This is a genomic window from Cryobacterium tepidiphilum (genome assembly GCF_003716325.1).
GTDB lineage: Bacteria > Actinomycetota > Actinomycetes > Actinomycetales > Microbacteriaceae > Cryobacterium > Cryobacterium tepidiphilum.
Window position 1 is genome coordinate 1 of the sequence record NZ_RDSR01000020.1, and the last position, 57246, is coordinate 57246.

At 67.7% G+C, this 57246-nt stretch carries 47 protein-coding genes (1 of these 47 only partly in view); 22 read left to right on the top strand and 25 right to left on the bottom strand.

All coding sequences use genetic code 11. The features are described from left to right. Nucleotides 1-586: 586 nt before the first annotated feature. Together ahcY and EEJ31_RS14320 are read right to left on the bottom strand one after the other, a co-directional pair. Entirely contained in the window at nucleotides 587-2071 is a 1485-nt protein-coding gene (gene ahcY / locus EEJ31_RS11145; protein WP_123046368.1) for an adenosylhomocysteinase, read from the bottom strand. A gap of 116 nt (nucleotides 2072-2187) precedes the next feature. Further along, complete coding sequence (locus EEJ31_RS14320) at nucleotides 2188-2484, bottom strand: DUF3499 family protein (RefSeq protein ID WP_456064312.1); 297 nt, start codon at nucleotides 2482-2484, stop codon at nucleotides 2188-2190. On the opposite strand from EEJ31_RS14320, the gene EEJ31_RS11155 reads away from it, so the two are divergent. Next, nucleotides 2483-2923 carry a metallopeptidase family protein gene (locus tag EEJ31_RS11155; RefSeq protein ID WP_123046370.1) on the top strand — a complete coding sequence of 147 codons (441 nt, stop codon included), beginning with the start codon at nucleotides 2483-2485 and terminating at the stop codon, nucleotides 2921-2923. The genes EEJ31_RS14320 and EEJ31_RS11155 overlap by 2 nt on opposite strands. A gap of 31 nt (nucleotides 2924-2954) precedes the next feature. Here EEJ31_RS11155 and EEJ31_RS11160 read toward each other — a convergent pair whose 3' ends face one another. From EEJ31_RS11160 to manA, 5 genes are all read right to left on the bottom strand, one after another. Next, a complete protein-coding gene (locus tag EEJ31_RS11160) occupies nucleotides 2955-4391 on the bottom strand; it encodes a DUF5719 family protein (RefSeq protein WP_148040176.1) in 1437 nt (478 codons plus the stop codon). Further along, on the bottom strand, nucleotides 4378-7581 hold the full coding sequence (locus tag EEJ31_RS11165) for a glycosyltransferase family 2 protein (RefSeq protein WP_123046372.1): 3204 nt from the start codon (nucleotides 7579-7581) through the stop codon (nucleotides 4378-4380). Before EEJ31_RS11165 ends, EEJ31_RS11160 begins: the two co-directional genes overlap by 14 nt. Before the next feature lie 96 nt (nucleotides 7582-7677). Continuing rightward, on the bottom strand, nucleotides 7678-7998 hold the full coding sequence (locus EEJ31_RS11170) for a WhiB family transcriptional regulator (RefSeq protein ID WP_123046373.1): 321 nt from the start codon (nucleotides 7996-7998) through the stop codon (nucleotides 7678-7680). A gap of 205 nt (nucleotides 7999-8203) precedes the next feature. Then, entirely contained in the window at nucleotides 8204-9169 is a 966-nt protein-coding gene (gene galE / locus EEJ31_RS11175) for a UDP-glucose 4-epimerase GalE (protein WP_123046374.1), read from the bottom strand. A gap of 168 nt (nucleotides 9170-9337) precedes the next feature. Then, complete coding sequence (gene manA, locus EEJ31_RS11180) at nucleotides 9338-10621, bottom strand: mannose-6-phosphate isomerase, class I (protein ID WP_123046375.1); 1284 nt, start codon at nucleotides 10619-10621, stop codon at nucleotides 9338-9340. A 130-nt stretch (nucleotides 10622-10751) separates the two neighbouring features. On the opposite strand from manA, the gene EEJ31_RS11185 reads away from it, so the two are divergent. The 7 genes from EEJ31_RS11185 to EEJ31_RS11215 are packed head-to-tail and all read left to right on the top strand — an operon-like array spanning nucleotide 10752 to nucleotide 17088. Next, a complete protein-coding gene (locus tag EEJ31_RS11185) occupies nucleotides 10752-11930 on the top strand; it encodes an acyl-CoA dehydrogenase family protein (protein WP_123046376.1) in 1179 nt (392 codons plus the stop codon). 56 nt (nucleotides 11931-11986) lie between these two features. Continuing rightward, nucleotides 11987-12433, top strand: a complete 447-nt coding sequence (locus EEJ31_RS11190) for a hypothetical protein (RefSeq protein ID WP_123046377.1) — start codon at nucleotides 11987-11989, stop codon at nucleotides 12431-12433. Beyond that, nucleotides 12430-13659 carry an NRAMP family divalent metal transporter gene (locus EEJ31_RS11195; RefSeq protein ID WP_123046378.1) on the top strand — a complete coding sequence of 410 codons (1230 nt, stop codon included), beginning with the start codon at nucleotides 12430-12432 and terminating at the stop codon, nucleotides 13657-13659. Before EEJ31_RS11190 ends, EEJ31_RS11195 begins: the two co-directional genes overlap by 4 nt. After that, nucleotides 13656-14054: a hypothetical protein gene (locus tag EEJ31_RS11200; protein WP_123046379.1), complete on the top strand. Its 399-nt coding sequence runs from the start codon at nucleotides 13656-13658 to the stop codon at nucleotides 14052-14054. Before EEJ31_RS11195 ends, EEJ31_RS11200 begins: the two co-directional genes overlap by 4 nt. Further along, on the top strand, nucleotides 14041-14394 hold the full coding sequence (locus EEJ31_RS11205; protein WP_123046380.1) for a PRC-barrel domain-containing protein: 354 nt from the start codon (nucleotides 14041-14043) through the stop codon (nucleotides 14392-14394). Before EEJ31_RS11200 ends, EEJ31_RS11205 begins: the two co-directional genes overlap by 14 nt. 39 nt (nucleotides 14395-14433) lie before the next feature. Next, the gene (locus EEJ31_RS11210; RefSeq protein WP_123046381.1) at nucleotides 14434-15786 is read left to right on the top strand and encodes an O-antigen ligase family protein; all 1353 of its coding nucleotides are present in this window, start codon (nucleotides 14434-14436) and stop codon (nucleotides 15784-15786) included. A gap of 18 nt (nucleotides 15787-15804) precedes the next feature. Continuing rightward, nucleotides 15805-17088: an O-antigen ligase family protein gene (locus EEJ31_RS11215; protein ID WP_123046410.1), complete on the top strand. Its 1284-nt coding sequence runs from the start codon at nucleotides 15805-15807 to the stop codon at nucleotides 17086-17088. Here EEJ31_RS11215 and EEJ31_RS11220 read toward each other — a convergent pair. Both EEJ31_RS11220 and EEJ31_RS11225 read right to left on the bottom strand, forming a co-directional pair. Then, nucleotides 17032-17568 (bottom strand): VanZ family protein, encoded by a 537-nt coding sequence (locus EEJ31_RS11220; protein WP_123046382.1) that lies wholly within the window; start codon nucleotides 17566-17568, stop codon nucleotides 17032-17034. The genes EEJ31_RS11215 and EEJ31_RS11220 overlap by 57 nt on opposite strands. Nucleotides 17569-17602: 34 nt before the next feature. Then, entirely contained in the window at nucleotides 17603-19360 is a 1758-nt protein-coding gene (locus EEJ31_RS11225; protein ID WP_199727334.1) for a CDP-glycerol glycerophosphotransferase family protein, read from the bottom strand. Nucleotides 19361-19504: 144 nt separating this feature from the next. Here EEJ31_RS11225 and EEJ31_RS11230 point away from each other — a divergent pair, with 144 nt between their 5' ends. Continuing rightward, on the top strand, nucleotides 19505-21058 hold the full coding sequence (locus EEJ31_RS11230; protein WP_148040177.1) for a LicD family protein: 1554 nt from the start codon (nucleotides 19505-19507) through the stop codon (nucleotides 21056-21058). 11 nt (nucleotides 21059-21069) lie between these two features. Continuing rightward, nucleotides 21070-21300 carry a DUF6752 domain-containing protein gene (locus EEJ31_RS11235; protein WP_123046384.1) on the top strand — a complete coding sequence of 77 codons (231 nt, stop codon included), beginning with the start codon at nucleotides 21070-21072 and terminating at the stop codon, nucleotides 21298-21300. A gap of 7 nt (nucleotides 21301-21307) precedes the next feature. Here EEJ31_RS11235 and EEJ31_RS11240 read toward each other — a convergent pair whose 3' ends face one another. Continuing rightward, a complete protein-coding gene (locus EEJ31_RS11240) occupies nucleotides 21308-22702 on the bottom strand; it encodes a bifunctional cytidylyltransferase/SDR family oxidoreductase (RefSeq protein ID WP_199727335.1) in 1395 nt (464 codons plus the stop codon). A gap of 160 nt (nucleotides 22703-22862) precedes the next feature. On the opposite strand from EEJ31_RS11240, the gene EEJ31_RS11245 reads away from it, so the two are divergent. From EEJ31_RS11245 to EEJ31_RS11265, 5 genes are all read left to right on the top strand, one after another. After that, entirely contained in the window at nucleotides 22863-25937 is a 3075-nt protein-coding gene (locus tag EEJ31_RS11245) for an LGFP repeat-containing protein (protein ID WP_123046386.1), read from the top strand. A 136-nt stretch (nucleotides 25938-26073) separates the two neighbouring features. Further along, nucleotides 26074-28380, top strand: a complete 2307-nt coding sequence (locus EEJ31_RS11250; protein WP_158603951.1) for a glycosyltransferase family 2 protein — start codon at nucleotides 26074-26076, stop codon at nucleotides 28378-28380. Continuing rightward, nucleotides 28377-31058 (top strand): bifunctional glycosyltransferase/CDP-glycerol:glycerophosphate glycerophosphotransferase, encoded by a 2682-nt coding sequence (locus EEJ31_RS11255; RefSeq protein WP_123046388.1) that lies wholly within the window; start codon nucleotides 28377-28379, stop codon nucleotides 31056-31058. Before EEJ31_RS11250 ends, EEJ31_RS11255 begins: the two co-directional genes overlap by 4 nt. Nucleotides 31059-31097: 39 nt before the next feature. Next, on the top strand, nucleotides 31098-32159 hold the full coding sequence (locus tag EEJ31_RS11260) for an acyltransferase family protein (protein ID WP_123046389.1): 1062 nt from the start codon (nucleotides 31098-31100) through the stop codon (nucleotides 32157-32159). A gap of 57 nt (nucleotides 32160-32216) precedes the next feature. After that, on the top strand, nucleotides 32217-34100 hold the full coding sequence (locus EEJ31_RS11265; protein ID WP_123046390.1) for a glycosyltransferase: 1884 nt from the start codon (nucleotides 32217-32219) through the stop codon (nucleotides 34098-34100). A gap of 21 nt (nucleotides 34101-34121) precedes the next feature. Here EEJ31_RS11265 and glf read toward each other — a convergent pair whose 3' ends face one another. The 4 genes from glf to EEJ31_RS14165 form a co-directional block, all read right to left on the bottom strand. Beyond that, on the bottom strand, nucleotides 34122-35285 hold the full coding sequence (gene glf, locus EEJ31_RS11270) for a UDP-galactopyranose mutase (RefSeq protein ID WP_199727336.1): 1164 nt from the start codon (nucleotides 35283-35285) through the stop codon (nucleotides 34122-34124). A 19-nt stretch (nucleotides 35286-35304) separates the two neighbouring features. Next, nucleotides 35305-36042, bottom strand: coding sequence for an ABC transporter ATP-binding protein (locus tag EEJ31_RS11275; RefSeq protein WP_123046392.1), 738 nt, complete (start codon nucleotides 36040-36042; stop codon nucleotides 35305-35307). Next, nucleotides 36042-36911 carry an ABC transporter permease gene (locus EEJ31_RS11280; RefSeq protein WP_233563857.1) on the bottom strand — a complete coding sequence of 290 codons (870 nt, stop codon included), beginning with the start codon at nucleotides 36909-36911 and terminating at the stop codon, nucleotides 36042-36044. Before EEJ31_RS11280 ends, EEJ31_RS11275 begins: the two co-directional genes overlap by 1 nt. 115 nt (nucleotides 36912-37026) lie before the next feature. Then, nucleotides 37027-38886, bottom strand: a complete 1860-nt coding sequence (locus EEJ31_RS14165; protein WP_123046394.1) for a glycosyltransferase — start codon at nucleotides 38884-38886, stop codon at nucleotides 37027-37029. 109 nt (nucleotides 38887-38995) lie between these two features. Between EEJ31_RS14165 and EEJ31_RS11290 the strand changes: the two genes are divergently transcribed. The 3 genes from EEJ31_RS11290 to EEJ31_RS11300 all read left to right on the top strand — a co-directional run bounded on the left by EEJ31_RS11290 (nucleotide 38996) and on the right by EEJ31_RS11300 (nucleotide 42173). After that, on the top strand, nucleotides 38996-39976 hold the full coding sequence (locus tag EEJ31_RS11290; protein ID WP_123046395.1) for an acyltransferase family protein: 981 nt from the start codon (nucleotides 38996-38998) through the stop codon (nucleotides 39974-39976). Nucleotides 39977-40239: 263 nt separating this feature from the next. Next, a complete protein-coding gene (locus EEJ31_RS11295; RefSeq protein WP_123046396.1) occupies nucleotides 40240-41415 on the top strand; it encodes a glycosyltransferase family 4 protein in 1176 nt (391 codons plus the stop codon). 62 nt (nucleotides 41416-41477) lie between these two features. Continuing rightward, the gene (locus EEJ31_RS11300) at nucleotides 41478-42173 is read left to right on the top strand and encodes a Pr6Pr family membrane protein (RefSeq protein WP_123046397.1); all 696 of its coding nucleotides are present in this window, start codon (nucleotides 41478-41480) and stop codon (nucleotides 42171-42173) included. Here EEJ31_RS11300 and EEJ31_RS11305 read toward each other — a convergent pair. From EEJ31_RS11305 to EEJ31_RS11320, 4 genes are all read right to left on the bottom strand, one after another. Then, nucleotides 42070-43530: a flavin monoamine oxidase family protein gene (locus EEJ31_RS11305; RefSeq protein ID WP_158603952.1), complete on the bottom strand. Its 1461-nt coding sequence runs from the start codon at nucleotides 43528-43530 to the stop codon at nucleotides 42070-42072. The genes EEJ31_RS11300 and EEJ31_RS11305 overlap by 104 nt on opposite strands. A 121-nt stretch (nucleotides 43531-43651) precedes the next feature. Next, nucleotides 43652-45001: an LCP family protein gene (locus tag EEJ31_RS11310; RefSeq protein WP_233563858.1), complete on the bottom strand. Its 1350-nt coding sequence runs from the start codon at nucleotides 44999-45001 to the stop codon at nucleotides 43652-43654. Next, a complete protein-coding gene (gene purE, locus EEJ31_RS11315; protein ID WP_123046412.1) occupies nucleotides 44998-45465 on the bottom strand; it encodes a 5-(carboxyamino)imidazole ribonucleotide mutase in 468 nt (155 codons plus the stop codon). Before purE ends, EEJ31_RS11310 begins: the two co-directional genes overlap by 4 nt. Before the next feature lie 74 nt (nucleotides 45466-45539). After that, nucleotides 45540-46676, bottom strand: a complete 1137-nt coding sequence (locus tag EEJ31_RS11320) for a 5-(carboxyamino)imidazole ribonucleotide synthase (RefSeq protein WP_123046399.1) — start codon at nucleotides 46674-46676, stop codon at nucleotides 45540-45542. Nucleotides 46677-46839: 163 nt separating this feature from the next. Between EEJ31_RS11320 and EEJ31_RS11325 the strand changes: the two genes are divergently transcribed. Next, entirely contained in the window at nucleotides 46840-47370 is a 531-nt protein-coding gene (locus EEJ31_RS11325; protein ID WP_123046400.1) for a GtrA family protein, read from the top strand. Between the two features lie 19 nt (nucleotides 47371-47389). On the opposite strand, the gene EEJ31_RS11330 is transcribed toward EEJ31_RS11325, so the two are convergent. Together EEJ31_RS11330 and EEJ31_RS11335 are read right to left on the bottom strand one after the other, a co-directional pair. Further along, nucleotides 47390-47950 carry a PH domain-containing protein gene (locus tag EEJ31_RS11330; protein ID WP_123046401.1) on the bottom strand — a complete coding sequence of 187 codons (561 nt, stop codon included), beginning with the start codon at nucleotides 47948-47950 and terminating at the stop codon, nucleotides 47390-47392. 7 nt (nucleotides 47951-47957) lie between these two features. Further along, entirely contained in the window at nucleotides 47958-48866 is a 909-nt protein-coding gene (locus tag EEJ31_RS11335) for a biotin--[acetyl-CoA-carboxylase] ligase (protein ID WP_123046402.1), read from the bottom strand. A 181-nt stretch (nucleotides 48867-49047) separates the two neighbouring features. On the opposite strand from EEJ31_RS11335, the gene EEJ31_RS11340 reads away from it, so the two are divergent. Together EEJ31_RS11340 and EEJ31_RS11345 are read left to right on the top strand one after the other, a co-directional pair. Next, on the top strand, nucleotides 49048-50661 hold the full coding sequence (locus tag EEJ31_RS11340) for an acyl-CoA carboxylase subunit beta (RefSeq protein ID WP_407643240.1): 1614 nt from the start codon (nucleotides 49048-49050) through the stop codon (nucleotides 50659-50661). A 9-nt stretch (nucleotides 50662-50670) separates the two neighbouring features. Then, nucleotides 50671-50916, top strand: coding sequence for an acyl-CoA carboxylase subunit epsilon (locus EEJ31_RS11345; protein ID WP_123046403.1), 246 nt, complete (start codon nucleotides 50671-50673; stop codon nucleotides 50914-50916). 333 nt (nucleotides 50917-51249) lie between these two features. Here EEJ31_RS11345 and EEJ31_RS11350 read toward each other — a convergent pair whose 3' ends face one another. The 5 genes from EEJ31_RS11350 to EEJ31_RS11370 form a co-directional block, all read right to left on the bottom strand. Then, nucleotides 51250-52320 (bottom strand): type IV toxin-antitoxin system AbiEi family antitoxin domain-containing protein, encoded by a 1071-nt coding sequence (locus tag EEJ31_RS11350; protein WP_148040178.1) that lies wholly within the window; start codon nucleotides 52318-52320, stop codon nucleotides 51250-51252. A 326-nt stretch (nucleotides 52321-52646) separates the two neighbouring features. Further along, the gene (locus EEJ31_RS11355; RefSeq protein ID WP_123046405.1) at nucleotides 52647-53678 is read right to left on the bottom strand and encodes a hypothetical protein; all 1032 of its coding nucleotides are present in this window, start codon (nucleotides 53676-53678) and stop codon (nucleotides 52647-52649) included. Further along, nucleotides 53675-55054: a sensor histidine kinase gene (locus EEJ31_RS11360; protein ID WP_233563859.1), complete on the bottom strand. Its 1380-nt coding sequence runs from the start codon at nucleotides 55052-55054 to the stop codon at nucleotides 53675-53677. Before EEJ31_RS11360 ends, EEJ31_RS11355 begins: the two co-directional genes overlap by 4 nt. Continuing rightward, nucleotides 55041-55712 (bottom strand): response regulator transcription factor, encoded by a 672-nt coding sequence (locus EEJ31_RS11365; protein ID WP_123046415.1) that lies wholly within the window; start codon nucleotides 55710-55712, stop codon nucleotides 55041-55043. The genes EEJ31_RS11360 and EEJ31_RS11365 overlap by 14 nt, the downstream gene beginning before the upstream one ends. A gap of 153 nt (nucleotides 55713-55865) precedes the next feature. Continuing rightward, nucleotides 55866-57173 (bottom strand): class I SAM-dependent RNA methyltransferase, encoded by a 1308-nt coding sequence (locus tag EEJ31_RS11370; RefSeq protein WP_123046407.1) that lies wholly within the window; start codon nucleotides 57171-57173, stop codon nucleotides 55866-55868. Nucleotides 57174-57198: 25 nt separating this feature from the next. On the opposite strand from EEJ31_RS11370, the gene EEJ31_RS11375 reads away from it, so the two are divergent. Next, nucleotides 57199-57246, top strand: partial view of a Maf family protein gene (locus EEJ31_RS11375; RefSeq protein ID WP_123046408.1) — the beginning only. It continues 591 nt past the right edge of the window; the window shows 48 of its 639 coding nt (coding positions 1-48); the start codon lies at nucleotides 57199-57201; its stop codon lies beyond the right edge, outside the window.

Consider the following 57246-nt stretch of genomic DNA (forward strand, 5'->3'; position numbering starts at 1 on the left):
ACCGGCCAAACCACGCACGAGGTTTTTGGCATTTGACATTGTGCACGCTGTTGAGTTCTCAAGGATCGGACGCACCCGACTTCAAGCCATTCAGGCTGTCGCTCCGGGGCAACTTCTCTACCTTACCTGTCCGGGCTGACCGTGTCAATTCGAGTTCTTCGCATGCCGGCCGGCCCGAAGGCATGCTGACAGCAACTCGAACCAGTGACCAGTCCGGAAGTTCAGGGTTCATCCTAAGCAATAGAAGCGCCTGCTGCAACAGCAGCAAGGGCATCATTACCGGGGATTCAGTCCCACTTGAGGCCGGGAAGCTCATCGGCTTTCCCGCACCGTTTGGGGTACGTGTGAATACATTACGGGCCGTTCCCGACCTCGTCAAAACGCCCCCGCAGCCCGGGCGTGTCGGCGCCTCCCGCCCCTCGCCCTCCCCCGCGAAACCGGAGTTGTGGCCGCTAAAAGCACGCGCAAAACGGCCACGACCCACGACTCGCGGAGGGCGCACGCGCACCGGCCCGGGTTCGAGAAGCGGGCGGGTGCAGGAACACGTGCCGGCTTCCCGAAACCGGGCCGGAAGGGGCGGGAGAGGTCAGTAGCGGTAGTGGTCGACCTTGTAGGGGCCGGCGGCGGGCACGCCGATGTAGGCGGACTGCTCCGGCGTGAGGGTCGTGAGCTCGACCCCGAGCGCGGCGAGGTGCAGGCGGGCGACCTTCTCGTCGAGGTGCTTCGGCAGCACGTACACGCCCACCGGGTATCGCTCCGGATGGCAGTACAGCTCCATCTGCGCGAGCACCTGGTTGGTGAACGAGTTGCTCATGACGAACGACGGATGCCCGGTGGCGTTGCCGAGGTTCATCAGCCGGCCTTCGGAGAGGACCAGGATGCTCCGCCCCGTCGGGAGGCGCCACTCGTGCACCTGCGGCTTGATCTGCACCTTGACCGCGCCGTCCATCGACTCGAGGCCCGCGATATCGATCTCGTTGTCGAAGTGCCCCACGTTCGCGACGATCGCGAGGTGCTTCATCCGCTGCATGTGGTCGGTGGTGATGACGTTGAGGTTGCCGGTGCCCGTGATGAAGATGTCCACCTGGTCGACGACCGACTCGATGCGCGCGACCTGGAAGCCGTCCATCGCGGCCTGCAGCGCGTTGATGGGGTCCACCTCGCTCACGATGACGCGGGCACCCTGGCCGCGGAGCGCTTCCGCCGCCCCCTTGCCGACGTCGCCGTACCCGGCGACGAAGACGACCTTGCCGCCGATCAAGACGTCGGTGGCGCGGTTGAGCCCGTCGGGGAGCGAGTGGCGGATGCCGTACTTGTTGTCGAACTTCGACTTCGTGACGGAGTCGTTGACGTTGATCGCCGGGAACAGCAGCGCGCCGGCGGAGGCGAGCTCGTACAGGCGGTGCACACCGGTCGTGGTCTCCTCGGTGACGCCCTGGATCTCCGCGGCGATCCGCGTCCACCGGTCGGTGGAGAGGTCGAGGGAGCGACGGAGCGTCTCGAGCACCACCTGGTACTCCTGGCTGTCGGTCTCCGCCGCGGCCGGAACCTGCCCGGCCTGCTCGAACTCCTGCCCCTTGTGCACGAGCATGGTGGCGTCACCGCCGTCGTCGAGGATCATGTTGGGTCCGGCCCAGGTCTCCCCTGCCGCAGCCGCCTCCTCGCTCCAGTCGAAGATCTGCTCGGTGCACCACCAGTACTCGGCGAGCGTCTCCCCCTTCCACGCGAACACGGGAGCGCCGGCGGGCTGTTCCGGTGTCCCGTCAGGACCGACGACGATGGCCGCGGCCGCCTCGTCCTGGGTGGAGAAGATGTTGCAGCTGGCCCAGCGCACCTGCGCGCCGAGGGCGATGAGCGTCTCGATGAGCACGGCCGTCTGCACGGTCATGTGCAGCGAACCAGCGACGCGGGCGCCCGCGAGCGGCTTCGACTCGCCGAACTCGGCGCGGAGCGCCATGAGGCCGGGCATCTCGTTCTCGGCCAGCCGCAGCTGGTGCCGGCCCGATTCTGCCAGGGAAAGATCGGCGACCCGGAACGAGGTCACGGTGGGGGAAGGTGAAACAGACGTCATGCCCCCATCATCGCACTGCCGGTCATCGCACTGCCGGTCATCGCACTGTGCCGGCCATCGCGTGCCGGGCGACGGCATCCGTTGGCGGCGACGCACCCGGCGATCAGCTCGCGCCATCAGTGGGGCGACGGATGCCGCCTGGGCAGGTCGCCGTCGCCGAAGGCGTTGCCCATCACCTTGTGCCGGAACACGTGCCAGCCCTGGGGCGCCGAGGTGCGTTCGGCGTGCCGGGCGCAGAGGTCATACGCGTGCGGCTCCTGCGTGAGCGACAGCGGACCGAGGACGGCCATGGAATCCGCGTACACGTACGTGAGCGTCGCCACGGCTTCCTCCGGGCACGCGGTTCGGGAACACGGCCTGATTGACATCGACCTCAGAGTACCCGCAGTCGCGCCGGAAGTAGGATGAGACATGCCCAAGTCCCGCCGCTACGACGTGCCGCCGCCGGTGCAGCGCGGGCGCGGGCGCGACCGGCACGGCCGCGGCATCCGCAGTTCGGCCACCGGCCCCTATCTGCCGCCGCTGCGCACCCGGATCGATTTCTTCGACATGACCATCTCGACGACGGTCGAATACCTGCGGGGGCTGTGGCCCGACGAGCTGGGCAGCGTGAGCTTCGAGGTGGCGGCGGCACCGAGCGGAGCCGGCCCGGCCGTGCAGCGCTGGTGGGTCAGCGTTCCCGAGCAGCGCGTGGTGTTCTTCCGCGTGCCGATCCAGCGGCTCAGCCGGCTGCACCGCAACGACGAGTTCCACCGGCGGATGATGATCGAGAGCTGCGTGTTCCGGGCCGTGGCAGAGCTGCTCGGCAAGGACCCGTGGGACATCGCCCCGGAGGGCTTCCACCACTTCTAGCCGGCTCGGACCGCTCGGAACCTCGATGCGGCTAGTGCGTGTAGACGGTGATGGGCGCGGCCAGGGCTCCGGGCGGGGTGACCGCGAAGGCCGAGAGCAGCCCGTCGCCGGAGTAGCTGACGGAACCGACGAGGCCGGCCCCGTCGGTGACGCTCACGAGCGAGCCCGGCGCTACCGGGACAACGGCGGCCTGCCCGGCCGGCACGGTGAGCGGCGCAGAGGCAGCGCCGTCCTGCGTGACGACCGGTTTCGCATCCGCTGTGCCGGGATTGAACAGGTGCAGCGTGGGGTCGACTCCGTCGGCGACGGCCACCAGGAAGTCGCCCTTCTGCGGGGCGGATGCCGTGAACCAGGCGAAATCGTCGGTCGTCGTGGTGCGCGCCGCGGCGACGATCGGCTGGTCGGCCGTGAGGCGCATCGTGTACCGCCCGGGGGCGAGCCCGTCGAGCGGCACCTTGGTCGCCAGGCCCGGCTGAAGCTGGATCTGCAGCGAGGTGCCGGTGGAGGCGCCGTCCTCACTGATGAGGCCGACCTGCACCGTCGCCGGCTCGTCGCCGAGGGTGAGCACCCGTGCGCTCGGCGCTGCCACCTCCGCAGGCGGGGCGTCGCCCTCGCCACTGGTGGCGCCGGGCCGGGGCACGACGATGCCGGGGATGATCTGTTCGGCCGCCGGTGCGTTCGTCGCTCCGACCAGTTCCACGCCGGCGGTCTCAATGCCCTGCACCACGCTCTCCTCGAGCGACGCGGCGACCTGTCCCCCGCGTGACTGCACGCGCACGACGGGCGAATTGACGTTGGGGGCGAGGCCGGCGAGGGAGACAATACGCTGCGAGCCGGGCTGCACGAGGATGCCGGTGGACCCGGGTGCGTCGACTTGCCCGGTCTCGCCGTAGACGGTCAGGTTCACGGTCGCGGCGACGGTGCTCGGGTTGCTGAGGAGCACGAGGCTTGTGTGGCCGAGGTCGGTGGAGCCGCCGACCAGCCAGGCGTCGCCCACCGCTTCGGTGCAGGCGGCCACGGCCAGGCCACCGATCGTCTCGGCCGAGGCGGTCTGGGACTGGCTGCCCGCGAGCTGCGGCAGGGTGCTGCCTGCGGGGTCGGCCTGCAGCAGCACGGGGCTTCCGTCGGCGTCGGCGTCGGCGTTATCGGCTGCCATGAGCGGCGTGGCTTGCACCGGCACGGGCGTCGACTGGGCGTCGATCGCGCCGTACTCGTTCTGGGCGCCACCGACGGAGGTCGCGGCCGATGCCTGGCTCGAGTCCTCGGCCAGGGTGAGCAGCGGACCGGGACAGACGCGCGACTGCTGATCGGGCTCGGGCGTGATCACCGCGGACGGCACCGGCGCCGCGAGGCTCGGCCAGTCGACGAGCGCCGCGCCGGCGACGGTCGCGGCGGCCACGGCGATGCCGGCAACGCCGACGCCCACGCGCGCCCCGGCGAGGGCCATTCTGCGCTTAGTCGGCATCATCGTGGTCCTTCACGTCGGAGCGGACGGCAGGCGCGGACGCGAGTGCGGCCCGGCGGGCCCGGCGCGAGGCGAACTGCGGCTCGGCGGCCTGACCCGGGTGCTGCTCCGCGGCCGCGCTGTCGGCGGCGCCTGGGGTGGGAGTCGGCGTCGGGTCGGCGGTGGTCGGGTCGGCGGTGGTCGGGTCGGGCGCGCTGCCGCCCACGGTTGTCGGCCGCGCGGCCGGGGCCGGGACTGCGGCATGCTCGCGCTCCACCACGGGCTCAGCGGGGGCGACCTCCACTGCCGTCGAGCCGGCCGCTGCCGGCAGTGCGTCCTTCGCTGCTCGCTTCTTCTCCTTGGCCGCACGCCGGATCGCCTCGCGGTTGGCCTGGCGGATGGCCTCCTGGTTGGCACCGGTCGGGATGGACAGCAGCAGGGTCGCGCCGAACACGACGATGAGGGCGATCAGGGAAAGCAGGCCCTCTGGCCCGACCGGGTTGACCGGTGTCGTCGGCCCGCCCGGGCCATCCGTTGCCTGCCCGTGGCGCCACAACCGGCCGAACGCGGTGTCGCCGACCGGCGCGACGGCGGCGTTGCCGTCGAGGGCTGTCGTGGCCCGCACTGCCGTCGCGGCGGCGGCCATGGTCGGCGCCGGCGTCACGCCGGGCTCGGCGGCTTCGACCGCCGCGGGGCGGAGCAGGACGAAGCGGATGCCCAGGTCGGTGAGCTGCTGTGACGCGTCGAGGCCGCTGCGGGAGACGAGGTTGCCGGCAAGGGTCGCGAGCTCGGCGTCGCGGCCGGAGATGGTGCGCTTGGTCGTTGCGAGCGTGGACTCGTCGTTCAGTGTGGGCCCGGAGCCCCGCATGACGGTGGCCAGCACCCCGCCGTCGGGCTGCGGCACGAGCTCGAGGGTGCCGACCTGCGGCGAGGTGCGCGCTTCGGCGCTCACGAACGCCGGCACCGTGCGGTCCCCACCCCGGGCGACGGCGGATGTGCCGAGCGGCACAGCCGCGGCAAGCGGCGCCACCGCCAGGACGAGCGCGACGCAGGCGCAGGCCGCGGGCAGCATGACGAGGCCGCGCTCCGAGCGGAACGCGATGAGAACCGCCCCGACGATGCCCATCCAATACAGGCTGAGTCCCGAGCCCGGCCAGACGCTCACCAGCTGCCCACCCACGGAGGTGAGGAAGAGGTGCGTGGACACGATGGCGGTGATGAACCCGATGAGCGCCGTACCAAGGGCGATCGCCGCGGCGTGGAAGCCGGGAAGGAACAGCGCCAGCAGCGCCGGGATCGCCAGGAACGCGAGCAGCACGGGGATGGCGATGTACAGCACGACGCCCGGGATGCCGGCGTCGCCTGCGAGCGGCGCCCATCCGCCGAACTCGCCGCGGGGGAATCCGAGCAGCAGCTGCCACACCGAGGCGGTCGTGCCGGGGACGGGGGCGCCCGGGTCAGCGAGGAGGGCGAGCCAGGTGCCGCGCATGCCCTGGCTCCAGATCAGCGGGGCCGCGAGCGTGAGCGCGGGCAGCGGGATGCCGATGAAGCGCATGATGCTCCGGCCGCTGGCGATCACGCACACGAGCCAGATGAGGAGCAGGGCGGGGGCCAGCGAGGGCGCACAGGCGACGATGGCGGCGAAGAGCAGGGCAGCGGATGCCGACGCCGACCAGGACCGTGCCGCCGAGAAGCCGGCGAAGAACAGCCACGGCAGCAGCAGGTGCACGAGGATTCCGGCCGGGCGACCGTCGGCCAGCGCCGTGAGGAAGGGGGGTGAGAACACCCAGAGCGCTGCGGCCGCCGCGCGGAGGCCGGGGCGGGCGGTGAGCCGGGTGGCAGCCATCCACGCGGCGACGGCGGCCAGCGGCATGGCGAGGAAATACAGGGCGACAAGGGCGAACGACGGCGCCCAGAAGGTCAGCGTCCCAAGCACGGCCAGCACCGCCGCGAACGGGTCGGCGGCACCGATGAAGCCCAGCCCGGTGTCCCGCCATCCGTACAGCACCGACTGCCAGAGCTGGCCGAGCGAGTCGTCGAGCGGAAGGAAGCCGCCGCCGGTGAGGGTCTGGGCGCCGAGGAGCGGCCCGAGGAGCACGACGCTCGCCACGGCCGCCGCCAGGAACGTCCAGGCCCCGCCCGTTGAAAAGAAGTGGATCTCGGGACGGCTGCCCCGGATGCCGGCCAGGTTGGCCTCGCGCCGCAGTGCGTGACGTCGACGCACCTCGGCGGCCGTGACGCGCAGCCCGGAGACGGCGCCCCAGCCGAGCTTCTTCGTGCGGCCGAACCGGCGGCGCGCCTGCGCCACCCGTCGGGCGCTGAACGCGGTGCGGAACGCCGCGGCGAACTCGCCGGGGATGGCGGCCGGCTCCTTGCGGAGAAGCTGCCAGATGGAGCGCACGAGCGCGAGGGGCACGAGCGAGAACCAGTGGAACGGAACGGCCGCCGCGGGGGCGTACACCAGCCGGCGGTGCAGCTGGGCCGCACGGATGCTGCGGAGCCGTTTGCGACGCCAGCGGCCGCGGGACGACCCGTTGAGCCCGGCCACTCCGTCGCCGGCGGAGGTCACCTGCGCGTTGGGGGCCAGCGACACCCGGTAACCGGCCAGGCGCACCCGCACGCAGAAGTCGAGGGCGTCGTCGACCGTCGCGAGGGCCGGGTCGAAGCCGCCGAGCTGATTCCAGACGCTCTGCCGCACGAGCATGCCGACGGCGCTGACGGCGAGCACGTCGCTCACGCCGTCGTGCTGGCCCTGGTCGAGTTCGCTCTCCACGAGCGAGACGGTGGCGCCGTACGGGGTGATCGACTGGCCGAACTCGTGGATGTAGTCGCCCGCCTGCCACTCCATGACCTTCGGGCCGGCCACGGCCACCGACGGGGCGATCTCCAGTTCACCGAGAAGCGATGCCAGGGCGGTCGGCTCCGGGGCGCTGTCCTGGGCGAGCAGCCAGAGCATGTCGTTGTCGTCGTCGGGAGCGGGAAGCACGTTGACAGCCAGCGCGACCGCCTGGCCGAACGAGAGGCCGGCATCCGTCGCCAGAAACTGCGTGGGACCGAAGGCGGCCAGCAGACTGCTCGTGGCATCCGTCGACCCGCAGTCGACTGCGATCACGACATCCGGCTGTCGCGTCTGCGCTTTGAGCGCCTCCAGCGTGCGCTCAAGGTGCTTCGCGCCGTTGCGCGCGACAAGGATGGCGGTGACTCGGGGTTGCATATCGGACACAGCCTAGGCGGCGTCGCGCCCGCCGCTCCTCAATGAAGGCGGGCGTGCCTCAAATCCGCCGTGCCGAAACCCCGGGCTCGCCTCGAGCTAGACCGCGCGCTTGCGGAGCTTGCGGCGTTCGCGCTCCGAGAGCCCGCCCCAGATGCCGAACCGCTCGTCATTGGCGAGCGCGTACTCCAGGCACTGCGTGCGCACCTCGCATGATGAGCAGATCTTCTTCGCGTCGCGGGTGGAGCCGCCCTTCTCAGGGAAGAACGCCTCCGGGTCGGTCTGTGCGCACAATGAATCTGTCTGCCAAGCGAGCGAATTGTCGTCGTTCGCCTCGCTGCGAACTCCCGGCACTCCCAAACGAACAGGATCGATGAACCAATCGTCAGGAACCCCGGAACGATACTCAGATACAGCCATATCGTCTCCTGCCCTCGTGCCAACGCCCACCGTTTGTGGCCTTGACTAATTACACCGGTGTAGTTCCCATTCGTCAAGTCGCAGATAGTAAACCCTCAAGAATCCGTGGAGACTTGTACGCGCCGGGCGTGTCGCTTTTGACCCCCACGCTTTGGGCGAACGCACAGCAACGTTGCCGGTCGCGTCGGCGTGTCGCTACCGCGAATCAGGCGGATGCTGCCTGCCGCGACTCCCAGGCGCTCTGCACCATGTCGTCGAGGCTGTGCCGCATCTTCCATTCCAGGTCGCGGCCGGCCAGTTCGCCGGAGGCCACGATGCGCGCCGGGTCGCCGGGCCGGCGCGGTGCGATCTCCGGGTCGAAGTCGATGCCGGTCACGCGTGCGACCGTATCCATGATCTGCCGCACCGAGACGCCGTCGCCCGAACCGAGGTTGTAGACGGGTTCGATGGGCTCCCCAGCCTCAAGCCGGCGAGCCGCGGCCACGTGGGAGAGGGCGAGGTCGGCGACATGGATGTAGTCGCGCACGCACGTGCCGTCGGGGGTGTCGTAGTCATCGCCATAGATGCGCGGTGTCTTGCCGGCGATGAGGGCGTCGAACACGAGCGGGAAGAGGTTGTGCGGGCTGGTGTCGCGGAGGTCTCTGGAGCCGGAGCCGACGACGTTGAAGTAGCGGAGGCTCGTGTGGTGGAGGCCGGCGGCGACCTCCTGGTCCCGCAACAGCCACTCCCCGATGAGCTTGGACTCGCCATAGGGCGACTGGGGATTCTTCGGTGTGGCCTCGGTGACCAGGTCGGTGTCCGGGGTGCCGTACACGGCCGCGCTCGAGGAGAAGACGATGTTCTCGACGCCGGATTCCTGCATCGCCTCCAGCAGCAGCACCATTCCCGTGACGTTCTGCTCATAGGTGTGCAGCGGGCGCTGCACCGAGACACCGGCGTACTTGAACCCCGCAACATGCACGACGCCCGTGATCGGGTGCTCCGCGAAGGTGCGAACGAGCAGGTCCTTGTCGAGGATGCTCCCCTGCACGAACGGCACGCCGTCGGGCACGAAGCCGGTGTGGCCGCTGGAGAGGTCGTCGATGACGACGACGTCGATCCCCTCGGCCTGGAAGGCACGCACCACGTGCGCGCCGATGTATCCCGCTCCCCCGGTGACCAGCCAAGCCATGTGACATCCTCGCCCTCGCGGCAGCCCGGCGCTGCCGACGTCCCCACCCTACTGGCCCCGCCGCCGTCGCTAACTCCGGAAAATTTCCCCGTGCCGCTCGGAGAGCAGCGAGATCACAAGGGCGCCGGGCCGGGCGGCAGGGAATTACCGGAGTTGGCGACGGGAGGGTCAGGCGGGGGTGGTGGCGAGAAAGACCTCGCCGGCACCGGCGAAGGTCACGGTGCCCTCGTCGGGCGTGATGTACACCGCGCCGCCGCGCTTCAGGGCAACGGATGACGTCGCGCCGGCCACGAGGAACCCGCCGGCCGTGCAGATGGCGATCGCCGGCCCCGCGAGCGCGACCTGGCGCATGGGCACGCCGGAGCCGGCCGACCCGTCGGCGGCGGCATCCGCCTCGATGTGCACCAGCCGGAAGTCGGGCACGTCGGGCTGGTAGACGGTGACGCCCGGGGTGGAGGAGCTGGCCGGTGAGAGGTACGGCACCGGGGTCGGCGTGAAGTCGAGCACCTCCAGCAGCTCGTCCACGTCGATGTGCTTGGGCGTGAGCCCGCCGCGCAGCACGTTGTCGGAGGCGGCCATCAGCTCGACGCCGAGGCCGGAGAGGTAGGCGTGGATGTTGCCGGCGGGCAGGTAGAGCACCTCGCCGCGCCGCAGCGACACCCGGTTGAGCAGCAGCGAGATCACGATGCCCGGGTCGCCGGGGTACGCAGCGGCGAGCGACTCCACGGTCGCCAATTCGGCGGGGAACTCGATCTCGGCGCTTCCCCCGGCCAGGAACGCCGCCTGCCCCGCGAGCGCCACGACGCGCTCGACGAGCCACGCCACCTCCCCCGTGTCCTCGCCGCGGCCGTCGCGCAGCAGCCAGTCGACGGTGTCGCGCAGTCCGTCCGTCCCGGCGAGGTGACGCTCCAGGTCGTCGAGCGGCTCCGGCTCCGGTTCGTCCATCGTGGCGTCGAGCGCGCGCAGCTCGTCGACGATCCGCTGCACGGAGTCCGCCGGCCGAAAACCGCAGAGCGCCTCGAAGCGGTCGCTGAGCGCCAGGATCAGCTCGGGCTTGTGGAACGGGTCCTTGTAGTTGCGATCCGGCGCGTCCAACGCCAGGCCGGCCTCGTTCTCCAGGTCGAACCCGGCACGAGCGCGGTCCGTCGACGGATGCGCCTGCAACGACAGCGGGCCGGCCGCCGCCAGGAGCTTCAGCAGGAACGGCAGCCGCCCCTCGGCCGCACGCGCCTCCCCCAGCGCGCGCTCCGGCTCCGCGGCGATCCACTCGGCCAGGTGCCGGGCACCGCCCACCGCCGACGGGTCCGTGATCACGGCCGGGGACCCCGGGTGGGCGCCGAGCCAGAGTTCAGCCTCGGGCTTGCCCGAGGGAGGGGTGCCGAGGAGGGAGGCGATCGCGAGGTGAGACCCCCATGCGTAATCGCGTGGGGTATTGGTGATGCCCACAAACATGCCGCTCTCCTCGTCCCGTGGTTTAGTCCAAACTACCAATCGCTTTCAGCCGGTCCCCGCCGCCCCCTAGGCTTGCGGGGAATTCGAGACGGCTGCCAAGGACGGCGGCCCTGCCCCGGGGGAGCGACCCATGACCTTTGAACTGCTGGCCAGCGACTTCTACCAGTACGAGAGCGAGCTGACCCAGCGGGAGAAGTCCGCGCTCACCGACATCCGCGCCTACCTCGATTCCGACGTTCGCCCGATTGTCAACGGATGCTGGGAGCGCGCCGAGTTCCCGTTCGAGATCGTGAAGCCGCTGGCCAACCTCGGCGTCTATTCGTTCGCGTGGCCGGAGACGGCCCCGTTCGAGAACTCCGCCGTCTTCCGCGGCTTCGTCGCCATGGAACTGGCGCGCGTCGACCCGTCGGTGGCCACCTTCGTTGGGGTGCAGAACGGGCTGGCCATGGGTGCCATCTCCGCCACCGGCTCGAAGGAGCAGCGCGAGGAGTGGCTGCCCCGGCTGGCCAGCGGCGAACTGATCGGCGCCTTCGCCCTCACCGAGCCCCTCTCCGGCTCCGACTCGGCGCGGGGCCTGCGAACGATCGCCACCCGGGACGGCGACTCCTGGGTGCTCAACGGCTCCAAGCGCTGGATCGGCAACGCCACATTCTCCGACATCACCGTGGTGTGGGCGAAGGACGCCGCCGACGGGCGGGTACTGGGATTCATTGTTCCCACCGACACCCCCGGCTACACGGCCACGAAGATCGAGGGAAAGATCAGCCTGCGCTCCGTGCAGAACGCCGACATCACCCTCGAGAACGTGGTCGTCCCCGAGAGCCTCCGCCTGCAGGAAGCGAACTCGTTCCGCGACACCGCGAAGGTGCTGAAGCACACGCGCGCCGAGGTGTCCTGGGCCGCGGTGGGCACGGCAGTGGGCGCCTACGAGGCGGCGGTCGCCTACGCGAAGGAGCGGGTGCAGTTCGGCAAGGAGATCGGTGGCCACCAGCTCGTGCAGGACCTCCTGGTCAAGAGCCTCGGCAACATCACCGCCTCGATCGGCATGGTGGTGCGGGTGTCGCAGATGCTCGACGAGGGCACCCAGCTCGACGAGCACTCGGCACTCGCCAAGGCCTACACGACCGCCCGCATGCGGGAGACCGTGGCCTGGTGCCGTGAGCTCTTCGGCGGCAACGGGATCAGCCTCGACTACGACGTGGCCCGGTTCTTCGCCGACGCCGAGGCGGTGTACTCCTATGAGGGCACGCGGGAGATGAACACCCTCATCGTGGGCCGCGCGATCACCGGGCAGGCCGCCTTCGTCTGACCCGCCTGCCGCCGGGCGCCTTGCCGCCTCCATGCCCCGGCGCTAGCGTCAGGAACATGCGGAGACGAAAAAGAACAGCGGCAGCGGGCCTCGCCGGCCTCCTTCTGGTCGGAGCCCTCACCGGTTGTTCGTCGCTCGGCAGCCAGCTGCAGTCCTCGCTCACCGAGACCACGTCGGCCGTGCGCACCGCCGAGCTCGGCCTCTCGCTCCGCGCCGATGACCGGGCGACCACGGCCGTCACGAGCACGGCGCTCACCGACGCGCTCGACGAACTCACCAGCGCCGCCAACTCCGTCACCGAGATCGAGACCTCGGGCAGCGCCGAATCCGACAAGCGCGAGCAGGTCCTCGACCTGATCCGGCGGTCGACGGATGCCGTGAACCGGGCGCGCACGGCCCTCACGGCCGGGGGGTCGCTGGCGTCGGTCACGTCCGACCTGGCCGACCTGGGCGACGAGGCAGACAGCCGGTTGACGCAGTACCAGCGGAAGCAGGCCCAGTGAAGAAGCTGCTCGGCATCGCACTCGGCATCCTCACCGCCATCGGCGGGTTCGTCGACATCGGCGACCTCGTCACGAACGCCGTCGTGGGCTCCCGATTCGGAATGGGACTGACCTGGGTCGTGCTGGTCGGCGTCGTCGGCATCTGCCTGTTCGCGCAGATGTCAGGGCGCGTGGCGGCGGTCAGCGGCCGCGCCACGTTCGAGATCATCCGCGAGCGGCTCGGGCCCCGTGCCGGGCTGGCGAACCTCGCGGCGTCGTTCCTCATCAACCTGATGACCCTCACCGCCGAGATCGGCGGCGTCGCCCTGGCGCTGCAGCTCGCCACGAGCGTGGAGCCGATGCTGTGGATGCCCGTGGCCGCGTTCGGCGTCTGGATCGTCATCTGGCGCGCGAAGTTCTCGCTGCTCGAGAACGTCACCGGCCTGTTGGGGCTCACCCTCATCGTCTTCGCCGTGGCCGTCTTCCTCCTCGGTCCCGACTGGAGCCAGCTAATCGGCCAGGCCTTGCACCCCACGGTGTCACAGGGCGAGCACACGGTCACCTACTGGTATTACGCGGTCGCCCTCTTCGGCGCGGCCATGACGCCGTACGAGGTGTTCTTCTTCTCCTCCGGCGCAATCGAGGAGAAGTGGACGGTGAAGAGCCTCGCGCAGTCGCGGGTGAACGTCCTCGTCGGCTTCCCGCTCGGCGGCTTCCTGTCGCTCGCGATCGCCGCGTGCGCCACCATCGTGCTGTTGCCGCAGTCGATCGCCGTGACGTCGCTGTCGCAGGTGGTGCTGCCGGTGGTCCAGGCCGGCGGCAAGATCGCACTGGCGTTCGTGATCGTCGGCATCCTGGCCGCCACGTTCGGGGCCGCGCTGGAGACCACCCTCTCCAGCGGCTACACGCTGTCGCAGTACTTCGGATGGTCGTGGGGCAAGTTCCGCAGGCCCGCCCAGGCCGCGCGCTTCCATGTGTCGATGATCATCTGCCTGCTGATCGGACTCGGCGTGCTCGCGACCGGTGTCGACCCGGTGCTGATCACCGAGATATCCGTTGTGTTCTCCGCCATCGCGCTGCCGCTGACCTATCTCCCCATCCTGATCGTGGCCAACGACCCGGAATACATGGGCGAACACGTCAACGGTCGCCTCACCAACGCGTTGGGGATGGTCTACCTCGTCATCATCTTGGTGGCCGCGATCGCGGCGATCCCCCTCATGATCATCACGGGAGCTGGAGCATGAGCGACCTCACACCACCGCCGCGCTCGGCCGGGCGCGTGCTCGATGCGCAGCTGCACCTGCTGGACCGCACCGTGCTCGACCGCACCGGCGTGCCGGTCACGACGGTCGACGCCCTCGAGATCACCGACATCGAGGTGGACACACCCATCGAACCCGGAACGCCGGCGCCGGTCATCACCGCACTGCTGAGCGGCCCGGTGCTGGGCACCCGCATCTTCGGCGGCAGGCCGCCGCGGTCACGACTCGAGCGCATCCCCTGGTCGGACATCACCGACGTCGGGATCGTCATCAAGCTCGGGGTGGACGGCGACAGCCTCGACCTGACCTGGGTCGAGCGGTGGATGCGCGACAAGATCATCTCCCGGATCCCCGGAGGCCGCCATGATCCTGAATGACCTGCTCGGACTCGACGTCTTCGACGACCACGGCGAGCGCGTGGGCAGCGTGCTGGACGCCCGCTTCGTCATCGACGGGCGGCCCGGCCAGACCCTCGCGGAGGCCCGGCTGGACGGTCTCGTGATCAGCCCGCACAGCCGGCACTCCTACCTCGGGTATGAACGCATGGACATGAACTCCCCCGCGATCATCAACGCCCTGCTGCGCTGGATGCACCGTGGCACCTTCTACGTGCGGTGGGAGGCGGTGCAGCGCATCACCGAGCACGACGTGCACCTGCGGAACGGCTACCGCCGCTTCGACGCCCGGCTCTCCGCCGCCCCGGGGACCACCAGTTGATGCGCCGGTGGGCCGGTACCCGCCGCTAACCTAGGAACCATGCCAGCACTCGCCGCGGAACCCGACCGGGTTGCCGTGCGCGCACTCGCGACGCTCACCCTGTTCACGGTGCTGGCCGGCCAGTTCTGGCGCAACCTGCTCGGCTGGTGGGGCTTCGGCACGATCGTCATCCTCGTCGCCATCGCTGCCGGGGTCGCCTTGATCAGGCTCCGCCCGGGCTGGGCGTGGCGGTCGTTCCCGACGTCCCTTGTGGTGTTCCTGGGGCTCGCCACGGTCTCGATTCTGTGGTCGTTCTACCCGCTGGCCAGCCTCGCCGGCGTGGCCGCGCAATGGGTCACCGCACTGGGCGGCGTCTTCCTGGCTGCGTGCCTCAGCTGGGCCGAACTCCTGCGCGCGCTCGGCGCGGCCCTCCGCTGGGTGCTCGGCCTCTCCCTCCTGTTCGAACTGATCGTCGCGGTCGTGGTCCGGCATCCGGTGCTGCCGTTCTGGGTCGACTACGGATCGGAGAAGGTTCCCCAGGCCTTCTACTGGTCGCGCGCGCTCCTGCTTCACGGGGGCCCCATCGAGGGCATCGTCGCCAGCCGCAACCTGCTCGGGTTCTTCGCACTGCTTGCCGTGATCGTCTTCGCCGTGCAATTGGCCGCCGGAACCGTCAAGCGCGGCTGGGGCATCGGCTGGCTGGTGTTCGCGCTCGTGATGATGGTGCTCACCCGCTCGGCGACGGTCACCGTTGCAGCGATCGCAGTCGCGGTGGCATTCCTGTTCGCCGTGTGGGCCAGGCGCCGGGGCGAGGCGGGCCGGCGGCCGGTGTACCTGGTGGCCGCGGCATCCGTTGTCGCGGTGATCGGCGGCGTCACGCTGGCTGCGCCCTGGCTGCTCAGCCTGTTCGGCAAGAGCGAAGACCTCACCGGGCGACTCGACATCTGGAGCAGCGTCATCCGCCTGGCCGGCGAGCGCCCCGTGTTCGGCTGGGGATGGGTGAGCTACTGGGCGCCCTGGACGGAGCCGTTCAAGGGCCTGGCCGTGCGGAAGGGCGTGGAGTACCTGCAGGCGCACGACGCGTGGCTCGACGTGTGGCTGCAACTCGGCGTCGTCGGCGTCGTGGCCTTCGCCGCCCTGGCCCTTTCCACGCTGTGGCGGGCCTGGTTCCTGGCCGTGGACCGCCCGGTGGCGCTCGTCACGCTCAGCGACCCGCCGCGGCTTCGCAGCACGACCGGCTACCGGCACCTCCCCCACCCGGCTTCGTCGCTCCTTCCGCTGCTGCTCATGGTCGCGCTCCTGGCCCAGAGCCTTGCCGAGAGCCGGCTGCTGATCGAGTACGGCTGGCTGCTGCTCGTGCTCTTCGCCGTCGCCACGAAACGGCAGCAGCGCACGATGGCGGATCTGCCCTAGCGGTAGCGTGGCATGCAGATGAATGCGCCCCCGACGTTCCAACCACCCGAGGCCCTCCGGCATCTGTTCGAGTCCCCGCGCTTCGCCGCCGCGCTGACGCACGTCGCCTTCGGCACCGCCTTCGGCGTGCATCTCATCTTCAGCCTGATCGGGCGCGCCGGGCTCATCAGCATCCTGTTCACCATCGCGGTGCTGGGGGCCTGTTCGCTCGTCGCCCGGCGGGAGAGCATCGAATGGCACGGCCTCCTGCCCATCTCGATCATCACGTTCCTCGCCTGGAGCACTATCTCGCTCGCGTGGAGCGGCTACACGAAGGCCACCATCCTGGGCCTCGTCTACCAGCTGGGTTTCGCGTTCCTGGCGCTCTACGTCGGCCTGGTGCGGGACACGATCCAGATCACCCGCGCGGTCGGCGACGTGCTGCGGGTGCTGCTCGGGCTCTCGATCGCCCTCGAGGTGCTCTCGGGCCTCCTCATCGACCTGCCGATCACGTTCCTCGGCATCCAGGGCAACATCACCGAACTCGGTCCGCTCCAGGGCGTGTTCGGATCGCGAAACACCTTCGCCCTGGTCGCGCTGATCGCCCTGGTGACCTTCGCGGTGGAACTGCGCTCCCGCTCCGTCGTTCGCGGTCTCGGCATCGGTTCGCTGTGGCTCGCCGGCGCGTGCATCATCCTCACGCGGTCGCCGGTCATCACCATCACCGTGGTGTTCGTCGCTCTCGCCGGTGCCGCCCTGTTCGCCCTGCGTCGCACGCCGGTCGAAGGGCGATGGATGCTGCAGCTCGGCCTGCTCGGCCTCACCCTGGTCGCCCTGATCAGCGGCTGGATCGCGCGGGACGCCGTCCTCGGATACATGAACGCGGGCAGCGAGTTCGCCGTGCGGTACCGGCTCTGGCAGGAGATGTGGCGGCTGCTTCCGCTGCATCCGCTCACCGGGTGGGGCTGGGCCGGTTCCTGGCCCACCCAGGTCACCCCTTACGGTTGGCTCGATTTCGTGACGCACCGCGAGCACACGAGCGGCCTGAACGCGTTCCTCGACGTTCTCTTCCAGATCGGCCTGGTCGGGTTCCTGGCCTTCGTGACGCTGGTCACCCTCGCGTTCGTGCGGTCGTGGCTGCTGGCCTCCAACAAGCGACCGGTCGTCTTTGTGTGGCCGGCGCTGGTCCTGGTGATCCTGATCGTCGTGTCCATGGCGGAGAGCACGATCCTGGTGGGCTTCGGATGGATGCTGCTGCTCGTCTGCTCAGTCAAAGCCGCGCAGGGTATGAGCTGGCGCAGCGCCCTCGCCCGCGTGCAGTAGGCCACGCTCCCACAGCGCCCGCGCGACGACCTTCTCGTCGCGCCGGTGCACCAGCGCGGTCACTGCGACGGCCGCGACGATGCCGAGCAGGGCACCGAACGAATTCGCGGCGACGTCGCGCCCGGTGGCCACCCGGGCGTCAAGCGCCACGGCCTGCGTCAGCTCGATGCCGACCGACATCGCCGGGCAGAGCAGCACGGCCAGCCACCAGGCGCGCACCGGCAGCAGGAACGTCACGAGCACGCCGATGGGAATGAACATGAGGATGTTCGCCGAGAACTCGAGCTTGTCGTAGCCGAACCACTGCGGGACCCCGTGGTTGTGGAGCACGCCGAGCACCCGGTTCACCGAACGCCCGTAGCCGCGGTCGAGCGGTGCCGGCGACAGGGTCACCAGCATCACCACGACCGAATAGCAGGCGAGGCCCACCGCGGCGAAGCCCTGGCGGAACCTGCTTTTCGGAGGCCGACCGTTTCCCATGTTGCGTCTCCCGTCCTGGTGCGATGCTCGCAGGTCAGATCACCGGAGGCTGGCGGAGCATCCTCCGCGCCGCGTCCAGGAACACGTCGACGTAGCGCTCCGGCGGGATGTCGCCCAGGAAGTACGTCTTCAGGCTGTGGCGCGCCGGGCGCAGCGGGTCGTCACCGAGGAGGTCGTCGAGGACGGCGTCGAGATTGGAGCCGTCGGCGGCGATGGTGTAACCGCCGCGCGCGATCGGGAAGCCTTCCACGAATGCGTCCAGGCTGCCCAGCATGGCGCACACCGCGAATGGCTTCTCGGAGTACAGGAAGTCCGGCACAACGCTGGACACGTCTGAAATGAGCGCATCGGATGCATTGAAACAGTCGACAAGGCTCATGGCCTGTTCCGCGCGCTCCCCCAACACGTGGTTCCGTCCGCTGGCTTCGGCGTCCTTCGCCAGCAGCTCCTTGATCCTGGCCGATTCGGCCTCCAGGCCCTTGGTGCGCCCGGTGTACGGGTGCGGCCGGTAGACGACGTCGCAGCCGCGGGCGATGAGGGCCTCCACGATGGCCACGCCGATGGGCAGCGAGCTGTACGCCGAATCGATGTGGAACCCCGCCCAAGTGGGGGCGTACAGCACCGTCTTCACCGCCTGAACCTTGCCGGCCGAGGCCGCCACCTCGACGTCGGCCACCTGCGGGCGCCCGACGATCTCGAACAGCTGCGGCGGCGCGTCGACGCCGTGCGCGGCGAACCGGTCGATCGCGGCCTGCCCGGCCACGAAATCCTTGTCGAACATGCGGAACACCGGGTTGTAGCTGGGCGCCTTGTCGCTGTCGCCGTGGTTCAACTGCACGTGCTTGAGTTGCGGGTAACGCACGAAGTGCGAGTTCCGCACGGCATTGTTCACGTAGAAAGCTGCCCTGAGGGTCGGGACGACGACAGCGTCCATGTCGGCCAGCTCCTTGCGCAGCAGCACCGGCGCCGTCGTCAGCCGAACCACATCCGGGAACGACTCCTCGTTCCGCACGATGACGAAGAACTTCTCCCCCAGCCTTTCCAGGAACGGCAACCACATCGCCAGCTGGTAGTCGGTGCCCTCCGGCGCGTCCCAGTGCACGGCGAACACCGGCTCGTACGCGCGAAGCGTCCGGGTGAGGTTGGACTCCGCGCCGCGCCGCGCCCGGATGCGCAGGATGCCGTCCAGGAAGCTGATCGCGCTGGGGACCGCCGCGACGAGGACCAGAATCACCAGGCCCCACGCCGGGAACCCGGCCAACCCGAGGACGATGAACGCGACGGATGCCGCCAGGTTGATGAAGTAGAGGTAGTCGACCGGGAACCAGCCGGCATTGCGGGGCTCGACGCCCGGCAGGTGGGCGGCGAACGGGATGGCGCCCCGCGACACGGAGGCGCAGGTCGCCTCCCCGGTGATGAGGAGCGCAAGGAGCACGGCCGGGATCCAGCGGCCCTCACCTTCGGCGCCCATGACGGCGACCGCGAGGAACACCACGAGGATGCGGGACACGACGAAGGTCCCGGCCGCGTCCGGGCGGCGGCGGGCCACGGCGAGGCCCAGAGCCAGGGCGAGCGCCCCGAACACGAGGGGCAGCCACGCCGGGGCGCCGCTGAACGCGATGCCGAGGCCGACGACGGCGAGCAGGTCGGCGACGAGCTCGTCACCGCGCGCCGTCAGAACCCGGGCGATGAACGATCCCCGGCGGACCGGTGCCGGACCCGACGACTCCTCGTCCTGGGGGTCGGCGTCGAGTGCGCCGGGTTGGGTCATCTGGGCGGTGTCATTGGTCATGGTTCCTTGCGAGTCCTCCGGCACGAGCGGGGCGTGCAGCAGCCCACTGCCTGAAACGACGCGTTCCGAGGCACGAGGTAGGCTAACACGGCGGCTTTCAGGGCCCGGGCAGACCCGGCGGCGCCCTGACCAGAGGGAGGCAGCGTGGGTTCGAGGCTCGAGGTCAGCCGGCGTGGACTGCGTTTCCGATTGGACGGCACGCCTGTCCCGCGATCCGTCGACATTCTCGTTTCCGACCACCGGGTGTGGTCGGTGGCGGTGGACTCCCCGAACTCCGACGGCTGGACGCGGTTGGCTTGGCCGGCCGCGCTGAGGCCGTATCTCCGTGGAACGGCGACGGTCGCGGTGCGCGACCCCGCGAGCAGTCAGATCCTGGTCTCGCGCGATGTCACGCTGGGGCTCGGCAGGCGCCCGATGGAGATCCGCAACGCCCAGGGCAAGCTCCTGTCCGTCAACAAGTGGTTGCGCCTCGGCTCCTCCCTCGAAGCCGACGCCGACGGCGTGCAGGAGCGGCTGCTGCAGAGCGCCTCGACGGTCACCGCGCAGCTCGAGGAACTCGGCTACGCCGCATACATCTGCAGCGGCACGCTGCTCGGCGCCATCCGCCGGCAGGGCCTCCTTCCCCACGACGACGACGTCGACCTCGGCATCCTGCTCAGCCACTCGCATCCGTCAGACCTGACCCTCGACAGCTATCGCCTGGAGGACCAGTTGGTCGCGCTGGGCCACACCGTGGTGCGGCACAGCAGCGTGCACCTGCAGGTCATGTTCCTGCAGGACTCCGGACGCACCGACCACTACGTCGACATCTTCAGCGCGTTCTACCGTAACGAGCACGAGTTCTGCCAGCCGTTCCACATTCGAGCGGATGTGCCGCGGTCGTCGATCGTTCCGACCCGGCCGCTCGAGCTGGCCGGCTCCCTTCTGCCCGCACCGGCGAAACCCGAGGACTGGCTGGCGGCATGCTACGGCCCCGACTGGCAGGTGCCCGACCCATCGTTCCGGTTCCGCACCCCCGCCGCCACCCGGAGGCGTTTCGACAACTGGTTCGGAAGCCAGAACATGAACCGGGAGTTCTGGGAGAGCAGTTACGCCGGCGAGGACACCGTCACCTCGTCCCCCGGGGATGCCCGGCACCTCCGCGCGCTGTCCAGGCTCCTTCCACCCGGCGTGCCGGTGGCCGACCTCGGCTCCGGCTCCGGCTACCAGGCCGGCGTCATCGCCTCGCACGGACACCCGGTGATCGGCGTGGACTACAGCTTCCGGGCGGTCGCGCTTGCGCGGGACGGCGCCGGCCCTGCGGAATTCCGGGTGCTGAACCTGTACGACCGGCGCCGCATGCTCGAGTTCGGTGCGGAGCTCGTACAGACACGACAGGCCTGGCATTTCAACCTGAGCCACATCCTCGAAGGGCTCACAGCCGAAGGGCGGGAGAACGTGTTCCTGTTCCTGCGGCTCGTGATGCGCCCGGGCACCTTCGCCTTCGCCACGGTCGACACCAACTTCTCTGCGGTGCGCTATCGGCCGGAGCTGCCCCAGACCTGGCACCTGCCGCTGGCCACGCTCCGCACCGAAGCCGCACGGCACGGCCTCGAGGTGGACCTCATCGCCCGCGGGCGCAGGCGCACCGCGAGTGGCCCCCGGCGCACCGCCACCGCCGTTCTGAAACAGACCCGCCCGATCCCCGCGTCGCACTAGGAGACACATTCATGGAGAACTTCCTCGGCCGGCTGCTCGCCAAAGTCGCCCCCCGCGCCGCGCGCGCCCTGACCACCCTCATCCACGTGAGCGAGGAAGACGATGCGCTGCTTCCCAAGGTCATCGCCTACGAGAACCAGGTGCGGGAACTCCGGCAGGAGATCGACGAGCTGCGCAAGGACAACCTGCGTATCGCTGAGCTCTACGACCTCGTCTTCGAGCGGTTGAACCAGAGGCTGTAGCGGCGCGTCAGCGCTTCACGTCGACGATCTGCCCGGTCACCTGGGACACCAGCATGTCGATGGACACCTCGGCGACCCGGTCGGCCTCAAGGAGGCTGCCTTCCGGCTCCTCGCCGAATGCCTGCAGACGCATGGCAGTCTTCGTGCGACGCGGGTTGATGCAGTTCACCCGCACCCCGTTGTCAGCCCACTCCTCGGCGAGGGCCTGGGTGAGGTTGACCGTCGCAGCCTTGGTCGCCGAGTAGATGCCGTAGTTGGCGCGTCCTCGCGTGTACGAGCTCGACGTGAAGTAGAGGAGCTGACCGCCGGTCTGCTTCAGGTAGGGCAACGCCTCCTGGGCGAGGTGGATCGGGCCGAGAAGGTTGATGTCGATACTGCTGCGCACCGACTCCGGGGAGAAGCTCTCAAGGCTCCCGATCTCCAGGGTTCCGGCCGTGTTCACGACGAAGTCGACTCGACCGGTCTCAGCGGATGCCTTGGCCAGCGCTTCGGACACCTGCTCCCGGTTCTCGATGTGGGTTCCGGTCGAGGAACGGCTGAACGAGAACACGCTCGCCCCGTACTGGCGCGCCAGCACGCAAATGCTCTGGCCGATCCCGTCGCTCCCGCCGAAGACCACGAGGGTCTTTCCCCGCAGGGCTTCCTCCCGCTCGCCTGCCGAGCGTTCGTCGACGCCCGCTGAGCGGAGCTGGAACAGTTTGTCGGCGATGAACACATCGATCGCCTCGGTGATCTTCATGTTCTCGTCCGACCCGGCGACGACGGCGATGGGCACGGATGGCGTGTACCGGAGCACGACGCTGCAATCGTCGGTCGCGGCGAAGTTCTCGTCCTGCTCGGCGAGCGCATAGGCCTCACGAATGGCGGAGAGTCGGAATGCCTGCGGGGTCTGCCCGCGCCGGAGCGCCGCGCGTGGCGGCACTGCGGAGATCACCTCGGGCGAGCCGGTGACCTCGATGATGGTGTCTGCCGAAGGAATCGCGGTGTCGACCGCGTCGTAATGGTCGAGCGCCGCGACGCAGTCGTGCAGAATCCTGTTGTCCACAAATGGGCGCACCGCATCGTGGAAGAGCACCTTGATGTTCTCGGACCCGAGTATCGACAGGGCGAGGCGGGTCGTGTCGTTGCGCGTGACGCCGCCGGCGTGAATGCCAGCCAGTTTCGGATAGGTGCCCGCCTGTTGCAGCTGGGTCATGGCATCGAGGTGCGCGGGCTCCATCATGACGATGATCTCGTCGATGTCGCTCGAACTGTTCAGCGCCGCGATGGTGTGTTCGATGATGGTCTTGCCCGAGATCTGCGCGAGTTGCTTGGGCATACCGAGACCCGCGCGTACTCCCACGCCGCCCGCCAGGACGACGGCAACGACGTGCTCAGTACTACGACTTAGATCAGAACGCATGGTGGCCATCCTACGTGGGGGCCCGATGACCGGACTCGCGGACGCCCCCGACTCGGCTGGCACCCTAAATGGGGTAAACCGCCTGACTGCGGCTGACACGTAGCATTGACCGGGTGCGCTTCGGGTGCGCACGCGAACCGAGAGTGCAGAAACAGACACCGTGACACTTCCCTTCAGACGAGCACTGACCTTGATCCTGGCCACTTCGCTTGCCGTCTCCGGACTCACGGCGATACAGCTTCTCGCCAACTCCGATGATTCGGCGTCGGCGGTTGACGCCCACGACTTCGATCCGGGCGAGATCATCAGCGACGCCGTTTTCTACAACACGTCCACGATGACCGCGTCATCGATCCAGAGCTTCCTCAACAGCAAGGTAAGGACCTGCCGCGACGGCTACACGTGTTTGAAGGACTATAAGCAGACCACGCGCACAATCCCTGCGGACCCCATGTGCAAGAAGTATGTGGGCGCGAGTAGCGAAAGAGCATCGACCATCATCTACAAGGTCTCCCAGGCGTGCGGCATCAATCCTCAGGCCCTCGTCGTGCTGCTACAGAAGGAGCAGGGACTCGTCACGGACGATTGGCCCTCTGCTGGACAATACGAGACGGCGACCGGATATGCCTGCCCTGACACCGCTCCCTGTAACGCGGAGTATTTCGGATTCTTCAACCAGGTGTACAAGGGCGCCTGGGCGCTGAAGCGCTACACGATGCCCCCCGGAACCGGCCCTGGAACCGAGTGGTACTCCGACTACAGCTACCAGTACTGGCCGGGAGAGACGTCTCGCGTGCTTTACAACCCCTCTAGCTCGTGCGGCTCGTCCTCCGTTTTCATCAAGAACAAGGCGACGACAAGCCTCTACTGGTACACGCCATATCAGCCGAATAACGCCGCACTTGATGCTGGGTACGGCCTCGGTAACGGCTGCTCCGCTTACGGCAACCGCAATTTTTTCCTCTATTTCAGTGACTGGTTTGGCTCCGTGCGATACAACGTGGGATCGCAGTTCGCTACCTACTACGCATCCATCGGCGGGGTCAACAGCCCGCTGGGAGGAGCCACGGGCCCTGCACGCACACTCTCCTCAGGTGGTTCCGTGCAGAGCTTTGCCAACGGAGCGCTGTATCAGAAGTCAGGCCTCGGTGTTCACGCCATTCTGGAACCGTTCCTAACGACCTGGGGCGAAACAGGCTGGGAAAACGGCGCCCTTGGCTACGCAATCTCCGACATCATTCAGACGAGCGCCGGTCCGTGGCAAAAGTTCGAGCACGGGGGGATTTACCAGAACTCGCGCGGTGCAACGTATCCCGTTCGCGGAGCGATCTACTCGTACTACGACTCGATCGACGGAATCACGAGCGAGTTCGGCGCTCCCCGCGGTGCCGAACGGTCGCTCGCCTCCGGCGGCGCCGTGCAGAACTTCGAAAACGGCAATGTCTACTGGAAGTCTGGGATCGGTGCGCACCCAATGTCCGAGCCCATCCAGACCACGTGGAAGGAGTCCGGTTGGGAATCAGGACCGTTCGGCTACCCGTCGTCTGACGTTCAGGAGAACGCTGCAGGCATGTGGCAGGAGTTCGAAGACGGCTTGATTTATCTCACATCGAACGGGCAAGTGCTCCGGGTGAAGGATCCGACCTACTCGGCCTACGCGTCCGTGGGCGGTGTCGTTGGAGCATTCGGCGCCCCGATCAGAGATGTGCGGGCGCTGTCATCCGGTGGCACGGTACAGAACTTCCGGTCAGGAAACATCTATTGGAAGGACGGCCTCGGGGCGCATCCGATCTCCGGCGCTATCCAGTCGGCGTGGAAGGACACAGGCTGGGAAGCCGGCCCCTTCGGCTACCCGGTTTCGGACGTCCATCAGGATGCGACTGGAACGTGGCAGCTCTTCGAGCATGGGGTGATCCATGTCAGCACGACAGGACAGGTGCGGAGCGTTTTGGAGCCTATCTTCTCGTCCTACTCCGCTTCCGGTGGAGTATTGGGGCCACTGGGTCTTCCTAGCAGCGCAGCTCAGTCCCTGGCGGACGGCGGAAGCGCCCAGACCTTCGCGAAGGGTGAAATCTACTGGAAGGAGGGTCTCGGAGCTCATTCCATTTCCGGCGCAATCTTGACGTCATGGAAGAACGGCGGCGGCGCAGGCGGAACACTCGGATACCCGGTTTCAGACCTGCATAAAGACAAGACCGGTAGCTGGCAGGAATTTGAGGGCGGGATCGTCTTCCAGAGTGCCACCGGGGACGTCTCGCAGGTTCATGGTGAAACGTACGACTATTACGACTCCATTGGCGGCGTCAACGGCTCCTTTGGAGCGCCGCTTGGCTCGGCCCGCACACTCTCTACTGGTGGCACCGTCCAGAACTTCGAAAGGGGAAACATCTATTGGAAGAAGGGCATCGGCGCACATCCGATCACTGAACCGATCCAGAGCGCGTGGAAATCCATCGGCTGGGAAGCGGGCCGGCTCGGCTATCCGATAGGCGAGCCAGCCGCGCTGGCCGGCGGCGGTGTGAGCCAACAGTTCGAGGCCGGGTCAATTTTCGCCGCACAAGGGCATTCCGCCATTCTTGATGGCGATTCTGCCGCAGAGTACGTCGCGCACGGCGGTCCCACCGGTGAGTTCGGTTGGCCCGTCAACGCCCGCCATTGTGGGCTGAAAGACAACGGATGCGTCCAAACGTTCCAAGGTGCATACCTGTACGAGACCAGCGCTACCGGTGCCCACTTCATTCCCTCGGCAATCGGCGCGGTTTGGAAAGTTCCCGCGTGGGAGAATGGCCCCCTCGGCTACCCAACTGGGGGCGCGCTGACGATCGCTGCCAATGGTGGTGGCGCCAGCCAGGAGTTCCAGGGCGGGCGGGTGTATGCGCCCAACGGCAAGACGGGACGAGTCGCTTTGAACGGCCCCGTCCTCACCAAGTACATCGCGAGCGCCGGGCCTGGCGGCGTCCTGGCTTGGCCGACTTCTGCAGGCCGGTGTGGCCTCACTCGTTCTGGCTGCGTCCAGTCGTTCCAGAAGGGTTACCTTTATTGGACGACAGCCACCGGTGCGCACATCGTCGATGTGAGGATCGGAAAGCTGTGGGCGCAGTACGGTTGGGAACAAAGCAAGTTCGGTTACCCGACGAGTGACCCGAAGCCCTATCAGGACGGAGTGAGCCAGACGTTCGAACATGGCACCATTGCTTGGACTCCGACGGCAGGCGCACGTGTCCTGGCTCCCTGAGCCGATCTGAATTGGGCGAAGGCTCGTACCGTCATGCTCGACCAATGAAGGGCGACCCGAAATGTTCCTGTCGTTACCGCCGAGGCAAAGGCTGAGGCGAGAACTGCGCCGGCGGCTGCCGTTTACGCCTCCGCTCGTGACTGTCGTCGTACCGTTCTTCAACGTGAAGTCCTACCTTGAGGAGTGCGTGGACTCGATCCTCAGGCAGACACTCACCGACCTCGAAGTGATCCTCGTGGACGACGGTTCCACAGATGGCTCGCACGACATTGCAGCGCGCTACGTCGGGAAGGATAAACGCGTACGTTTGGTAGCGCAGGCCAATCAAGGTCCCGGAGCTGCGCGCAACGCGGGAGTCGCCCATGCACGCGGCACGTATCTGACCTTCGTCGATTCTGACGACCGGCTGCCTCCTGACGCTCTCGCCATATTGGTCGACTCAGCAAGGGGGAACAATGCGAACATCGCCGCTGGCGCAATCCGTCGGTTCAACTCGACGCGCAGTTGGGTCCCGGCATGGGCCAAGAATGTGCACTCTGACGCGCTCCATGGAGTGCAATTGGCCCAGTTCCCTAGTCTGCTGAGAAACAACTATCCCGTCGCGAAGGTTTACAAGCGACAGTTCTGGCTCAGTCAAGAATTGTCGTTTCGCACGGGAGTGATTTACGAGGACCAGCCGCTGATCGCCCAGATGCTTTCGCGCGCCGGCAGCATCAACGTCGTGCCGGACGTTGTATACGACTATCGGGCTCGTGAAGATCGCTCCTCCATCAGTCAACGGCCGGAAGAGGTCAAGGACCTGCGGGATCGTACAGAGGCTTGGCAGCTCACGTTGGACGCATTACGCGCTGAAGCGGATGCGCCCGTGTTGGAGGGCTGGTATGAAACGGTCTATGGCACGCACTTCCACTGGTACTTGAACAACCAGTCGATATCCGATGCCGGATATTGGCAAATCTTGAGTACCAGCGCTCAGTCGCTTCTCCGTTATGAGCCACCCGGCCTTCTCGACAAACTCTCCCCAGAGAAGAGGGTCGCTGTGCGGCTTCTGCAGGAGAACCGTCACCAGGCTTTTCTGGACTTTCGGGAATCTGGAGGTTACGAACTCAGCAACTTCGGCACTCGGATCACACCGATCGGCATAGAGCACTCTCTCCCGCTCTCGGCTGACGCGGTATCGGCGCTTCCACAGAATGCCCTCGTCTCTTTCCCCGAACAACTGGAATTGCGACAAGAAGTTATCCGGGGCCAATGGGATCTCGGCGCCGGACCCGTTCAGCTGCGGCTATCCGGCTTCGCCTACATCGACTACGTCGATCTAGCCGATGTCGAAACTCGCGTCGAGCTATTCGCAACGCACAAGCGCTCGGGTGAAATCCTCGCCGCCCACGTTGAAAAGTCTGATGACGCCTTGCTCCGCCCAGCCCAACATCCGGCGGGCTTCGACATCGATGGTTCGGGCTACGTCGCTTCCTTCGAGCTCGGCGGCCCCACGCGGCTGTCGCTCGGTTCGTGGACTTTCTCGATCCGGGTGACATCGGGACGCTTCACCGTCACGGAGCCTCTGCGGAACCTCTCCGCGAAGGCGGGCTTCGTCGAAGAGGCTTCGCGAATCATCGACGATCATGTGCGCATCCGCGTCGCGAGCAATGCGAACCGGCACGTCGGAGTTTCACTTCTCGTCGACGAGCCCAAGTTCATCGTCTACAGTGTGCGCTCAACGGGGAGGGATGTGACGATGGCCTTCCGCGCAGGGTGGCCATTGCCACCTACAGTTATGCTCTCAGCGGGTCGAACCAAGCTGGCCCACACGCGCGCTCACCGCGGCCGCGACGGCAACTTCCAGGTCTCGGTGACGCTTCCCGAAAACGAATCGGGGCGCAGACGTTCCTGGGAGGTGGGAGTACGTGACGTTTTCGGGCGCTTTGTTCCGCTCGTCTGCAGTGCGGGCCTCAATCCGACGAAACACAGCGGCATCGGTAAGATTCACGTCGGACCGACGCCCACCGGGGGCCTCAGAATCGATGACTGTCCTCATGGCTACATTCGAATCGAAGCCGTTACGGCCTTAGACGACCATTCCCTTGAAGTCTCAGGAGACGTGCACCCGGCCGCCGGATGGAGCGGCTACGAGCTTGAGTGCGAGAACGCTGAAATCGCAGCTGCTTCTGGCCTCACTCGCGATCCACTCACTGTTCAAGGACGGTTCAGAGCGGACCCGCTCCACCCGGGTGGCCATCCAGCCGTAAGCACGACTGTGACCGGTTTGGCGCAAGGCCCTGACGGGCGACGTTCAGCAGTGCCGGTTATCCTAGGCCGAGGCGTGTTGGACGAACTTCCGCTACTCGTTCCCGGCTCTGGCCTCATCGCCCAACGAGCCAAGGGAAGAAGCCTGTCACTACGACTGACCAAAGCATCCCACTCGGAAGGAACAAGAGTTTGAGGGAAAAGCTGTTCACGGTAATTTCACCGGTCTACAACGTCGGGAAGTACCTGCCGGACTACTTCGAATCCCTTGAGGCCCAAACGGTCGGCATCGAAAATCTCGAGATTATCCTCGTCGACGATGGCTCCGTCGACGATTCACTTTCGCGCTGTCAGGCGTTCGCCGAGACGCATCCAAACAGCGTGCGTGTGATTCACAAGGAAAACGGGGGGCAGGCTTCCGCCAGGAACCTGGGCCTTGAACTCGCGTCGACACCCTGGATTTGCTTCCCCGATCCGGATGACGTCCTGAGCGACAACTTCTTCGAGGCCATTCACGACTTCATGGAGAAGCCAGGAAACGAACGAACGGCGCTCTTCGCTGGTCACATCATCATCTGGGACGAACGGACGGGGCGACGACGAGATTCACACGCGACGAGTTTCCGATTCGCAGGCGGAAACTCGACGACGAACCTCGAGGGCAAGCCGAACTTCATCCACGGCAATGCTGTGATGAGCTTCTTCAAACGTGACCTCATCTCCCAGGCAGGGCTCCGGTTCGACGAGCGCCTTCGCACGCGATTCGAAGACGGAAGTTTCATCGCTCAATATCTCCTCGAGGCTGACGAGCCCATCCTTGGCTTGGTCGATGACGCTCGATACTTCTACCGCAGACGTGCCGAGGGCAACTCGACCAATCAGACCTCCCATGGAGATCCGCGCAGTTACACCGATGTGCCCGAGTACGGCTGGCTGACTGTGCTGAAAATCGCTAAAGAACGTAAAGGCTACGTCCCTCGCTGGCTGCAGTGGTACATCGTCTACGACATCGCCTGGCTCTTCAAGGAAGACGTGGGGACGAAGATCCCGACTCGAACGCTCACAGCCGATGTACTCTCAACATTTCACGCACTCGTGCGTCAGGTGATGGGGTACATCGAGCCAGAAGCAGTCCTCGGGTTCGACATGATGGGTGTTCCAGCGTGGACGCGTGAAGCCCTGACCTTCGCCTACCGTCAGGAATCGTACGTCGGCCCCGTGTCGATGGGGCCTCCCGATGCCTCAAGGAACCTCATCCGCATCAGCTATCGATTCAAGGGTGACCTGCCCGAGGAGACGATCTTCGTCAGGGGCAAACGCGTTGAGCCGCGGTACGCCAAGACTCAGCTTCTCGAAGTCCTCGGGGACGTCGTCTTGAAGGAGCGTCATCTGTGGGTGTCGTCCCTCGGGGTCATCCGGTTCGAATTGAATGGCCGCATCCAACGTCTGCTCAATGTAGAAACGGGCGGGACTACCTATAAGTTCCGTCGCGCGCAGGTGGAGTCTGCCGAGCAGGAGCTCGCACGCGGCGGCATCCCGCCGATCTTCCTCCAACGCAGAGTGAGCATGCGTGACCTGACCAGGCAGAGGCTCAGGAACGTTCTTCGCTGGGGCAAGCGCACACTTCGCAAGCCCAGCATCTACGATCTGTCCCTCGCCGCTGCGCTGCGGCTCATCCCGATCCGTCGAGCGTACGCCGGCGCCTGGGTGCTGATGGACCGTGAGTTCCAGGCGAACGACAGCGCCGAGGAACTGTACCGATGGATCCGGGCACATCAGCCGGACACCAAGATGAGGTTTGTGATCCGGAAGGAGTCCGCGGAGTGGGCACGCTTGAAGCGTGACGGCTTTGAGCTTGTCGACTACGGATCGTACCGTTGGAAGCTCCTCATGCTTCTAGCCGGGCACGTCATCTCCAGCCACATCGACGTGTACATCTCGAATCCCCTGCCGAGCCGCCGCTATGGACGGCCGCAATGGAAGCTGTCGTTCCTGCAACACGGGATCATCAAGGGCGACCTCTCTCCGTGGTTGAACCGGAAGAACATTGATTTCTTCCTCACGTCCACGAAAGACGAGTACGAGTACATCTCCGGTGAATCCCCCTTCAAGTTCAGCAAGAAAGAGGTGCGGCTTACCGGCTTGCCCCGCCATGATGCACTTCTTCAGAAGAGCATGGAGATCGAACCCAGCGAAGTCAATCAGGTCCTGATTGCTCCCACCTGGCGGCAGTATCTCAGCGGACGCATCATCAGCACTTCCGTGCGCGAGCAGAACGAGCAGTTCATGGAAAGCGACTACGCCAAGGCTTGGCAGTCTCTCGTGCAATCGGAGGAGCTCAGGGAGATCGCGTCAAAGCGCGGGCTGAAACTCGTCTTCATGCCGCACCCGAATATTCAGCCATATCTAGGGAACTTTGCTGTTCCCGACTGGGTGGAGACCAGGCACTACGGCGACGTTGATGTTCAGGATGTCGTGCGCCGCACGGCAGTCATGATCACTGACTACTCATCGATTGCATTCAACATGGCGTACCTGTACCGGCCCGCGGTCTACTACCAATTCGACAAGAGCCAGTACGAAGCGGAGCACATCGAAGGCAAGGGATATTACGAGTACGAACGTGACGGATTCGGGCCTGTGTCCTCGGATCTTCAGGGCGTTCTGAAGGGTCTGGATTCGCTCCTGTCCGAACCTAAGGTGGCGGAGGAATACGCCGAGCGAGCGCGGCGCACCTTCCCGGTCAGGGACGGCAAGAATTCGGAACGCGTCTTCAATGCGATCAAAGACCTGGAACGCCCCTTGTCGTTCCAGGAGGGTTCAGTGCGCGCGGAGACCGACGCGTGGGATTTTGGCGCTGCACTCGATCATTAGGAATGCGATAAGGGCATTGGCTAAGGGGCAACTGCCGGAATGACTGAAGAATCGAGCGCGCGAGGCGCAAATGGACGCGCCAAGGCGCGAGACCCCTATCTCGACAACGCCAAGGTGCTCCTGATCGTCCTGGTCGTCGTCGGCCACCTGCTCGAGCGCATCGCGTATTCCGGCGTCGCCGATGGCCTCTACACGTGGATTTACAGCTTCCACATGCCGGCGTTCGTGTTCGTGTCGGGCTACCTGTCCCGGCGCTTCGAGCCGACGATGTCCCGGTCGCGCTCCCTGATCACGTCGCTCCTTGTGCCGTACCTGGTCTTCCAGGTCGTCCTCTCGCTCGAGGACTGGCTGCTCCGCGGCAACCATCTGGTCCTCGACCCCTTCGTTCCCCGGTTCGCCCTGTGGTACCTGCTGGCGCTGTTCGCTTGGCGGCTCCTCATCCCCGTGCTGCGGAGCATCCCGCACCCGCTGCTCTGGTCGGTCGTCGCGTCGGTGGTGTCGGTCGTCTACGGCGGACTCGACCAGGAGCTGTCGCTGGCGCGCATCCTCTCCTTCCTCCCCTACTTCACTCTCGGCGTGCTGACGACCCCCGAGAGGATCGAGGCGTTCAAGGATGCGACCGCACGCCTGCGGGTGCGGGTTCCGGCGGTACTCCTCCTCGTCGCTTCGCTCGTGGTCGCCTACCTGCTGCGGGACGACATCCCGCGCCGGTGGCTGTACATGTACGGACAGACCGACGAGGTGACCTTCACAAACCTAGAGAACATGGTGATCCGGCTCGCCGTCCTGGCGATGGCCACGGTCGCGATGGCGTGCTTCCTGGCCGTCGTCCCGCGCCGACGCACCTTCTTCACTCCACTGGGCAATGCGACCCTGTACGTGTACCTGCTCCAGGCCGCCGTGATCTACCCGCTCCAGCCGCTTATCGGCGAATGGGGCGGCTGGACGGCCCCCATGGTTGCCGTCCTGGTCGCCGGCGGAGTCGCGCTGGCGCTGCTGCTCGGCAGCCGACCCGTGCAGAAGCTCACCGCGTGGGTGGTCGATCCCGTCAACACCGCCGCTCGCAGGCGATCCGGGGCGGCCGCGGGTGCTGCCGGCTGATCCGACGCGGAGCCGTGCACGCATGCGGTCCGCAGGACAGGCAGACTAGAAGGCACGATGACATCTCCCTCCCCCGCTCTGCGCACCGTCCACCGCGTCGTGTTCCCCCTCGGGCATGCCGAGGAGGCGCTGCCGCTTTACGTCCAGCCGTCGGCCAGCGGAGACCCGGTGGAAGGCGTCGAGATTACGGGACGGCACAGCGTCGCACTGACCTCGGAAAGCCCCGCCTCGTTCGGCACCTACTTCAGTGCGTTTCCGGCGGCCTACTGGCAGAGGTGGACGGCTGTGGGAGGCGTGCGCCTCGAGGTGATGACCGTCGGCGACGGAACAATCACGGTGTATCGCTCGGATGCCGAGGGCCGCCGGCACGTCGTCCGCACCTGCCCGGTGGCGGGATCAGGCGTCACCACGGTTGACCTGCCGCTCGCGGGCTTCGATGACGGCGGCTGGTACTGGTTCGACCTTGAGGCGACGGGAACTCTCCGCCTGCAGCAGGCCGACTGGAGCGTGCGCGAGCCGGAGATCAGCACCGGCAAGCTATCCATCGGCGTCACCACCTTCAACAAGCCGGACTTCTGCGTGGCCACACTGCAGGCCCTTGCGGGAACGCCCGAGCTGCTCCAGGAGATCGACCGCATTTTCATCGTCGACCAGGGTACCCGGAAGGTGGCGGACGAGCCCGCGTTCGCGGCTGTCGCGGCCTCGCTCGGCGACCGGCTCCAGATGGTCGACCAGGCGAACCTGGGCGGATCCGGCGGCTTCTCGCGTGCCATGGCCGAGACTCTGGAGCGCGACGAGTCGGGTTTCCTCATGCTGCTCGACGATGACGTCGAGATCGAACCCGAGGGAATCCTGCGTGCGTTGGCGTTCGCCCGTTCGTGTGAACAGGCGACCATCGTCGGCGGCCACATGCTCGACCTCAATGAACGCAGCGTCCTGCACGCATACAGCGAGATCGTCGACCCCGTGCCGTTCATGTGGGGACCGCCCGACCGTGAGCACGAGCGCCATGACTTCCGCAGCTCTCCCCTCGTCGACACGCCGTGGCTGCACCGGCGCGAGGACAGCGATTTCAACGGCTGGTGGATGTGCCTCATCCCGAAGCAGGTCATCCGGCAGCTAGGTCTCTCCCTGCCGGTGTTCATCAAATGGGATGACGCAGAGTACGGGTTGCGGGCGAAGGCGGCCGGCCACCCCACTGTTTCCTTCCCGGGAGCGGCGCTCTGGCACGTCTCGTGGGTCGACAAGGACGACACGCTCGATTGGGGTGCGTACTTCCATGCACGCAATCGGCTCGTGACCGCGCTGCTCCACTCGGACCAGCCCGGCGGAGGCCGGCTCCTCAGCGAGTACCGCCGGCAAGACCTGAAGCACCTGCTCTCAATGCAGTATTACCCGGTGAACCTGCGCCACCAGGCCCTCCGCGACGTGCTGTCCGGGCCGGCTTCGCTCCATGCCGCCATGCACGGCAAGCTGGGCGAGCTGCGCGCGCAGGCCGCGTCGTTCCCGGAAATGCGTCGTTACGCGCCGGAGGACGCCCCCAGAAGCAACGAGGGGAAGCGCCGGTACCCGCCGACGGACGGCAAGGGCCCGCGTGGCCTAGCGCTGCTGGTCTTCACCGCCCGGGCCGCCGCCCGGCACTGGTTCTCCAAGCCGGCTCCGGCCAATGTGGCGCACCCCCAGGTGGAGTTGAGCCGGCGTGACGCCACCTGGTGGCGCGTCCCCCGGCTGGACAGCGTGCTCATCGACGCCGCCGACGGCAGCGCCGCCTGGTACACGCGGGACCGCGCGCAGTTCCGCGCCCTGTGGTGGCAGAGCCTGCGGCTGCACCGGCGCATCGCGAAGCAGTGGGACGCGCTGCAGGCCGAGTACCGGCGTCAGGCCGCGAACATCACGTCCGTCGAGGCGTGGACCGAGACGTTCCGCGGTCCGCAGGCCTGAGCCCTCGGCATCCGTTGCCGGTCAGCGGGCGGTGCTGAACAGCGGGACCAGTTTGTTGTTGAACATCGACAGCGCCGACCCGATGGCCATGTGCATGTCCAGGTACTGGTAGGTGCCGAGGCGGCCGCCGAAGAAGACGTTCGGCTCCCCCTCCTCGAGCTCGCGGTACTTCAGCAGCCCCGCGCGGTCCTCCCCGGTGTTCACCGGGTAGTACGGTTCGTCGTCGCGGGTGGCGAAGCGGGAGAACTCGCGCATGATGACCGTCTTGTCGCTCGGGTACCAATCGCGCTCCGGGTGGAAGTGCCGGAACTCGTGGATGCGCGTGTATGGCACGGCGGCGTCGGCGTAGTTCATGACGGCCGTGCCCTGGAAGTCTCCGACGTTCAGCACCTCCTGCTCGAAGTCGAGCGTGCGCCAGCTGAGCTCACCCTCCGCGTAGTCGAAGTACCGGTCGATGGCGCCGGTGTACACGATGGGCACGCTGCCGACAGCGGATGCCTGGCTCGCCCCGTGGGAGGCGTCGAAGAAGTCGGTGTCGAGCATGACCTCGATGTTGGGGTGGTCGGCCATCCGCTCGAGCCAGGCCGTGTAGCCGTCGACCGGCAGGCCTTCGAAGTCGTCGTTGAAGTAGCGGCTGTTGTAGTTGTAGCGCACCGGGAGCCGGCTGATGACCTCGCCGGGCAGGCGCGTGGGGTCGGTCTGCCATTGCTTCGCGGTGTAGTCCCGGATGAAGGCCTCGTAGAGAGGGCGCCCGATCAGGGAAATGCCCTTCTCCTCCAGGTTCGCGGCATCCTTGGTGGTGTACTCGCTGGCCTGCTCGGCGATCAGCGCGCGGGCCTCGTCGGGTGAATACGCGGAGCGGAAGAACTGGTTGATGGTGCCGAGGTTGATCGGCAGGGGGTAGACCTCACCGGAGAAATTGGTGAAGACGCGGTGCTGGTAGCCCGTGAACGCCGTGAACCGGTTGACGTAGTCCCAGACCGCCCGGTTCGAGGTGTGGAAGAGGTGCGCGCCGTACTGGTGCACCTCGATGCCGGTCTCGGGCTCTGCCGCGCTATAGGCGTTTCCGCCGATGTGCGACCGCCGGTCGATGACGAGCACCTTGAGCCCGAGCTCGTTGGCCGCTCGTTCGGCGATCGTGAGCCCGAAGAACCCCGACCCGACGACCAGCAGATCGGCATTCACCATCCGGTGTCTCCTCGCATTATTTGCCCTTGAGGGCCGTGATCGCCTCTTCCACGGGTCCGTCGAACACCATCTCGCCCTTGCGGATGACGATGCCCCGGTCGCAGAGGTCGCGTACCGTGCCGGTGTCGTGGCTCACCACGACCATGGTCTTGCCCTCGTCGACCAGTTCACGGATCTTCTTGCGGCACTTCTCCCGGAACGGGGCGTCTCCGACCGAGAGGATCTCATCGACCAGGAGGATGTCGAGCTCGACGTGGATCGCGACCGAGAAGGCGAGACGCAGGAACATTCCCGAGGAGTAATGCTTCACCTCGCTGTCGATGAATTCCTCGATCTCGGAGAACGCGACGATGTCATCGAAGCGCTCGTCGATCTCCCGCTTGCTCATGCCCAGGATCGCGGCGTTCAGGTACACGTTCTCCCGGCCGGAAAGATCGGGGTGGAATCCGGCACCGACCTCGATGAGGCCGGCCACACGGCCGCGGGTGAGGATTCGCCCCTTGTCGGGTTCGAGCACGCCGGAGATGAGCTTGAGCAGGGTGGACTTGCCCGAGCCGTTGTACCCGAGGATGGCGACAGACTCGCCCTCGTTGACGGTGAAGTCGATGTCCTTGAGGGCCTGGAACGACGAGGAGATCTTCTTCTTCTTGATCTTGGAGATGAAGGCTTCCTTGAAGGAGTGCGCGTGGCGGAGCAGGAACGTCTTCTGAACGTGCTCGACGATGATGCTGGGGCGGTTCTTCGTCACGTCCATCACAGGTCCTGCGCAAATCGTCGTTCGAAACGGCGGAAGACGAGCTGGCCGATCGCGGTCACCACCAGGGCGATCACCAGGCCGATGAGCGAGTACTGAAGCAGATGGGGCGGCGGTTGGAGGCTGCCGTCAGAGGTGGAGAACCAGAACCCGTAGTGGAAGAGCTCGATCGCGGAGGTCAGCGGGTTCATCATGTAGATGCGCGTCAGCCAGTCCGGCATCACGGCCGCGATGCTCACGTAGCTGTAGAGAACCGGCGAAGCCCAGGTGGCGAACAGGCGGATGATCTCCACGAGGTTCTGCGCATCCCGGAATGACACGTTTACCGCACCGAAGATGAGGCCCAGGCCACTGGCCAGCAGGACGACGATCAAGGCCCCGAACAGGATTGCTCCCAGCTCGAGCAGGCTGGGCGTCCAGCCCGTGAGCGCGCTGACGACGACGAGCACGGCGACCTGGGGCAGGAAGTGCACGAAGGCGACGATCACGGCCGCTATCGGGAACATCTCCCGCGGCAGGTAGATCTTCTTGACCAAAGCCTTGTTGTCGACGATCGACTTGGTGGCATTGGAGAATGCCTCATTGAAGAGGTTCACCATGATGATGCCGGCCAGGAGGTACACGGCGAAGTTGTCGATGCCGCGATTGCGCCCGAGCACGATGCCCATGACGAAGTAGTAGATGAAGTACTGGGTCAGGGGCTTGACGTAGGACCAGCCCCACCCGAGGGCGGAGTTGCGGTACCTGGTCGAGACGCCCTTACGGACGAGGAGCCGGAGCAGGTACCTCCGGCGGAAGACGTCGAAGAGGCCGTTTCCCCGGCCGGGGACGGAGAAACCAGTCAGATCGACTGGCTCGGTTGCTGTCACGTTCCACGCTTTCTCTCGCAATAACGTCGGCGCTGACGCTGGTCGGCCCCTCCGCGATTCCGCGCAAGCCAGAGACAAGTGTAACGCCACCCCCGGAACGACCCTGACAGAACGCCTAGACGCCGATGCCCTTCCGGGCGATGATGCGGCGATAGGCGGCACGACGTATCCGTTCGGGAACAAGGCGGTACCCGCCACGCACCGCCACATTGCGCAGCCACTGGGTGCGGGTGGTGAAGCCGCTTCTCCGGAACCGGTGCTGCAGTTGCACCTCCGCGCGCAGTTGCGCCCATCCGCCGCGACGGGCGTACGCGCCGTCATTCACCCGGTACATCACGAGGGGTTCGGCGACGTTGTCGACGACGCAGTTCGCCTGCACCATGCGGCCGAACAGCCAGTAGTCCTCCATCAGCCCGAGGTCGAGGTATCCCCCAGCGCGCTCCACCGCGCTCTTGCGATACACCACCGTGGGGTGGTTGAACGGGTCGCGGAACCGGGCGACGGCCCGGATCCGGTCAGCGCCGACGGGCGGGGTGCGAGTCGCGAGGATTGTGCCGACGTCGCCGGCGAACTCGAACAGGCCCGACCCGACCAGGTCGAGGCCACGGTCGACGAGCGCGGGAATCTGAACCTCGAAACGATGCGGGAGCGCGATGTCGTCGGCGTCCATGCGGGCCACGATGTCGTTGTGGCAGTGCTCCAGGCCTTCGGTGAGTGCCCGGGCGAGCCCCACGTTCTGCGGCAGCACCACGTGGTTCACCGGAACGGAGGACGAATCGATCATCCTCGCGACCTCCGCCTGCAGTTCCTCCCCGATCGGGCCGTCCTGCACGAGGACCACTTCGGCGGGTTTGCGGGATTGGTCGTTGACGCTGCTGGTGAAGGCCTTCGCGAAGTAGGCGGGCTTGTCGGCGGCGTAGATGGGAAGGAGGAGCGAGAAGCGCGCCTGGGCGGCATCCGCTGTCTGCTCGCCGGTGCCGAGGCTGTTCCCCCGCGGTCTGTGGCCCCGTTCGACGAGGGACACCGCCTTCGATGCCTGGCCGAGGCCGGCGAGCGCGATGTGGTTGGGGCGCGGGTCGGTGCGGAACCCGTCACGCAGCCCGCGGCGGAGACCCGCCCGCAGAACGCCCTTGTTGTCGGAACCCAGGAAGGTACGGAGCCAGCGCCGGAGCGTCGAGCCGCCGTAGATCGCCTTCTCGACGGGCGAGAGGCCGCGGGAGCGGCGGAGCATCCAGACCTTGTTGCGCACCTCGTAGTAGAAGCGCTCCCCGGGGTCGACGTCCGTCGCCCCGAGCTTCGCGGTCTTGTGTACCACGACGCTCCCCGGCACGAAAACACCGCGGTGGCGGCGGAGGACGCGCGTGGAGAACTCGAAGTCGTCGTTCCAGATGAAGTAGTCGGCGATCGGCAGGCCGGACTCGGCGATCACGTCGGTGCGGGCGAGCATGGAGACGAACGAGGAGCTCCGCACCGGGAGCAGCCCGCGTCGCGTTGCCGATTCACGCTCCGCGCGCGAGACGAAGGGCTTTCGGCGGGGCGTGTTCATCGGGTGGTCCTGGCCGTCCGTCCAGACGACTCGGGAACCGGCAACGACGATCTCCGGGTCGGCCAGAGCGGCCGCGAGCAGTTCGGCGAGCGCGGTCGCGGTCGGGACGGTGTCATCGTCCATCAGCCAGACCCAATCGGCATGGTGCTCGGCCATCGCCCGGGCCGCTCCCACGGCGAAACCGCCGGCCCCACCCGTATTGCGGGTAAGGGTGACGACGTCGGCGCCGGTCGCCGCTTCGCGGGCCGCGTCGCCGGATCCATCGGTCGACGCGTTGTCGACCACGACGACCGCGGACAGCGCGTGCGTCTGGGCCGCGAGGGCCTCAAGCACCTCGAGCAGGAGTTCGCGCCTGTTGTAGGCGACGACTACTGCGACAACGGTAGCCGGCTCCTGGGTTTGCACGCCGAGCAGTCTACCAATCGGCATTCTGTGAGCCTCTTGCGTGAATCCCGATGTTGGTCGGCCCCTGCAGCCAGGGAGCACATTGTGCGCTCACGCAATCTGCCGATCTCCGGCTGATAGCATTCAGCGCGATATGAGCCTCATTGACGTTTCCAAGACTGGAAAAATTCCCGCGAAGCCCCGGTCACATGCCATCGACCTCGTTCGCCTCATTGGAATAGTCGCGATCGTCGCCGGCCACTCTTCGACGTCAGCTTGGGTAAGCCCTTGGCTTTTCAGCTGGCACGTGCCGGTTTTCTTCGTGATTAGTGGCTACTTGTGGTCGCCGTCTCGGAGTACAAAGCTCGAGTTCACCAAGCGGGCCCGGACCCTTCTGCTCCCATACGTCACGTGGCTAGTCATCGTGTCTGTACTCTGGTTCGGCTTTCGCATGGCGCGCGGGGAAAGCATCGACTGGTCGTTCTCGCAGAACCTGTTACTCGGCGGCTGGTACATCCCCAGGCCGTACTCTGCCTTCTGGTTCGTCACCGCACTGTTCATCGCGACCGTGCTCATGCGCTGGCTATCGAACCTCTCCCCGTTCCTGCCCTGGTTCGTAGGCGCCATCGGCGTGGCTTGGTGCACAGTCGACCCCGAGACGGCCAAGCGGGTACCGGAGTCGGCTGGAGTCGCGCTCGCCGCCATATTGTTCATGTGCCTCGGGTCGCTTCTGCGCAACTATCGCAATCAGATCACGTCCCCGCTGAAATTCGGACTGGTGTTGCTTATACCTGCCTTGTTCCTCAGCGTTTCCGGTGCAGTGGATGGTTTCAACATGAAGAGTGCTGACCTGGGAACGCCAATCCTGGGCGTCCTCATCGGGGTAGCAATCTCCTGCGGTTTGATTCTCGTGTGTGAAGCAATCGGTCCGATGCTTCCATCGCAGCTCGGAAGCACGATCTCGATCGTGGCCCAAACCGGTCTCGCGATCATCCTGAGCCACACACTCGTGCTTGCAATTGCCGCACAGCTCGGGATGGTCTCGGCCAAACTGATTTTCCTCTTGGCACTCTTCATCCCGTTGGCGTTCGCACTATCGATAAGGCGCACTCAAGCCAGCCGCTTCTTCATGTGACTTCTTCGTATGCAGATCTTCGCCATCGGTGGTGCGGGCTTGATCGACTTTGTGCGCGGGTCCCATTGAGCAGGGACTCGAGGATGCCGTGCAGTGGTACCGCGACAATCGGGCTTGGTGGGAACCGTTGAAGGCCCGCGCGAGCATCAACCGGGTACCCTGACAGCGGGACTTCGACACCCTCACGGACCTCGACGGGCCTCCGTCATGGGAGTCTGGGTACCGAACAACATGACGTATTCGAGAGCGGGCGGGGAGAGCACATGACCACCCTTCGAATGGTCGTCGACCAGATGGCGGCGCCGGTTCCCGGCAGCCTGGGGCGCTACACCGAGGACCTCACCCGCGCGCTGATCCAGACCGCGCCACCCGGATGCGACGTGGAGGGCATCGTCTCGGCCACGCCCGCCGAGCAGTGCCGGCAGATCGAGGAGAAACTGCCGGGGCTGGGATCGCTGTACAAGACCACACTCGCGCGGCGCGAGCTCACGGCGGCGTGGCAGCTCGGACTCGGCACGTCGCCGGGGCCCGGGATCATCCACGCGCCGGGGCTGCTCGCGCCGCTGCGGCGGCACGACCGGATCGGCGGCCCGTTCACCCAGGTCACCGTGACCGTGCACGACGTGCTGGCGTGGACCCACCCCGACGCCCTCAGCAACGCCACAGCGGCCTGGACCAAGACGGTGATGAAACGCGCCCGGAAGTTCGCCGACGCGGTGGTGGTGCCGAGCCACGCCCTGGCCGAGCAACTCGCCGAGATCATGGACTTCGGCGACCGCGTGCGCGTCATCACCCCCGCCGTGCCCAGCGGCCTCCGCCTGCCGTCGGGCTCGCTGACCCCGGGCACAGCGGATGCCGAGGCGCTCGTCGCGCCGCGGGCGGAGGCGCTCGGGCTGCCATCCGAGTACATCCTCACCTCGGGATCGCTCACCCCGCGCAAGGCACTGCCCGCCCTCATCGCCGCGCTCGGGCTTCCCGGCACGCCCGACCTGCCGCTTATCGTGCTCGGTCCCGCCTCCTGGGGAGAGCTGGACCTCGCATCCGTTGCCGGCCAGGCGGGGCTGGAACCGGGCCGCGTGCGCGCCCTGTCGGGGCTCACCGACGAGGACATGGCCGTCGTCTTCGCACGCGCCACGGTGTTCGTGCAGCCGAGCCTGGAGGAGGGATTCGGGCAGGAGATCATCGAGGCCTTCCACTTCGGAACGCCCGTCATCCACTCCGACGCGCCGGCCCTGGTCGAAACGGCGGGCGACGCGGGACTCGTCGTCGCCCGGGACGATGCGGCGGGCTACCCGGAGCGCCTGGCCGACGCACTCACCCGGGTGCTCACCGACGACGCACTGGCCGCCCGGTTGAGTATCGTCGGAAGTGATCGCGCGAAAGCATTCAGCTGGCGCGATTCCGCCGAGCGTGTCTGGCAGTTGCACGCCGACCTGTAAGGACGCCGGAATGCGCGGGTTCGCTTCACGCGGTGAGGGGCTTCCTCACCCGGAGGTGCGCCATGCGTAAGGTGTTCGGGGTCGCGCGCATCCTCGTCGCACTCACCGGCATTGTGGCGATGATCGGCGACTTCAACTACTCCATCGGCACCAGCCCGTTCGCCACCGGCAACTTCTTCAGCTACTTCACCATCCAGAGCATGATCGTGGGCGTCACGGTCTTCGTGATCGGTGCCGTCAACGCCCTGCGGCAACCCGAAGACCCGCTCTGGCTCGACATGGTGCGGCTGATTTCCACGACGTACCTCATCGTCTCCGGCATCGTGTTCGCGTTCATCCTGATCGAGGGCACGCTGCGCGGCATCCCGGTGTGGGCCCCGTGGTCAAGCCAGCTGATGCACTTCTGGATCTCCGGGTTCGCTCTGCTGGACTGGCTGATCGCGCCGGGCCGCGACGCACCGTGGAAGACGGTGCCGTGGGTGCTGGTGTTCCCCGCCGTATGGCTCGTCTACACGATGATCCGCGGCACCTACGTCTACTGGTACCCGTACTTCTTTCTCGACCCCGCGATCGTGGAGGTGCCGTACGAGTTCAGCATCTACCTGCTCGCCATCATCGCCGTCTTCACCGGCGTGACGTCGCTGCTGCTGGCGATCAGCCGGGTGCCGCGCCTGGAGCACGTGCGGGAGCGCTGGGGGCGGAACCGTCCTGCGCCTGCGGCGCGGAGGCGGCGGGATCGACGAACGGTGCAAGGCTAGCCAGGGCTGCGGCGAGGGCGTCGTCATCGCTGCCCTCCGCCTGCGCCTTCGCCCGGTCGCCGCCGACGATCGCCACCAGGATCGGCTCGCCGGTGACCGGTTCGAGGTTGAACCACAACGGATACGACGGGTCGTCGAGAACGGTCCAGACCGTCGCATCCGTCGACCAGAACGGCTCGTCGAAGCGCAGCACCAGTTTCTCGCGCAGGCCCATCCCGAGCTGACCGATCGCCGCCCGGTGCGAGAACGGCAGTGGCGGGTCGAACTCGATCGCGCCCGTCTGCAGCACCCCGAGCGGAACCGTGATGATCACCCGGTCGGCCGACAGGGACTCGCCCCGGGACAGGCGCAGGCTGATGCCCCGGTCGGAGGCGATGATACCGCTGACGACGCTGCTCGGCAGAACGTCGATCCCGTCGAGAGCGGTCTGCACGAGCTTCTGGAAGCCCCCGGTGACCAGGCGGTCGCCCTCGTGGGTGAGGGTGGGATCGGGGGCGTACCAGGATGAGAGCTGGTCGGCGTTGGCCCCGGTGGGGGCGACGACATCGGTGGTGATGAACGTGGCGAGGCGCTCCGCGTCGGACACCCCGACGGCGTTCTCCTCGGTGCTGAGCTCGCCCGCGCCCGACTCCTGGAGGGCCTGCGCGACGGTCACGTCGGTGCGCTGCTTCGCCGCCCAGGCGAGCGCCTCGGTGACCGCGTTCGGGGCGACCGGCGTGGGCGGCACGATGTCGCCGTCAGGGGTGCGCTGCTGCGCCCGCACGTTGAAGTCGGCGGTGTCGACGCCGAGGAGAGTGAGGTCGCGGCCGAGGGCGATCGCGGACGAGCCGGCGAGCCAGGCCGCACCCAACTCGACCGGGAACGGCCAGTCGCCCGCGTCATCCGTGTGGATGCGACCACCGGACCGGTCGCGGCCCTCGATCACCACCACGTTGTAGCCGGCGTCGGCGAGCTCTCGGGCGGCCGTGGCGCCGGCGACGCCCGCACCGACGATGGCGACGCGGTCGTCGGTCGATGCTGCAGCGACGACCTCGGCGGCGGCGCGCACGCCGGAGGCACGCGCGCCCTGCACGGTGCCGGGGTCATCGCCGTCGGTGTGCTCGCCGGCGAAGAAGAGCCGGCCGTCGACGGGCTGCCGGAGCGCCTCCCGGTCGGCCGGCGACGACCCGACGGTCTGGAAGCTCGCGGCGCCGTAGGACATGGGGTCGGTGGACCAGGCCGTGCGGCGGAACGCGCTCGGTTGCGGCACGTCGCCGGGCGTCGGCGGGGGCGGCACCGCGGTGGCGGTCGCGGAGGGGCTGGGCACGGGCCTGCGGGGCGTGCAGCCGCTCACGGCCAGCACGGTGAGTCCTGACATGGTGCCCAGGAGAAAAGTGCGCCGGTTCATTGCCCTCCCACGCACACTGTAGCGCCCTCCTCGGGTCTCGTCGTCCTTCGCACCACGAGCCCGCCCTCCCCCGCTCAGATGGACGCCGTCGTTACTTCTTGGGGACGACCAGGCCCGCGGCCACCAGGTCACGGATCTGCCCGTAGTCGGGGTTCTCCGGGTCGACGTCGTTGGCCGGGGTGAGCTCGACAGTGGTGATGGGCTGCGACTTGGTCTTGGAGGCGAGGCTCACGAAGTAGCCGAGCATCGACTGCGGGATGTCTGTCTTCACCACCTGCTCGCCGGCCTTCGCCACCCCCTGGAACTTCACGAGCACGTTCGCGGGGTTGAACTGCTTGAGGATCGCCTCCTCCAGCACGCGCTGCCTGGCCATGCGGTCGTAGTCGCTCGTGCCGTGCCGTGCGCGGCCGTACCAGAGGGCGGTGAAGCCGTCCATGTGCTGTTTGCCGGGCTCGACCCAGCCGTCGACGTTGTTGAGCTCCTCGTCGCCGCCGATCGGCAGGCGCTCCTTCACGGTGATCTCCACCCCGCCCAGCGCGTCGATCAGGTCGGAGAAGCCCTGCATGTCGATGAGCACGTAGTACTGGATCGTGAGCCCGGTGATGCCCTCCGCGGCGTCGCGCATGCCCTCGATGCCGGGTTCGCTGCCGTTCTTCACGGCGTTGGGGTACATCTCGGGGCTCTTCAGCTCGACCTCGGTATAGACGGAGTTGAGCATGCAGACGTCGACTTCGCATCCGTCGATCGCACCGTAGCCTTCGGGGTAGACGGATGCCAGCGGCGAGTCGTCGGGGAACGGGAAGTCGACGAGGTTGCGCGGCAGGCCGATGATCGACGCCTTGCCGGTCTTGGCGTCGATGCTCACGACCGAGATGCTGTCGGGGCGCATGCCCTGGCGGTCGGGCCCCGCGTCGCCGCCGAGCAGGAGGATGTTGTAGCGACCGTCGACGGGCGGCACGCTGGGGCCGGCGGTGAAGACGTTGGCGAGGAATCCGCTGGCCGTCGTGGCGACGAGCGCGCCGTAGCCGGCCGAGCCGCACACGACGAGCATGAGCACCGTCGCGAATGCGGCGATGAGCGGCCGGGCTTTCGGGCGCGCCCGAACGAGGCGCACGAGGCGCAGCGTGTCGAGGGTGAGCACCAGCCACAGCACCGCGTAGAACAGCAGGATGAGCGCCGCGAGCCAGAGCCCGATCGAGTTGGTGAACAGCGTGAGCACGGCCGCCGGCCACAGCACGTAGGAGACCCCGGCGACCACGGCCAGCGTGAGAAGCACCAGGGACGCGCCGAGGCCGAACCGGCCGAGCCGCCGGTTGCCGGCCAACACCTGGGCGGAGCCGGGCAGCACGAAGTTCAGCACCACGAGCCACCAGCCCCGCCGGGTCATCACCCGGGTCGAGCCGACGTTCGGATGCCGCATCGGGCTGGTCAGGCTGCTCATAGCCGGGCGTGCAGGTCCTTGTTCTTCTGCTCGACGAGCGCTTCGAGTTCAGCGGCGTAGTCGGCCAGTTTGCCCTGCAGGACGGTGTCGGAGGTGGCGAGTATCTTCACGGCCATGAGCCCCGCGTTGCGCGCCCCGCCGATGGAGACCGTCGCCACTGGCACGCCGGCGGGCATCTGCACGATCGACAGCAGCGAGTCGAGGCCGTCGAGGCGGCTGAGGGGAACGGGCACGCCCACGACCGGCAGCACGGTGACGGCGGCGAGCATTCCGGGGAGGTGGGCGGCACCGCCGGCACCGGCGATGATGACCTTGAGGCCGCGGGCGAGGGCGCCCTGGCCGTAGTCGATCATCTTCTGCGGCGTGCGGTGCGCCGAGACCACGTCGACCTCGAAGGGCACGCCGAATTCACGCAGCACGGTGGCGGTTTCGCTCATCACCGACCAGTCCGAGTCCGATCCCATGACGACGCCGACCAGCGGCGCGGCGGGAGCGGAATCGGGTGTCGTGTTCTCTGGCACGCAGACGATCTTATGTCTCAGTCCTGAAAGAAAGCCGCAGTGGCACGCGCCTCGTAGACGACGGTCTCGAGTTCGTCGCCGCCGGCCGTGACGTGGCCGATCTTGCGTCCCGGACGCGGATCCTTGCCGTAGTTGTGCACCTTCACCGTCGGGTGGGCGTCGAAGGCCGCCGGGTAGCGGTCAGCCATCGATCCCTCGGCCGGGCCGCCCAGCACATTGACCATCACCGACCAGAGTTCGCGGGCACCGGTGGCGCCGAGCGGCAGGTCGAGCACCGCGCGCAGGTGCTGCTCGAACTGACTCGTCGTGGAACCGTCGATGGACCAGTGGCCGCTGTTGTGCGGGCGCATGGCCAGCTCGTTCACCAGCAGGCGCTCATCCGTTGTCTCGAACAGCTCGACCGCGAGCACGCCCGTGACGCCGATGCCCTCGGCGACCGCCATGGCGATGTCGGCGGCGACGTCGGCCACCCGCCCAGCGGAGCCGGGTGCGGGCGCGATGACCTCGGCGCAGACGCCGCCGCGTTGCACGGTCTCGACGAGCGGCCACGCCACGATCTCGCCGGAGGGCCGCCGGGCCACGAGCTGGGCCAGTTCGCGCCGGAAGTCCACGAGTTCCTCCACGAGGAGGGCGGAGCCGCGGTCGTCGCCGGCGAGCGCCTCGAACCAGTCGTCGACGTCGTGCTCGCCGGAGACGACGCGCACGCCCTTGCCGTCGTAGCCGCCCCGCGGGGTCTTCACGACCGCGCGGCCGTCGTGCTCCGCCAGGAAGGCTGCCAGTTCGCCGGAATTCGAGACGGCAGCCCAGTCGGGCACGGGCAGGCCCAGGTCGGTGAGTTTCTGGCGCATGAGCAGCTTGTCCTGCGCGTACAGCAGCGCGTCGGGGCCGGGGTGAACGCGCACGCCGCGGTTCACGAGCGCACGCAGGATCTCCTGCGGCACGTGCTCATGGTCGAAGGTGATGACGTCGACGGTCTCGGCGAAGGCCAGCACGGTGTCGGCGTCGCGGTAGTCGCCGACGCCGGCGGCGGCGAGCCCCGCGGCCATGCCCTCGCTCTCGGCCAGCACCCGAAGGTCGATGCCGAGGTTCACCGCGGCGGGAATCATCATCCTGGCCAGCTGGCCGCCGCCGATGACACCAACGATCGTGGTCATGTCTTCACCAATCCCTGTCGAGCCGGATGCGAGTACCGGGCCGACGCATCCGCCCGCACCTCGTCGGCTGATTCCCAGCGTTCCGCGGCGGCAGCGTCGTAAACTGCCGATCTCACTGTTCTATTTTGGCTCAGTCGGAGTCATGCGTGCGACCGGACGGAATATGGCCCAGAGATCGGTAACCAGGCGCCGTCTGCTTGCGTTCGCCGCGCAGGTCGCCAAGTTCGGCGCGGTCGGGCTCGTGGGCTTCGTCGTCGACGTGGCCGTGTTCAACCTGTTGCGCGCCACCGTCTTCGAGCCGCACGTCGTGCACGCGGGGCCGCTCTACGCCAAGGTCATCTCGACGGCGCTCGCGATCGTGACCAACTGGCTGGGGAACCGATACTGGACCTTCAGCGACAACCGGCGATCGCGCACCGGGCGGGAGGCGCTCGAGTTCTTCGCCGTGAGCATCGCCGGCATGGCGATCGGCCTGCTGTGCCTGTGGTTCAGCCACTACGTGCTGGGGCAGACGAGCGTGCTGGCCGACAACATCTCGTCGAACGTCGTGGGCCTCGCCCTCGGCGCCGTGTTCCGCTTCGTGCTGTACCGCTACTGGGTGTTCGCCCCGAACCGCACCGGGCGCGCCCGCGTTCCCGCGTCGGCCCTGCTCCCGGGCGAGCGCGGCGCCGGATCGCTGCCGAGCGGCACCTGAGCCATTTCGCCTGTCGGCGCTACCGCCCGCGCCGGAACCCCGAGGTCTCGCCGAGGAGCGGGTGCTCGTCCCGCTTCGGCGCGATCGGCGCGCGGGTCTCCTCCATCAGGTCGTGCAGCACCTTCTGCACGAGCGCCGCATTGGGCACGTCTTTCAACACCAGCGGATGCTCGAGCCCCGAGTTGATGAGCACGTTGCCGGACCGGAACGCCGACTGGAGCCAGTTCTGCCGCACCGTCACGTCGTATCCGCGGCTGTGCAACAGCTCCTGCCGGGTGCGCACGAAGAAGCCGTGCCGGAAGATGATGCGCCGTGTGGTGATCGTGTAGCGGCGGTTGAGCCAGGAGACGACGGGCAGCAGCCAGAGCAGCACGACGGCGAGCAGGGCACCGACCACGAGCAGGCTGTTCAGCCATGGCTCGGGCAGGTTGCCGGCGTAGTACCCGGTGGCGCCGGCGATCACGAACAGCAGGATCGTCGGCCAGAACAGCAGGCGCGCGTGCGGGCGCAGCCGGGCGACGACGTGCTCGGCCGGCGCATCCGCGGGCCCGTTCTCGGTCGTGCCTGCGCTGATCGTCATAGACCCATTAATACCGCAGGTGGGTGACGTCGCCGGCCGCGACCGCCAGCAGCTCGTTGTCCGCCTGGTCGCGCACCACCAGCCGGCCGTCCTCGTCGAGACGCACTGCGGTGCCGACGAGGTCGGTGCCGCCCGGCAGCTCCACCCGCACGGCGGCGCCGAGCGTGCCGCAGAGCGCGACCACACGGTCGTGCAGGCCGCTGGCCACCGGGTCTCCGGCCGCCGAGACGAAGCGGTCGTACAGCTCCCGCAACCGGGTGAGGTAGCCCGCCAGCACCGCATCCGGGTCGGGCGAGGTGCCCGTGACCAGCAGCAGCGAGGTCGAGGTGAGGGTGGGCAGGTCGTGCTCATCGAGCGAAACGTTCAGGCCCGCGCCGATCACCACGCCCCCGCCCGGCAGGAGCTCGCAGAGGATGCCGGACACCTTGTATCCGTCGATCAGCACGTCATTCGGCCATTTCAGCGTCACCTCGTGTCGGGGCTGCTCGTCATCGGCGGGCTCGGCGGGCGCCGAGGACTCGGCGACCACGTCGCGCACGGCGAGGGTCATCGCCGCCCCCGCCAGCAGCGGGAACCAGCCGAACTGGTCCATCGGTAGCGGCTCGCCCGCCGAGACCGACAGTTCCGGACGAGACGGACCGGCGTGCCTGTCCGTCTCGTCCGGAACTATCAACGTGGGCGGAAGCCGGGGGCGCAGGAGCACGGAGATGGCGAGCGACTTGCCGGTAGGCGCGAGCCAGGTGCGACCGAGGCGGCCGCGGCCGCGGGTCTGGTTGTCGGTGACGACCACCGACAGATCGGGCCAGCCGGAGGCATCCGCACCCGTCGCGTGCGCCACCAGGACGTCGTTGGTCGACCCCGTCTCGACAAGGTACTCGAAGCGCCCCGCGACCTCGCGGCTCAGCGGAAACTCCATGCGCCCTCTTCCCTGTCTTCCCGGCTCAACTCCTCCAATTCTGTCGAACTTTGCGTCCGTCACGCATGTTTGCGCCCTCCGCGCCCGGAATTGAAGGAGTTGTGCAGCGGAAAGCGTCCAGCGGATGGCGGTGGATTTGTGGCGAATCGTCAACGGTTCAGCCAAGGGGCTGGCCGGTAGAGTGAACGGCGTGACTGACAACGCATCGACTTCGGGCCCTGACTTGTACACGACGGCGGGACGGCTGGCCGACCTGAAGGACCGTTACCACGAGGCCGTGACGGCCAGCGGCCAGGCGGCGATCGAGAAGCAGCACGCGAAGGGCAAGATGACCGCCCGCGAGCGCATCGAGCAGCTGCTCGACCACGGGTCGTTCGTGGAGCTCGACGAGTTCGTGCGCCACCGCACCCACGCGTTCGGCATGGAGAAGAAGCGCCCGTACGGGGACGCCGTCGTCACCGGCACCGGCACCATTCACGGGCGCCAGGTCGCCGTCTACGCGCAGGACTTCACCATCTTCGGCGGCTCGCTCGGCGAGGTCGCCGGCGAGAAGATCATCAAGGTCATGGACCTGGCCCTGAAGACCGGCGTGCCGATCATCGGCATCCTCGACTCCGGCGGCGCCCGCATCCAGGAGGGCGTGGTCGCGCTCGGCAAGTACGGCGAGATCTTCCGCCGCAACACGCAGGCATCCGGCGTCATCCCGCAAATCTCCATCATCATGGGCCCGGCCGCCGGCGGCGCGGTCTACTCCCCCGCCCTCACCGACTTCGTCATCATGGTCGACAAGACCAGCCAGATGTTCGTCACCGGCCCCGACGTGATCAAGACCGTCACCGGCGAAGACGTCGGCATGGAAGAGCTCGGCGGCGCCCTCACCCACAACAAGGTCTCCGGCGTCTCGCACTACCTCGCCAGCGACGAGGCCGACGCCCTCGACTACGCGCGCACCCTGCTCGGGTTCCTCCCCGACAACAACCTCTCCGAGCTGCCGGTCTTCGACAGCGACGCCGAGCTCGAGACGACGGATGCCGACCGCAAGCTCAACACGATCATCCCCGACTCCCCCAACCAGCCCTACGACGTGAAGACCGTCATCGAGCACATCGTCGACCACGGCGACTTCCTCGAGACCCAGCCCCTGTTCGCGCCGAACATCGTGGTCGGTTTCGCCCGCGTCGAAGGCCGCTCGGTCGGCATCGTCGCCAACCAGCCCAACGCCATGGCCGGCACTCTGAACATCGACGCCGGCGAGAAGGCGTCGCGCTTCGTGCGCTTCTGCGACGCGTTCAACATCCCGATCCTCACCCTCGTCGACGTTCCCGGCTACCTGCCGGGCACCGACCAGGAGTGGACGGGCGTCATCCGCCGCGGTGCCAAGCTGCTCTACGCCTACGCCGAGGCGACGGTGCCGCTGGTCACCGTCATCCTGCGCAAGGCCTACGGCGGCGCGTACATCGTCATGGGCTCGAAGCAGCTCGGGGCCGACATGAACCTCGCCTGGCCGACGGCCGAGATCGCCGTGATGGGCGGCCAGGGTGCCGTGAACATCCTCTACCGCAGCGAGATCAAGCGCGCCGAGGAGGCCGGTGAGGATGTCGCCGAGGTGCGCACCCGGCTGGCCAACGAGTACACCTACAACGTCGCCAGCCCGTTCCTGGCCGCCGAGCGGGGCGAGCTCGACGGCGTCATCGAGCCGGCCGTCACGCGCGTGGCGGTCACCAAGGCGCTCCGGGCCCTGCGCACTAAACGCGCGAGCCTGCCGCCCAAGAAGCACGGCAACATCCCGCTGTAGGGGCCGACGATGACTGAAACAACGGATGCCGGAGGCGACGGCCTCGACGCCTCCCAGATCGAGTTCGTCACCCGCGGGGTGACCCCGGCAGAGGTGGCGGCTGTCACCGCCGTGCTGAACGCCATGCTCCATGAGCAGGCGGAGCACCTGCGGAAGCGGCCGGAGCCGGTGCCCAGCAGGTGGGCGGAGCGCGAGCGGCTGGTTCGCCAGAGCATCCGCCCCGGCCCCGGCAGCTGGCGCAATTTCAGCGGCTGATTCGCGCCGCGTTCGGTGCCGGAGGTCGAGCAGCACGGGGCCGGAAAGCACTGTCCCCCTAAATGCTGACTTACTGGTCCTGGGGGCGCGAGGCATTATTGGTTGTGCTAGGTGCTCCTCGAAAGGGGCGGCACCACCAATCATTCGCCCACTAGGGTAAGCAGGCGAATGTTTTGGGGGCGAGTCAGGGCGATATTCGGGTTGTCGCCCTGACTCGAGTTTTAGGAAAGGGATCGGCTTCGGCCGGTCCCTTTCCTATTTCCGCGCCATCCGTTGCTGCGCAATGGGGCTTTTTGTCGGCACGCCGGTTGAACGCCGCTGCGCGGGTCGAATTCAACCCGCGTAGCGGCGTTCAACCCGCGGATCGCGCTGGAGGTCGCTCTGCGGCAGCAGGAGCCGCCTCCGTCTGGCGGGGAGACCGAGCTCAAGGAGGCGCTCGCGCAGACGGTACTGACTCATCGCCACGGCGCTGTCCCAGCGGCCGAAGGCCGCGACCCGGCGCCGGATGGCATCTTCCCGGTCTTTCTCCGCCTTCACCACTTCGGCGGTCGTCCGCCCTCCGAGGAGTACGGGGTCGAAGTACTTCGCGTCGCCGTCGCACTCCCCCACGGCGTCGAACTCCTCCCAATAGAAGTCCGTGTCGTAGCGTCGGCCGTCGATGACGAACGTCTTCTGAAGCACCGGTTCGGGAAACCCGCTCAACGCGATGTTGACCCGGCTGGCCGACTCATTCGGAGAGTCGGCCAGCTCTGACCCGAACTCGATCAGGACCCGGGCACGTACCGAGCCGCGGAACGGCAGCATGCGTTCCCACGTTTCGAGCAACTGGAGCTTCGTGGTCATCGCCGGCACGCGTCGGAACCGGTCGACGGCCAGGGCCCGGTCGATCACGGCCACGGCTGACTTCACGTCAAGGCGCGCGGCGAGGTCGACGACGGTGCGCTCGACGGTGGTCAGGACAACGCCCTCCCGAACCGTCACGTCGCGCGCGTCGAATCCGACGGCGTGCACCCTGACGCCCGGGTACGAGCGCCCGCCTGACCTCCGCTCGGTGACGAAGTGGACCTCGGCCGGCCAGCCGGCGAGCACCGGGAGACCCCACAGCACGGCGGCCGATTCGTGACTGAGCGGCGGGGCGGCGGTACGCGAGCGAGCCGCTGCGAGAACGCGCACGCGATAGCGATCATCCCGGCCCAAGGCGCTCCATTCTTGAGCCGCCACGTACTGCCCGCGGTTGATTCGTTGCAGGAGGCCGCGGTCCACGAGGCGGCGCAGCCTCATGTCGGCTCCGAACGCGCCGCTCACGTCGCGAGAGAAGACCAGAGCCTCTTCCGGATGCCGCCTGCCGCGCTCGTGGGAGGGGTTCGCGGCACCTGGGCCTGGGACGTTGCTGGATGAGCTCATCGCCCTACTCTGCGGCCCGAGCTGCGGCGCCGGCGCGCACGAGCTGAGGCTGTGGGCCGGGAACGGGACTGACGCTCCTGGGGAGGACGGGCATCCGTTGTGAGCTGCGCGGGTTGGACGCCGCTGCGCGGGCTGAATTCAACCCGCGGAGCGGCGTTCAACCCGCGCAGCTCGAAGTGGCGAGGGACGGGAGGGGACGAGGGGCGCGAGGGACGGGAGGGACGTGAGGGAACGGGAGGGACGCGAGGGACGCGAGCGGCGGGGGTTAGGGAGACGGGGCGGGGCGGGAGGGACGGGAGGGACGCGAGGGACGCGAGCGGCGGGGGTTAGGGAGACCGGGTGGGGGCGGGGCGCGGGATCTCCAGCCAGAGGTCGACCTCATCGTCGGAGGACTCCTGCCCGAGGGCGCTGGCGGCGCTGTCTGCGCTGCTGAGGCCGACGACCGTCACCGCGGTGTCCGACTTGTCGGCGACCGAGCGGGCGATGATGCGGTCCGCGCTGGTGCGCGCGATGGCCGCGGCGAGAGTGTTGCGGAGTTCTTCGAGATCCTGCCCGGAGAGGTCGTCGATGCCGCCCTCGTCGAGGAGCGACACGATCGCGCCGCGCCGGCGAGCGGCCATCACCTGGAACCGCACCTCGTCGTTCAGGAGTTTGCGTCCGCGGATCTCGTCGCGGATGGCCGCCTCGAGGTACCGGCACTCCTGCCGCTGCACATCGGTCAGCACCCCGCCGCGCTCCACGATGCGCCGCAGCATCGGCGCGGCCAGCCGGTTGGTGTGCGCCAGGCGCACGCGGCGTTCGTAGAGGTGCGCCTCCTGCGCCGCCTGCCAGTCGCTCGCCTCGCGCTCGGCGAGTCCGTACTGGCTGGCGTCGCGCCCGGCCTTGGTGAGCGCGTGGGCGAGCAGGATCGCCACGCCCACCCACAGGACGCTGCCGAACACACCCTGCGACGCCACCGCGGCCGGGCCGGCCCAGGCGACCGTGTACGCGGCGAGGAAGCCGACTCCGGCCCACGCCGTCGCCTGCCGCTTGCGCGCGGCGGTGATGGTCATCAGCACGCCCACGGCGGCGACGTACCAGGTGGCGTAGCCGTTGTTGCGGGAACCGTCGAGGGTGCTGCTGACGAGGAGGGGCAGCGTGCCCGAGACCGCGAGGTTGAATGCGGCCAGCCAGAGCGGCATCCGTGTGGGGCTCGTCGGCCACAGGCTGACCACCGTCGCTACCGCGTAGAGCACCATCGCCACGATCGCCGGCACCGGCGACGACGGCACCCGCAGCGAGTAGATGCCGAGCACGACGTGGTAGGTGGAGAACAACGCGGCGAGCGCGAGGAGCAGGCCGCGGGGAACGGTGATCATCGGTCGACTCCCGTCGCCGGGTCGTCTGCGCCCGGGTGGGCCGGGCCGATGACACCGGTGTCGGGGCCGGACTCCGCCGGCCGTGGCCACACGATCGTCACCGTCGTGCCCTCACCGGGAGCGGTGCGGAGTTTCACCGCACCGCCGGCGCTCTCCATCCGCTCCATGATCGACAGTCGCAGACCGAGCCGTTCGCTCGGCACCGCCCGCGCGTCGAAGCCCACCCCGGTGTCGGTGATCTCGATGGTGCAGCCGCCGCGCGAGTTCGAGCGCAGGGTCAGCGTGCGGGTGATGTCGCCGGTGCCGGCATGCTGCATGCTGTTCACCATGGCCTGCACGGTCGCGGAGTAGAGGGCGTCGCTCGCCTGCAGCGGCACGGTGATCATGTCGACGTTCTTTTCGACGACGACGAAGGGGCTGGCGAACGCCTCGGCAGCGTGACGGATGCGCTGGCTCACCCGGGCGAACGGGATGACGGTCTCGTCGTTGGCCACCGGGACGCCCGCGTCGGTGAGGCGCGCCATGGCGCGGGCGGCCATCGTCACCGCGAGTTCCGCCTCCTTGGGCGTCTCGGCCCGCGCGGCGGCCAGCAGGGTGGTGAGCACGCTGTCGTGCACGATCGAGTCCACCTCGACCCGCTCCAGCTCGGTGGCGTGATGGCGCACCGCGGCGGCGTATTTGCGCAGCGCGTTGGACTGGGCGATGTCGACGGCGGCGGTCGCCTGGCGCAGCATGACGATGATGATCAGCACCACCTGCCCGAGGAGGATCGCGTAGACGGCATCGAGCGCCGCGAGGAGCAGGTCGGCGTGCCCGCCCGCCGGGGTGAGCCGGAGCACGCCGTAGGCGACGGGGGCGGTGATCGCGTAGACCGCCGCCCAGCGCAGCGGGAAGGCCAGTGCGGCACAGGACGTGGCGATGGAGCAGAAGTACCAGAGCCACGGCTTGTCCTGCAGCACCGCGTCGGGCACCATGAGCAGGGCCGGCCAGGCCAGCAGGGCGGCCAGGTACCCGGCCGACACGATGGTGCAGGCCACGCGGATGCCGACCTGGATGACGGTGCACACCACGACGAGCGCGACGCTCGAATACAGGGTGATGGCGAGGAACGGTCCCCAGCCGGGCTTCAGGTCATCGAGCTGGGACGCCATCGCGGGCAGGGTCTGCAGCGCGAAGATGAAGCCGATGCCGCCGACGGAGCGCGAGAGGACGATCTCGATCTGCCGCCTGCTGGTCGGGTTGATCGCGTGCGCGGGCCGGCGCAGGGCATCCGCTGCCGCGCCCCCGGAGCTGACCGGCGGCATGGTGTGCAGCTTGTCGCGTTCGCCGCCGTCCGGCCACTGCCCGAGGACGGAGGCCGTGTCAGCCGTTCTCATCTCCACCCGCGGTGTCGAGGCCGGGCAGGATGCCGTCTTCCACGGCACGGCGAAGCAGGTCGACCTTCGTGGGGGCGGGGCGGCCGACCTCCACGTACTTCACGCGGATCCGGTCCAGGTACTCGCGGGCCGTGGAGTGCGCGATGCCGAGCTGCATGGCGACCATCTTCAGCGGCAGCCCGGAGGCGTAGAGGTGCAGCACGTCGCGCTCGCGGCGGCCCAGCTGGGCCTTGGCGAAGTCGGCGTCGGCGTCGATGGCGCTGGCCCACTCCAGGTTGTTGAGTACGTCGCCGCGGGCAACGGATGCGACGGCCGCCATGACGGTCGTCGTCGGCGACGACTTGGGGATGACGCCGGCCGCACCGGCGGCGAGCGCCTCGCGCACGAGCGCCACCCGGTCGGCGATGCTGTGCACGAGCACGGCCGCGCCGGTGCCCTGCACGAGCTTCACGTTGTCGGTGACCACGGAGCCGTCGCCGAGGGAGAGGTCGAGCACGATGACGTCGCACACCCGGCCGTCGAGGCCCCGCACCAGTTCACACGCGGTCGCGGCGGCGAGCACGACCTCGAATCCGGCATCTTCGCACGCCGCCTGCAGTCCGAGGCGCACCGATTCGTGGTCGTCGACGATGCCCACGCGCACCCGCCCGCCCGGCATCTGGTCGACATCGGCCGGCGTGGTCTGGGCTGCTGGGGTCACGGCGAGCGCACTCCTTCATCTCTGTACGTTTCAGGGCGTAACGGCGGCGCGAGACGGCAGAACCGCCCGGCGCCGCACCCGCCGGTGCTGCACGCCTCAGCTTAGCGACAGCTACCGCGTGAGCAGGGCGACGGCTTCGACGTGGTGCGTATTGGGGAACAGGTCGAAGGCGCGGAGGCTGCGAAGCTGGTAGCCGTGGCCGGCGAAGAGGGCCACGTCGCGGGCCAGGGCGACCGGGTCGCAGGCCACATAGACGACCTGAGCGGGCCCCAGCGCGCCGAGCTGGTCGACGACGGCGCGGCCGGCGCCGGAGCGCGGCGGGTCGAGCACCACGGTGCCGGCGGCGAGCCGGGAGAGCTCGGCCTCGCTGGACTCGGCAAGGGTGCGCTGCAGGAACCGGTCGACCCGGTCGGTCTGCGCGTTGGCGCCCACCCAGTCGGTGAGGTTCTCGGCCGCGGAGTCCGTCGCGCGCGCATCGCCCTCGACCGAGGTGATGCGCACCGTCGGCCCGAAGCGGTCGCCGACCGCGGCGGCGAGGAGGCCGACGCCGCCGTAGAGGTCGAGGTTGGAGGCGCGTGGGTCGAACGCGTCGGCGTCGATCGCGTTCTGCACGGCGCCGTACAGCGTCTCGGCGGCGCGGGAGTGCACCTGCCAGAAGCCCGAGACGTCGAGCTGGAACTCGCGGTCGCCGACGCGTTCGCGGATGAGCTTGGGCGGCATCCGTCGCGGCTTGCCCCGCGCATCGCGCTCGACGACGAGCACCTGAACGTCGCCCTCGGACGGGGCGACGAGGTCGACGGATGCCGCGCCGGGGAAGAGCGCGTCGAGCGGGGCAGCCGCCTCAACGGCGCGCTCCGCGAGCGGGAGGTCGTCGACGGGGACGACGGTGTGGGAGCGGGCAGAGTAGGGGCCGACGGTGCCGTCTGCGGCGACGTGCAGGCTCACGCGGGTGCGCCATCCGGTGCCGTCGAGCTCGTCGCCCGGGGAGGCGTTCAGGCCGACGGGAACCGGCTCGACGACGGCATCCGTGTCGATGCCGGCCATGCGGTGCAGGGCGTCGGCGAGCACCTGGCGCTTGAGTTCACGCTGGTGGGCGAGCTCGATGTGGCCGAACTCGGCGCCGCCGGCCCGCTCCTCCGGGGCGCGCTCGACGGCGGCGGCCGACCAGATGTGCGGCTGCCGTTCCGGGGCGGCCTCGAGCACCTCGACGGTCTCGGCGCGCCAGAAGCTCTTGTGCCCGGCGTCGGTCAGGCGGGCGCGCACGCGTTCGCCGGGAAGGGTGTCGCTCACGAACACCACGCGGCCCTCGTGCCGGGCGACGAAGATTCCGCCGTGGGCTACGTTGGTGACGTCCAATTCGAGTTCGGAACCGACCGGGCCGTCGCCCTGCGGGCCGGGAGTGTGAGTGCGCGTGGCCATTGATCGAGCATCGCATACCGACGCTGTGCGCCTCCACCTGGCGTCGACGTCGCCGGCGCGGCTGATGCTGCTG

What these genes read in the sequence shown, in the direction of transcription:
- EEJ31_RS11225 (WP_199727334.1), bottom strand. Translation starts at nt 19,360, where the DNA reads ATGACCAATGACACCGCCCAGATGACCCAACCCGGCGCACTCGACGCC.
- EEJ31_RS11300 (WP_123046397.1), top strand. Translation starts at nt 41,478, where the DNA reads ATGCGTAAGGTGTTCGGGGTCGCGCGCATCCTCGTCGCACTCACCGGC.
- EEJ31_RS11160 (WP_148040176.1), bottom strand. Translation starts at nt 4,391, where the DNA reads ATGATGCCGACTAAGCGCAGAATGGCCCTCGCCGGGGCGCGCGTGGGC.
- ahcY (WP_123046368.1), bottom strand. Translation starts at nt 2,071, where the DNA reads ATGACGTCTGTTTCACCTTCCCCCACCGTGACCTCGTTCCGGGTCGCC.
- EEJ31_RS11210 (WP_123046381.1), top strand. Translation starts at nt 14,434, where the DNA reads ATGCCAGCACTCGCCGCGGAACCCGACCGGGTTGCCGTGCGCGCACTC.
- EEJ31_RS11235 (WP_123046384.1), top strand. Translation starts at nt 21,070, where the DNA reads ATGGAGAACTTCCTCGGCCGGCTGCTCGCCAAAGTCGCCCCCCGCGCC.
- EEJ31_RS11275 (WP_123046392.1), bottom strand. Translation starts at nt 36,042, where the DNA reads ATGGACGTGACGAAGAACCGCCCCAGCATCATCGTCGAGCACGTTCAG.
- EEJ31_RS11345 (WP_123046403.1), top strand. Translation starts at nt 50,671, where the DNA reads ATGACTGAAACAACGGATGCCGGAGGCGACGGCCTCGACGCCTCCCAG.
- EEJ31_RS11365 (WP_123046415.1), bottom strand. Translation starts at nt 55,712, where the DNA reads ATGCCGGGCGGGCGGGTGCGCGTGGGCATCGTCGACGACCACGAATCG.
- EEJ31_RS11265 (WP_123046390.1), top strand. Translation starts at nt 32,217, where the DNA reads ATGACATCTCCCTCCCCCGCTCTGCGCACCGTCCACCGCGTCGTGTTC.
- EEJ31_RS11310 (WP_233563858.1), bottom strand. Translation starts at nt 45,001, where the DNA reads ATGAGCAGCCTGACCAGCCCGATGCGGCATCCGAACGTCGGCTCGACC.
- EEJ31_RS11330 (WP_123046401.1), bottom strand. Translation starts at nt 47,950, where the DNA reads ATGACGATCAGCGCAGGCACGACCGAGAACGGGCCCGCGGATGCGCCG.
- EEJ31_RS11215 (WP_123046410.1), top strand. Translation starts at nt 15,805, where the DNA reads ATGAATGCGCCCCCGACGTTCCAACCACCCGAGGCCCTCCGGCATCTG.
- EEJ31_RS11200 (WP_123046379.1), top strand. Translation starts at nt 13,656, where the DNA reads ATGAGCGACCTCACACCACCGCCGCGCTCGGCCGGGCGCGTGCTCGAT.
- EEJ31_RS11355 (WP_123046405.1), bottom strand. Translation starts at nt 53,678, where the DNA reads ATGATCACCGTTCCCCGCGGCCTGCTCCTCGCGCTCGCCGCGTTGTTC.
- manA (WP_123046375.1), bottom strand. Translation starts at nt 10,621, where the DNA reads ATGTTTGTGGGCATCACCAATACCCCACGCGATTACGCATGGGGGTCT.
- EEJ31_RS11155 (WP_123046370.1), top strand. Translation starts at nt 2,483, where the DNA reads ATGCCCAAGTCCCGCCGCTACGACGTGCCGCCGCCGGTGCAGCGCGGG.
- purE (WP_123046412.1), bottom strand. Translation starts at nt 45,465, where the DNA reads ATGGGATCGGACTCGGACTGGTCGGTGATGAGCGAAACCGCCACCGTG.
- EEJ31_RS11165 (WP_123046372.1), bottom strand. Translation starts at nt 7,581, where the DNA reads ATGCAACCCCGAGTCACCGCCATCCTTGTCGCGCGCAACGGCGCGAAG.
- EEJ31_RS11240 (WP_199727335.1), bottom strand. Translation starts at nt 22,702, where the DNA reads ATGCGTTCTGATCTAAGTCGTAGTACTGAGCACGTCGTTGCCGTCGTC.
- EEJ31_RS11205 (WP_123046380.1), top strand. Translation starts at nt 14,041, where the DNA reads ATGATCCTGAATGACCTGCTCGGACTCGACGTCTTCGACGACCACGGC.
- EEJ31_RS11170 (WP_123046373.1), bottom strand. Translation starts at nt 7,998, where the DNA reads ATGGCTGTATCTGAGTATCGTTCCGGGGTTCCTGACGATTGGTTCATC.
- EEJ31_RS11360 (WP_233563859.1), bottom strand. Translation starts at nt 55,054, where the DNA reads ATGAGAACGGCTGACACGGCCTCCGTCCTCGGGCAGTGGCCGGACGGC.
- EEJ31_RS11305 (WP_158603952.1), bottom strand. Translation starts at nt 43,530, where the DNA reads ATGTCAGGACTCACCGTGCTGGCCGTGAGCGGCTGCACGCCCCGCAGG.
- EEJ31_RS11350 (WP_148040178.1), bottom strand. Translation starts at nt 52,320, where the DNA reads ATGAGCTCATCCAGCAACGTCCCAGGCCCAGGTGCCGCGAACCCCTCC.
- EEJ31_RS11260 (WP_123046389.1), top strand. Translation starts at nt 31,098, where the DNA reads ATGACTGAAGAATCGAGCGCGCGAGGCGCAAATGGACGCGCCAAGGCG.
- EEJ31_RS11190 (WP_123046377.1), top strand. Translation starts at nt 11,987, where the DNA reads ATGCGGAGACGAAAAAGAACAGCGGCAGCGGGCCTCGCCGGCCTCCTT.
- EEJ31_RS11335 (WP_123046402.1), bottom strand. Translation starts at nt 48,866, where the DNA reads ATGGAGTTTCCGCTGAGCCGCGAGGTCGCGGGGCGCTTCGAGTACCTT.
- EEJ31_RS11370 (WP_123046407.1), bottom strand. Translation starts at nt 57,173, where the DNA reads ATGGCCACGCGCACTCACACTCCCGGCCCGCAGGGCGACGGCCCGGTC.
- galE (WP_123046374.1), bottom strand. Translation starts at nt 9,169, where the DNA reads ATGGCTTGGCTGGTCACCGGGGGAGCGGGATACATCGGCGCGCACGTG.
- EEJ31_RS14320 (WP_456064312.1), bottom strand. Translation starts at nt 2,484, where the DNA reads ATGTCTCATCCTACTTCCGGCGCGACTGCGGGTACTCTGAGGTCGATG.
- EEJ31_RS11220 (WP_123046382.1), bottom strand. Translation starts at nt 17,568, where the DNA reads ATGGGAAACGGTCGGCCTCCGAAAAGCAGGTTCCGCCAGGGCTTCGCC.
- EEJ31_RS11320 (WP_123046399.1), bottom strand. Translation starts at nt 46,676, where the DNA reads ATGACCACGATCGTTGGTGTCATCGGCGGCGGCCAGCTGGCCAGGATG.
- EEJ31_RS11290 (WP_123046395.1), top strand. Translation starts at nt 38,996, where the DNA reads ATGAGCCTCATTGACGTTTCCAAGACTGGAAAAATTCCCGCGAAGCCC.
- EEJ31_RS11325 (WP_123046400.1), top strand. Translation starts at nt 46,840, where the DNA reads ATGGCCCAGAGATCGGTAACCAGGCGCCGTCTGCTTGCGTTCGCCGCG.
- EEJ31_RS11185 (WP_123046376.1), top strand. Translation starts at nt 10,752, where the DNA reads ATGACCTTTGAACTGCTGGCCAGCGACTTCTACCAGTACGAGAGCGAG.
- EEJ31_RS14165 (WP_123046394.1), bottom strand. Translation starts at nt 38,886, where the DNA reads ATGCCGATTGGTAGACTGCTCGGCGTGCAAACCCAGGAGCCGGCTACC.
- EEJ31_RS11295 (WP_123046396.1), top strand. Translation starts at nt 40,240, where the DNA reads ATGACCACCCTTCGAATGGTCGTCGACCAGATGGCGGCGCCGGTTCCC.